Below are 55,168 nucleotides of genomic sequence, written 5' to 3'. Positions count from 1 at the left end.
GTCGCCGGACCACAGCCGGCGCAGCTCCGGCCGCAGCCGCCGGATCTCGGCCACCTCGGCCTCGTCGCCGCGGATGGCGCCGGTCCACTCCCAGCGGTCGAGGAACCGGGCCAGGGCGGCCGGGTCGGGCAGCTGCTCGCCGGCGGACCCGGCCGTGTTGACCAGCGCGGCGGCCGCGGCGAGGCCGACCTCGGTGTCATGGGCGAACGGCACGGTTGCTCCTGACATCTGCTAGCGTCCGACGTGTCAGGATCGTACGTCGGTTAGCCCCTGACAGGAGGAGTGCGGCATGGCCCGGGTGCGCGGCTGGTCGGGACTGGCCATGGCGGTCGGCTCCGGCGCGGCCTTCGGGACGTCGGGGGTGCTGGCCCGGTCGCTGCTCGACAGCGGGTGGTCGGCGGCCTCGGCGGTCACCGTGCGCGTCGCCGTCGCGGCCCTGGCGCTGACCGTCCCGGCGGTCCTCCTGCTGCGGGGCCGGTGGGCGCTGCTGGTCCGCAACGTCCCGGCGGTGCTGGCGTTCGGCCTCGTCGCGGTGGCCGGCTGCCAGCTGGCGTACTTCCTGGCGGTGTCCCGCCTGTCGGTGGGCGTCGCGCTGCTGCTGGAGTACTCCGGCGTCGTCCTCGTCGTCCTGTGGACGTGGCTGCGCTCCGGCCGCCGGCCGTCGACGACGACGCTGGTCGGGGTCGCGGTCGCGGTGGCCGGCCTGGCGCTGGTCCTCGACGTGCTCGGTGACGTGCGGGTCGACCCCGTCGGCGTCGTGTGGGGTCTGGTCGCCGCCGTCGGGCTGGCCGTCTACTTCGTCGTGTCCGCCCGCACCGACGACGCGCTCCCGCCGCTGGTCACCTCGTGGGCCGGGATGGCGGTCGGCGCGGTCGTCCTCGGCCTGGCCGGGCTGGTCGGGGTCGTCCCGTGGGCGGTGACCGGCGCGCCGGTGGAGCTGGCGGGGCAGCGGACGTCGTGGCTGGTGCCCGTCCTCGGCCTGGGGCTCGTCGCCGCGGCCCTCGCCTACGTGCTCGGCGTGGCCGCCGTCCAGCGCCTCGGGGCGCGCCTGGCCTCCTTCGTCGGGCTGACCGAGGTGCTGTTCGCCGTGCTGTTCGCCTGGCTGGCGCTGGGGCAGCGGCCCGGCCCGCTGCAGCTGGCCGGAGGCGCGGTGGTGCTCGCCGGCATCGTGCTCGTCCGGCTGGGCGAGCGGTCACCGGAGGCGGTCGTGGAGATCCCCGACCCCGTGCCTGCGCGCTGAACGGCGGGCGCGGAGCCCGGGGGAGCGCGGCTCAGCGCCTGCGGCGGCGGCTGCCGCCGTGCCAGTCCTCCTCGCGCCCGACCTCGCCGGGTCGGACGCCGAACGCCGGCAGCTGCGGCCGCTCCCGCAGGCTGCGCTTGAGCTCCGCGAACCCGGGGAAGCCGGCGAGCGCGACCACGTGGTCCCACAGCTCGACGGCGTCGTCCTCGTCCGGCAGCCGGCTGATGACCGGGCCGAAGAACGCCACGCCGTCCGGCGGGCGGAAGTGCAGGATCGGTGTCCCGACGTCCTTGCCGGTGAGGCCCAACGCCTCGTCGGTCTCGGCGCGGATCTCCGCGTCCCACGCCTCGTCGAGCAGCGCGCCGGCCAGGTCCGCCGGCAGGCCGGCCTCCGCGAGCGCCGGCGCGACGAACCCGGGGGTGTCCCGCTGCTCCCCCGCCCGCCACTCGCCGCGGTCCACTTCGAAGACGTGCCGGCCCAGGACCTCGTACAGGCGGCCCACGGCGTCGCGCCCGTGCTCTGCCCGCGTGCGGGCCGCGACCCGCAGCAGCCGCAGGCCGGCCGTGTGGCCGGCCTCGTACTCGGGTGGGAAGTGCGCGTCGTAGTCGACGTGGGCGTTGAGCAGCCGCAGTGAGACGAACCGCCAGTCCACCGCGTGGTCGCGGCGCGCCGCGACCACGCGCACCCACTTCGACGTCATCCAGGCGAACGGGCAGACGCGGTCGAAGTAGAAGTGCAGATCGGCGTCGGTCACGCCGGGGGGCCTGCCCACGGCCCGCCTCGGCGAACCACGCCGTCAGGCGAGCAGCGACTCGATCGCGGTGCGCACCTCGGGGGCGTCGGGCTGCGTCTTCGGGCGGAACCGCGCGACGACCTCGCCCCGGGCGTCGACGAGGAACTTCTCGAAGTTCCACCGGACGTCGCCGGCCTCGCCGGACGCGTCGGTGCTGCCGGTCAGCCGCTGGTAGACCGGGTGTGCGCCGTCGCCGTTGACCTCGATCTTCTCGGTCAGCGGGAACGTGACGCCGTAGGTCGCGGAGCAGAAGGCGGCGATCTCCTCGGCGCTGCCGGGCTCCTGCCCCAGGAACTGGTTGCACGGGAAGCCGATGACGGTGAACCCGCGCGGCCCGTACTCCTCCTGCAGCGCCTCGAGCTGCGTGTACTGCGGGGTCAGGCCGCACCTGCTGGCCACGTTCACGACCAGCGCCGGGCGGCCGCCGGTCAGCTCGCCGAACGTCGTCTGCTCGCCCTGCAGCGTGGTCACGGGCACGTCGAGGAGGTCGCTCATGCCCGGCGCAGCACCTCGACCGGCGCCGCTATTCCAGGCTGCTGGCGTCGTCGGGCACGTCGACGGCGTGCTGCCGCAGCGCCTCGAGCGGCACGACCTCGAGCGCGCGCTCGTTGGTGGCGGCCAGGACGACGCCGGCGGCCACGCCCGCCTGGTAGGCCTGCAGCCACCGCGCCGCCACCACGCACCACCGGTCGCCCGGCCGCAGCCCGGGGAAGGCGAACTCCGGCCGCGGCGTGGTCAGGTCGTTGCCCAGCTCGCGCTGCACCGCGAGGAACTCGGCCGAGACGACGACGCACACGGTGTGGCTGCCCAGGTCCTCGGGCCCGCTGGAGCACAGCCCGTCGCGGTAGAAGCCGGTGACCGGGTCGGTGCCGCACGGCTGCAGGGGGTCGCCGAGGACGTTGCGCTGCTCGGTCACGGGCGCTCCTCGCGCGGGGCCGCCATCGGGATGTCGACGGGCGACACATGATGGCATCGTGCGGGCGTGACCGACGCGCCCGAGGTGCTGTGGCGGCCGACCCCGGAGTCGGCCCGTGCCAGCCGCATCGCCCGCTTCGCCGCCCGCGTCGCGGAGCGGCGCGGACTCGACTTCGGCGATCCGCCCGACTACGACGCCCTGTGGCGCTGGTCGGTCGAGCACCTCGACGCGTTCTGGGCCGAGGTGGCCGACTGGAGCGGCGTGCTGCCCGGCGTCGGGGACGACGAGGTGCTCGCCGACCGCCGGATGCCCGGCGCCGTCTGGTTCCCCGGCCGCACGCTCAACTACGCCGAGCAGGCGCTGCGCCACGAGGGCACGGCGCTGATCGTGACCGCCGAGGACGCCGGGCCGGCCGAGGTGACCTGGGAAGAGCTGCGCGGGCAGGTCGGCGCGTTCGCCGCGACGCTGCGCCGCCTCGGCGTCCGCCCGGGCGACCGGGTCGCCGGCTACCTGCCGAACGTGCCGGAGGCCGTGGTCGCGTTCCTCGGCGCGGCGTCGATCGGCGCGGTGTGGTCCTCCTGCGCACCGGACTTCGGCACCCGCGCCGTCCTCGACCGGTTCGCCCAGATCGAGCCCGTCGTCCTCGTCGTCACCGACGGCTACCGCTTCAACGGCAAGGACCACGACCGGCGCGACGTGGTGGCGCAGCTGCGCGCGGGCCTGCCCACCGTGCGGACGACGATCGCCGTCCCGCGGCTGCACCCCGGCGAGGTGCCCGACGGCGCCCTGCCGTGGGCCGAGGCGGTGGCCGGGGTGCAGGACCCGGAGTTCGCGCCGCTGCCCTTCGACCACCCGCTGTGGATCGTCTACTCCTCGGGCACCACCGGGCTGCCCAAGGGGATCGTGCACGGGCACGGCGGCGTCGTGCTCGAGCAGATCAAGGCGGCCCAGCTGCAGATGGACGTCGGAACGGGCGACCGGTTCTTCTGGTACAGCTCGACCGCCTGGATCATGTGGAACATCTCGACGTCGGCGCTGCTGTCGGGCGCGACGGTGATCGTGCACGACGGCGCCCCCGCGTACCCCGCCGTCGACGCCCAGTTCGCCCTGGCCGCGCGCACCGGCATGACCTACCTCGGCACCAGCGCCGGTTACCTGACCGCGTGCGAGAAGGCGGGGATCCGGCCGGGGGAGACCCACGACCTGTCCGCGCTGCGCAGCATCGGGTCCACCGGGTCGCCGCTGCCGGCGGCGGCGTTCCGCTGGGTCTACGAGGCGGTGAAGCCCGACGTCGTGCTGGGCTCGCTGTCGGGCGGCACCGACGTCGCCACCGGGTTCATCGGCAGCTCACCCCTGCTGCCGGTGGTCGCCGGCGAGCTGCAGCGGCCGAACCTCGGCGTCGCCGTCGCCTCGTGGGACGAGGCCGGCCGGCCGGTGGTCGGCGAGCTCGGCGAGCTGGTGGTCACCGAGCCGATGCCGTCGATGCCGCTGTACTTCTGGAACGACCCCGACGGCAGCCGCTACCGGGAGGCGTACTTCGAGCCGTGGCCCGGCGTCTGGCGGCACGGCGACTGGCTGGAGTTCACCGAGCGCGGCACCTGCGTGATCACCGGCCGGTCGGACTCCACGCTCAACCGCGGCGGGGTGCGCATGGGGACGGCGGACATCTACGCGGCCGTCGAGTCGATCCCCGCCGTCCTGGACTGCGTCGTGCTCGGCGTGGAGCAGCCCGACGGCGGCTACTGGATGCCGCTGTTCGTGCAGCTGGCGCCGGGGGAGGAGCTCACCGACGACCTGGTCGACGAGATCAGGACCGCGATCCGGACGACGGCCAGCCCGCGGCACGTGCCCGACGAGGTGATCGCCGTGCCCGGGGTGCCGCACACCCGCACCGGCAAGCGGCTGGAGGTGCCGCTCAAGCGGCTGTTCCAGGGGGTCGACCCGGCGAAGGCGGTCAACCCCGGCGCCGTCGACGACGCCGCGCTGGTCGACCACTACGTCGAGCTCGCCCGGCGTCGCCGCGGCTGACCGCGTCCTGCGCCGAGAGCGGGGAGAAGGGACCGGAGAGGGCGGCCCACTGGAGGAGCAGCATGGTCTTGGCGTCGGCGATCTCCCCGGTGCCGACCATCGCCAGCGCCGCCGCGAACGGCAGCTCGACCACCTCGATGTCCTCGCCCTCGTCGGCCAGCCCGCCGCCGGCGCCGGTGCGGTCGGCCGGCGTGTACGGCCCGGCGTAGCAGTACAGCCGCTCGGTCACCGATCCCGGGCTGGTCCACGGCGCGAAGACCAGCGTCAGCGGACCCACCTCGACGCCCAGCTCCTCGGCGGCCTCCCGGCGGATCGCGGTCTCGGGGTCGTCGTCGTCCAGCAGCCCGGCGGCGGTCTCGACGAACATCCCGTCGGGGTGGCCGTTGACGTACACCGGGAAGCGGAACTGGCGGGTGAGCAGCACGGTCCCGCGCGCGACGTCGTGGAGCAGGACCGTCGCGCCGTTCCCGCGGTCGTAGGTCTCGCGCCGCTCGGTGGTCCACCGGCCGTCGCGGTGCCGCTGGTCGAACGTCGTCCGGCGCAGCACGTGCCAGCCGCTGGCCAGCAGCTCGACGTCGCGGACGACGACGTCGGGGTTGCCGGCCAGGTCGCGGCCCACCCGGTCGAGCCCCGTGCGGCCGCGGGCGTCGGGGACGTCGACGCCGGGGGTGCTCACGACGCCCCCGGCACGTCGGCGGGATCGGTCCACACCGGGATCCCGCGGGCGCGGGCCAGCTCGACCATCTCGTCGGAGCCGGCCGACGCCCCGGGCAGCCGCAGCACGCCGTCGACGCGCGCCACCAGCCGGCGGCCCACCGGGTGGAACACCTCGTCGAAGGCGGCGTCGCCCACCCGGGTGGAGCCGGCCAGCTCGGCCAGCGGCAGCGCCAGGTCCTCGCCGTTCACCGCGAGGTGGCCGGCCCGGAACAGGTCGAGGGTCGCCTGCTGGATGCGGCGGTGGTTGGCCGCGATCTTGCCGGGGTCGTCGCCGGTGCCGCTCCGGTAGGGGCCGGCGACCAGGATCATCAGGCTCATGCGCAGGTGACCTCCACGTCCGCGTCGTCGAGCGCGGCGAGGGTCTCCTGCGCCGCGGGGGTGAGGCGGGGGTCGCGGGCGCTGGCGTCGGTCACCAGGCGCTCCGCCGCCCCCAGGTCGGCCACGCGGGCGAACGCGCGGACGCCGAGCTTCGACGCGTCGGCGACGACGAGGGTGCGCGCCGAGGCGCGCAGCCCGGCCTGCTTGACCGCCGCGTCCTCGAGCGTGAACTCCGACCAGCCGGCGGCGGTGATGCCGCCGATCGACATCACGAACACGTCGAAGGAGAGCGTCGCCAGCACCGCGGTCGCCGCGGGGCCGGCGATGCTGCGCTCGCCGGGGCGCACCTCGCCGCCCACCACCAGCAGCCGGATGCCCGGCTGGTCGGCCAGCACCTCGGCCACCGGCAGGCTGAGCGCGGCGACGGTCAGCGGCGCCCGGTCCACCAGTGCGCGGGCGACGTGCACCGTCGTCGTCCCGGCGTCGAGCAGCACGGTCGAGCCCGGCTCGACCAGCTCCGCCGCGGCCCGGCCGATCCGGTCCTTGAGGCCGGCCTGCCATCCGGCCCGCGCGGCGAAGCCGTTCCCCGGCGCGTCGACCGCGACCGCGCCGCCGCGGACCCGGCGGACCAGACCGCGCTGCTGCAGCTGGTCGAGGTCGCGGCGGACGGTCATCTCGCTGACGCCCAGCCGGGCCGCGAGGTCGCCGAGCGTCGCCGTCCCGGCGTTGCGGACCAGCCGCAGCGTCACGTCGAGTCGCTCGGGCACCGCCATGCCACGATTCTCACATGCTTTTGATAGATTTGTGAAGAGCTTGTCATCGCATGGCGTCGATCACGATCGCGGGTGACCGGAGCCGGCGCGGGGAACGTCCCGTGCCGATCACGTCTTCGGCGAGGAGGACGAGGCCATGACCTCGACGGACGAGACCTGGGAGCCGCAGCCGCCGGTGCTGCTGCCGCCGTGGCACACGCCCGAGCGGGAGAAGCTGCAGGAGCAGGCCCGCCGGTTCGCGGTGGACGAGGTGCTGCCCGTCGCGAACGAGCTGGACCCGCGGAAGGGCGAGATCCCGGCGTCCCTGCTCGGGCGGCTGGCCGAGCTGGGCTACTTCGGCATCACCGTGCCGGAGGAGCACGGCGGCCTGGGGCTGGGGGTCTTCGAGTACTGCATGGTCTCCGAGGAGCTGGCCCGCGCCTGGATGAGCACCGCCAGCATCCTGGCCCGCTCGCAGGGCCTGGGGACGGCGGTGGCCGACCCCGACCGCCGCGCCGAGCTGCTGGGCCGCAGCGCCCGCGGCGACTGGATCGGCGCCATCGCGCTGTCCGAACCCGACGCGGGGTCCGACCTCGCCGGCGTCTCCACCCGCGCCGTCCTCGACGGCGACGAGTGGGTGGTGACCGGCCGCAAGCGCTGGTGCGGCAACGCCAAGGCGGCCGACTTCATCCAGGTGCTCGTCCGCGAGCGCGACCCCGAGCCGGGGGAGTCCCGCTCGAAGGGCCTGGTCAACCTGCTGCTGGAGAAGGAGCGCGGCGAGTTCCCGGAGGGCCTCACCGGCTACCCGATCGACAAGGTCGGCTACCACGGCTTCCTCACCTGGGACCTGACCTTCGACGGCGTCCGGATCCCCGGGGACAATGTCATCGACGAGGCGCGGGCCGCGCGGGAGGACAGCGACGAGGAGGGCGAGGCGGCCAGGCAGGCCGGGTTCGCCGAGGCGCAGAAGTTCCTCAACACCGCCCGCGTGCACACCGCCGCCCGGGCCGTCGGCCTGGCCCGCGCCGCGCTCGAGGACTCGATCCTCTACCTGCAGGAGCGCGAGCAGTTCGGCCACCCGATCGGCGACTTCCAGGCGCTGCGCTTCGCCGTCGCCGAGATGGCCGCGCAGGTCGAGCAGGCGCGGACCTTCTACCGCCAGGTCGCCCACCTCATCGACCTGGGCATCCGCTGCGAGAAGGAGGCCTCGATGGTGAAGCTCGAGGCCACCGAGATGGCCGTGCGGGTGACCAACCAGGCGATGCAGCTGCACGGCGGCAACGGCTACACCACCGAGCGGCAGGTGGAGCGGCACTGGCGCGACGCCCGGCTCACCACGATCTTCGAGGGCACCAGCGAGATCCAGAAGCGGATCGTCAGCGACCGCCTGCTCCCCCGCAGCCCGCTCGCCTGAGCGGAGTCCCACGGCGCGGCGGCCCCGTCTCGGGTCCCGCGCTGAGCGTGCGAAGGGTGGGGAGGACGGGGTCCTTCGACCACTAGCGTCGGGACCGTGCGGTGGGGGCTGGTCGGGGCGAGCGACATCGCCGCGGGCTCGATCATCCCGGGCATCCGCGCCCAGCCGGGCGGCCGCGTCGTCGCCGTGCACAGCCGGTCGGCCGAGCGGGGCGCCGAGTACGCGCGGCGGCACGGCATCGAGCGCAGCCACGACACCCTCGACGCGCTGCTCGCCGACCCCGAGGTCGACGCCGTCTACGTCAGCACCACCAACGACCGGCACGCCGCCGAGGCGATCGCCGCCGCACGCACCGGCCGGCACGTGCTGTGCGAGAAGCCCCTCGCGCTCACCCTCGCCGACGCCCGCGCGATGGTCGACGCCGCGGCCGCCGCGGGGGTGGTGCTGGCCACCAACCACGGCCGCCGCAACGACCCCGCGCTGCGCACCGCCCGCGACCTCGTCCGGGCCGGCGCCCTCGGCACACCCCGGGCGGCCCGCACGACCACCGCCGTCCTGCTGCCCGAGCGGCTGCGGGGCTGGCGGCTGCAGGGCGGCGCCGGCGGCGGGGTGGCGCTCGACCTGCTGGTCCACGACGCCGACACGCTCCGCTTCGTCCTCGACGACGACGTCGCCGCGGTGCAGGCCGCCGCGGCGGCGCACGGCACGGGCGAGGACCCCGCCGACGACGTCGTCGCCGGGGTGCTGACCACCGCCGGCGGCCTGCTCGCCTCGTTCCTGTGCTCCTTCGCCACCCCGCACGGCGCGAGCGTCCTGGAGGTGTTCGGCGAGGACGCCGCGCTGCGCGCCGAGCGGGAACCGGGCCGGCCGCCGTCCCTGCTGCTGCGCACGCCCTCCGGCGAGGAGGAGGTGGCCCTGCCCGGGGCCCCGGCGGTCGGCGTCGCTACCGTCGCGGCGTTCGAGGCGGCCGTCCGCGGCGAGGGCGCGCCCACGGCCACCGGCCAGGACGGCGTCGCCTCGCTCGCGGTCGCGCTGGCCGCGCGGGAGTCCGCGCGGACCGGCGCCCGGGTCGCCGTCGGTTAGTCCTGCCGCCGCGCCGCGAGGGCGCGGTCGACCGCCTCGGCCGACAGCACCTCCTCCAGCGCCGATCGGGCGGCGCCCACCACCCCGGCGCGGGCGCCCAGGCCGCTGGCCACCACCCGCAGCCCGCGGGCGGCCTGCGGCTGGGTGCGCTGGTAGAGCCGTTCCCGGACGGCGCCGACGAAGTGGTCCTGCACCAGCCCGAGGTCACCGCCGAGGGCGAGGATCCGCGGGTTGAGCAGGCTCACCGCGGTCGCCAGGACGTCGCCGATCATCAGCCCGGCCTCGCGGACCAGGCGGGTCGCCTCGGGGTGGCCGCCCAGCGCCAGGTCCACGACCGACCGGGTGTCCGGGGCGTCGACGCCCACCTCGCGCAGCGTGCGGGCCAGCGCCCGCCCGCTCGCCGACGCAGCCAAGCAGCCGCGCGCCCCGCACACGCACAGCGGGCCCTCCTCCGGACTGGTGATCCGGACGTGGCCGATGTCGCCCTCCGCGGCGTCGGCGCCGCGCAGCACCGCGCCGTCGACCACCATGCCGGCGCCGATGCCGGTCGCGACCTTGACGAACAGCAGCGGGGAGGCGTCGGGGTGCTCGCTGTGGAACTCGCCGAAGGCCATGGCGTTGGCGTCGTTGTCGACGACGCAGGGGACGCCGAAGCGCTCGGCCAGGGAGTCGCGGACCGGGTGGCCGTGCCAGCCCGGCATGACCGAGGTGTGCTGCACGACGGTTCCCGTGGCCACGTCGACCGGGCCCGGCACCCCGACCCCGAGGCCGAGCACCCGGCGGGACGCCACGCCGGCGCTCTCGAGCATGGTCCGCCAGCGGTCCTCCACCCAGGCCAGCACCTTCTCCGGGCCGTCGGCGAGGACGAGGTCGTGCACCTCCTCGGCGAGCGGGAGGCCGGCCAGGTCGGAGACGGCCAGCGTCGCGTGCGCGGCGCCGAGATCGGCGGCGAGCACGACGCCGCCGGAGCCGTCGAGGCTCAGCACCTGCGAGGGGCGGCCGCGGACGCCGGACTCGCGGCCCGACTCGCGCAGGTAGCCGGCGTCGACCAGCTGGTCGACGCGGGCGGCCACGGTCGAGCGGGACAGGCCGGTGAGCTCGATCAGGTCACCCCGGGTGCGAGCCTTGCCGCGGCGGATCAGATCGAGCAGGTGACCCGCACGCTCGGCGCGCTCGACCAGTTCCTCACCCCTTCTCGGCGCCGGCGGTCAGGCCGCCGGTCAGCAGCCGCTCGCTGGCGAAGAACAGTATGACGATGGGGAGGGTCAGCACGACCGAACCCGCCATCAGGACCGTCGTGGGGATCTCGATGCTGCCGGCCAGCTGGGACAGGCCCAGCGAGACCGTCCACCGGTCGCGGTCCTCGACGAGGAAGAGCAGCGCGAACAGGAACTCGTTCCACGCGATCATGAAGATGAACAGCGCGTTGGACAGGATCGCCGGCATCGCCAGCGGCAGGGTGATCTTGCGCAGGATGGTGAGCCGGCTGGCGCCGTCGACCGCCGCCGCCTCCTCGATGCTGGCCGGCACGGTCTGGAAGTAGTTCCGCAGCGTGTAGATCGACACCGCGACCGTCTGCGAGACGTAGACCAGCACCAGCGCGGCCAGCGAGCCCCGCAGCCCGATCCGGGTGAAGAACACGAACAGCGGGACGGCGAGCAGGATGGCCGGGAACAGGTAGACCGACAGGAACAGGACGCTGACCTGCCGCCGGCCGGGGAACTGCAGCCGGGCGATCGCGTACGAGCCGAGGATCGCGAACAGCAGCGTGACCAGGACGGTGCCGAGCGCGATCAGCCCGCTGTTGCGGATGAACCCGAGGAACCCCTGTCCGCCGTCCTCGGTCGAGGCGAGCACCTCGCGGTAGGTGGCGGCCGTGAGCTCCGAGAGCGTCGGCCACAGCCGGCTGGGGTCCTGGACCAGCGAGCTCAGGTCCCGGAACGACAGCAGCACCATGTAGTAGAAGGGGAACAGGGTGAACAGCATCAGGAAGACGATCACGACCCAGCGCAGGACCCCGAACACCCGCGTCTCGACCGAGTAGCGCGACCACCCCTGCGGGCGCGGCGCGCGGGGCGGCGGCCCGGCGGGCGCGGTCGGCACGTCGGCCGGGACGGTGGAGACGCCGCCCATCAGGCCACCTCGTCCTTCGCCGCGAACCGGTAGTAGACCGTGACCAGCACCGTGAGCACCGCGGCCAGGACCAGCGCCTGGGCGGAGGCGGCACCGATGTCCCCGCGGCTGACCAGGTAGTCGAAGACCCGCACGCTGATCACCTCGGTGCCGGCGCCGCCGCCGGTGAGCAGGTAGATGTCGTCGAAGTTGTTGAACGTCCAGATGAAGCGCAGCAGCGCCAGGACGGCGATGGTCGGCAGCAGCTGCGGCCACACCACGTGCCGGAAGACCTGCGTCGGCGTGGCCCCGTCGACGCGGGCGGCCTCCTCCAGCGTCGCGGGGGCGGCCTGCAGCCGGGCGGTCAGGAAGAGGAAGGCGAACGGGAACGAGCGCCACATCTCGAAGACGATGACCGTGAGCAGGGCCCACGGGCGCTCGGAGAGGAAGGCGATCGGCTCGTCCCAGCCGAGCAGCCCGGTGCCGACCTCGTTCACGATGCCGAACTGCGGGTTGAGCATCACGCCCCACACGAACGTCGCGGCCACGACCGGCGCCACGTAGGGCAGCAGCAGCGACGCCCGGACGAACGTGCGGCCGCGGAAGGGTGCGCGCAGGGCCAGCGCCGCGACCAGGCCCAGCCCGATCGCCGCCACCGTGCCGCCGGTGGCGTAGACGAGCGTGGTGACCAGGGAGCTCCAGAAGCCGGGCGAGGTGAACACGTCGACGAAGTTGTCGAGCGTGTAGTCGCCGAACAGCCCCGCGCTGCGCAGCCGGATCAGCCGCAGGTCCTGGAAGGCCAGCACGATCGTCCAGAGGATCGGCAGCACGACGAGGACCAGGACCACGACGACGGTCGGCGAGATGAGCGCCAGGCCGAAGCGCGCGTCGCGCCACTGCTGCAGGTTCCGGCGGCCGCGGGCCTTCTCCCCGCGGCCGCCGGACGGCGCCCCGGTCGGGACGAGCGGTCCCCCGGTCAGCCCGGTCTCGGTGCCGGTCATCGCAGGTCAGTCCAGACCGTCGGCGATCTCCTGGAGCGCGTCGGCGGCCTGCTGCGCCGCCTCCTCCGGGCTGATCTGCCCGCCGGTCATGGCGGCGATCGCCTCGGGCACGGGCAGCTCACCCAGGGATGCGCCGATCAGTGCCCCCTGGCCCTGGGAGATGCCCCACGGTGCGATCGTGTCCGGGGCCTCCTGCAGGGCGGTCAGCACGTCCTGCGAGTAGAAGTCCGAGAGCGGCGCCTTGGTGTCGACGCCCGCGGGGAGGGTGGCCCAGGCGTCGATGTAGCGGGTCGGCTCGTCGGCGGTGCCCTGGCGGGTCGGCACCTTGCCCTCGGGGGCGAAGCCGATCCACTGCTCGTAGCCCTCCTCCATCATGTAGGCCACGAACTGCTGGGCGGCGTCGGCGTCGGCGTCGACGGTCACCGCCCACGAGACGACCTCGCCGAACTGCGCCCCCTCGTCACCGTCCGGCCCGGTGATCGTGGTGACCACGCCGCTGTTGCGCGCCAGGAACGCGGGGTCGGCCGTGCACTCCGCGCAGCTCGGCAGGGCGTCGTTCCGCAGGCCGGCCATCTCGTCGAGGATGAACGACGACCACACCACCATCGCGGCCTGACCGGCGAAGTAGGCGGCCCGGGTGGTGTCGACGTCCTGCGCGCCCGCGACCGAGTACTGGGTGATCAGGTCGTTGTAGAACTCGAAGGCGGCCACGCACTGGTCGCTGCCCATCTGGATCTCGCCGTCCTCGTTCACCATCTGGCAGCCGTTGCCCAGGGCGAGGTGCTCGAAGGTCTGCTGGGTGAACGGGTCGCCGGGCACGTTCGCGCCGGTGAAGCCGGCCACCTCCGGGGTGTCGAGCGCCTGTGCCGCGGCGAGGATGTCCTCGTAGCTCTCCGGCGCCGCGAGGCCGGCGGCGTCGAAGAGGTCCTTGCGGTAGACGAGCAGCTGCGCCCAGCCGTCGCTGGGCACGGCCAGCTGGCTGTCGCCGTCGCGCGTCAGTTCCAGCGACTGCTCCGAGAAGGTGTCCTCGCCGAGTTCCTCGACGACGGCGGCCGCCGCGTCGGGGTCGTGCAGCTCGTTGGCCGCCAGCGCCTGGACGCCGGCCAGCGACAACGCCCCGATGACGTCGGGGAGCTCGTCGGCGGCCGCGGACGAGGTGAGCAGCTGGTTGTACTGGTCCTCGGCGACACCGACCAGCTCGACCTCGATGCCGGTCTCCTCGGTGAACGCCGCGGCGATCTCCTCCTGGACCTCCAGCCGGTCGGGCAGGTTCTCCAGGGTCCAGACCGTCAGCGACCCGTCACCGCCGCCGCCGTCACCGCCGCCCCCGCCGTCGTCGGACCCGCAGCCGGCGATCAGGGCGGCCGCACCGGCCACCGCGACGGTCGCACGGAGTCGACGCTTCGCTGCGCTCATGCCGTTCTCCTCCTGCTGGGAGCTGCCGGTACCGCGGACAGTAGCGGTCGCCGGTGTTCCGTACATCACAAACGAGACACGACAGTTATGTAGTGCAGATGCGCGTAATGCGTCAAGAAATCGGCGTAAAGTAGTTGCCGGGCATGCCGATGTGGCTGCCATGACGCAGAAAGAGCGGGAGGCGAGCGCCGCCGTGGGCACTCCGACGAAGGCAGCCGTGCGCCCCGTGCCGGTCGGCCGGCCGCCCCGCAGCGGGACCGCCGTCCTCGAGCGGCCCGTCGTGGTCAGCTTCACCGGCCCGCGCAGCGTCGCCCTGGTCGAGGAGGACGCGGCCGTCCTCCGGCCCGGGACCGTGCGGGTGCGCACCCTCTATTCCGGCATCTCGGCGGGCACGGAGATGACCGCCTACCGCGGCTCCAACGTCTACCTCACCAAGCAGTGGGACCCCGAGCAGCGGCTGTTCACCGAAGGTGGCCGCAGCTTCGAGTACCCGGTGACCGGCTGGGGCTACAGCGAGGTCGGCGAGGTGGTGGAGGTCGCCGACGACGTCGCCGATCCGCGCCCGGGCGACGTCGTGTACGGCATCTGGGGCCACCGCAGCGAGGCCGTGCTGCCCGCCGAGAAGCTGGCCGGCCGGCAGCTGCCGCCCGGGGCCGACCCGGTGGTCGGCGTCTTCGCGCGGGTGGGCGCCATCGCGCTCAACGCCGTCCTCGCCGCCGGCCTGCACCTCGGCGAGACCGTCGCCGTCTTCGGCCAGGGCGTGATCGGCCTGCTCGCCACGCGCCTGGCCGCGCTGTCGGGGGCCCGTGTCATCGCCGTCGACGGCATCGCCCCCCGCCTCGAGCTGGCCACCCGGCTGGGTGCCTCGCTGACCCTCGACCCCACCGACGAGGCCATCTCCGTCGCCGAGTGCGTCAAGAGCTACGCGCGCGACGGCGCCGACGTCACCATCGAGCTCTCCGGCTCCTACCGGGCCCTGCACGAGGCGGTGCGCTCCACCGCGGCCGGCGGCCGCGTGGTGGCGTCCGGCTTCTACCAGGGGGAGGGCCTCGGCCTGCACCTCGGCGAGGAGTTCCACCACAACCGGATCCAGATCGTGTCCTCGCAGATCGGCGGCGTGCCGTCCGGCCTGGGGGAGCGGTGGACGCCCGAGCGGCTGCACCGCGTCTTCATGGGCCTGGTGGTCGAGGGCCGGATCGACGTCGCCTCGCTGGTCTCCCACGTCGTGCCCTGCCAGGACGTGGAGGAGGCCTACCGGCTGCTCGACGAGCGCCCGGCCGAGACCCTGCAGACGGTGCTCGACTTCCGCGCGGTCGGCCCGGCCCGGGCCGACCTGGAGCGCGCCTCGTGAAGCTCGCCGTCCAGGAGCAGGTGCTCCCCGGCGCGACCCTGCAGGAGAAGTGGGACACCGCGCTGGCCTGGGGCTTCGACGCCATCGAGCTGCGCGGGCAGGGCGACCACGCGCTGCGCGAGCGGCTGCCGCAGCTGCGCGCCGCCCAGCGCGACGGCGTCGTCCTGCCGACCGTCTGCGTCGAGATGGACCACTTCATCGGCGACTTCGACGCCGACCGCCGCGCCGACGCGCTGGCCAACATGACCAGCCAGGTCGAGGTCATCGGCGCGCTCGGCGGCGTCGGCGCCATGACCCCGGCCTCGTGGGGGATGTTCTCCCGCCGGCTGCCCCCGTTCACCCCGCCCCGCTCGGAGGAGGAGGACCGCGAGGTCCTGCTCGACGCGCTGGCCCGGCTCGGCGCGGTCGCCGAGCGGGCGGGGACCCGCATCCTGCTCGAACCCCTGAACCGCTACGAGGACCACATGGTGAACACCCTGGCCCAGGCCGCCGAGCTGGCGGAGGCCACGGGACTGAAGAGCGTGCAGGTGGGTGCCGACACCTACCACATGAACATCGAGGAGGCCGACCCGCCGGGCGCGCTGCGCGCCGTCGCCGGCCGCCTCGGCCACGTGCAGCTCTCCGACAGCAACCGCCTGGAGCCCGGCGCCGGGCACGTCGACTGGGCCGCGCACCTGCGCGTCCTGGACGCCGTCGGCTACGACGGCTACCTGGCCTTCGAGTGCCGGCTCTCCGGCGACGCCGCTGCGGCGCTGCCCCGGGCCACCGCGCTGCTGAGGAGCCTCGCGTGACCGCCACCCACGACGTCGCCCTCGACTGGGCCGCCGACGCCGTCCTCGGGGAGACCGGCGTCCGGGGCGCCGAGCTGGCCGCCCGGGCCGCCTACGCCCTGCGGGCGAACAGCGCCGGTGCGATGACCAAGGCCGCGCCGCACCTCTACCCGCACCAGTGGAGCTGGGACGCCGCGTTCGTCTCGGTCGGCATCGCGCACCTCGACCCCGGCCGCGCGTGCGCCGAGCTCGACCACCTGTTCAGCGGGCAGTGGACGACCGGCATGGTGCCGCACATCGTCTTCGACCCCGACGAGCACCACTACTTCCCCGGCCCCGACCGCTGGGGCTGCCAGGTGAGCGACGCGGCGCCGACGGCCCCGCGCACCAGCGGCATCTGCCAGCCGCCGGTGCACGCGCTGGCCGTGGAGCGCATCGTCGCCATCGCCGAGAGCCACGGGCCGGCCGCCGTCGAGCACGTGCGCGCCTGGCTGCCCGGCGCCTACCGCAGGCTCCTGGCCTGGCACCGGTACCTGGCGTCCGCGCGCGACCCCGGGGGCACCGGCCTGCTCACCGTGTACCACGGCTGGGAGGGCGGGATGGACAACTCGCCCCGCTGGGACGGGCCGTACTCGCGGGTCGAGGTCGCCGCCGACCTGCCGCCGTACCAGCGCCGGGACACCCGGATCGTCACCGACACCAGCCAGCGGCCGACGCAGCTGGAGTACGACCGGTACCTGACCAGCGTCGAGGAGCTCAAGCGGGCCGGCTACGACGACGCCCGCATCCGGGCGACGGCCAGCTACCTCACCACCGACGTCTTCATGTCCGCGATCATGGCCGCGGCGAGCGCCGCGCTCGCCCGGATCGCCCGGTCGCTGGGTGCGCCCGAGGTCGCCGAGCTCGAGGAGCACGCGGCGCGGTTCCGGGCCGGCGTCGCGGCCAGCGTCGACCCCGGGCTCGGGCTGGCGCTGGACACCGACCTGCGCACCGGCGAGCCGCTGCGCGTGCAGACCGTCGCCGGCTTCGCCCCGCTGCTGTGCGGCGGCCTCGACGAGCCGGCCGAGCACGCGATGGTGGAGCTGCTGCGCTCGGCCGACTGGACCGGCCACCCCGCCCTGCGGCACGCCGTCCTGCCGACCACCAGCCCCACGTCGCCGGACTTCCGGCAGCGGGCCTACTGGCGCGGACCGAGCTGGCCGGTGGTCAACTGGCTGTTCGTCTGGATGCTGGAGCAGCGGGGGCTGACCGACGTGGCGGCGCCGCTGCGCCGGGCGTCGCTGGACCAGCTCGCCGAGGGCTCGCTCGCGGAGTACTACGAGCCGTTCACCGGGGAGCCGCTGGGCAGCGCCTGCCAGTCCTGGACGGCGGCCGCGGCCCTCGACCTGCTGCTCACCTGAGCGTGTGGAGTCCCACGGCGCGGAAACACTGCCGTGGGACTCCGCGTCAGGACGGCGGGGTGTGGTGGACCGCCTCGACGTTGTTGCCGTCCGGGTCGCGGAAGAAGACGGCGTAGTAGCCGGGGTGGTACTCCGGCCAGATCCGCGGCTCGTGCAGCACCTCCGCGCCCGCCTCCCGCGCCAGGCCGAAGACCTCGTCGACCGCCTCGCGCGACGGCGCCCGCAGGGCCAGGTGGACCGGCCGCACGCCGTCGTCCACCTGCGTGCCCAGCCACAGCGTCGGGAAGCCGTCGGGGCCGCAGAGGCCCACGGCCTCCCCGTGCCGCATCGCCTCGCGCACCCCGAGCGGGGCGAACACGCGCGTGTAGAAGGACACCGCGGCGTCGAGGTCCGCGACCTGCAGCGACAGGTGGTCGATCACGCCGCGCAGGCTAACGACCCGGCCCTCCCCGTGGTCGTCGGGGAGCCCCGCGCCGGGGCGCGGACCGGCAGCCGTCCGGCGCCGCTGCTTGGATGGGGGCAGCGCCGGGACCGCCCCGGGAGCAGGAGGGAGCACCGTGGCCGAGCTGACCCGACCGGACGTCGACCCGCCGACCGGCCCCGCCCCGGCCGACCTCGTCGTCGAGGACCTCGTCGTCGGTGAGGGCCCCGAGGCCAGCCCCGGCAGCCTGGTGAGCGCGCACTACGTCGGCGTCACCCACGAGGGCGGCGACCAGTTCGACGCCTCCTGGGACCGCGGCGACCCGCTGGAGTTCCGCCTGGGCGTCGGCATGGTCATCCAGGGCTGGGACGAGGGCATCACCGGCATGAAGGTCGGCGGCCGCCGCCGGCTCACCATCCCCCCGCACAAGGCCTACGGCGACCGCGGCGCCGGCGGCGTCATCAAGCCGGGCGCCACCCTCGTCTTCGTGGTGGACCTCGTCGGCGTGCGGTAGCGCACGGTCGCGCCGAGCGGGGCCCGGAGGGCTCCGCAGGCGCGACGGAGGCGCTCGACGACACAGGGGTACGGCGCGTGGCCGCGGTGCGGTCCGGAGGACCGCGGTGTGGTTGCTGAGTGCAACCGCTGGGCATCGCCGGGGGCGTGAGCGAAACGGCGCCCGGGCAGTCCGTCGTCACCACCGGACCGCCGGCGCCGCCGGTGCCCGGCGGCACGGGCGGGCCGCAGCACGACTCGGGCAGCGAGAGCACCGGCACCGTCGTCCTCGCCGGGCTGGCCAACCTCGGCATCGCGATCGCCAAGCTGGTCGGCGGGCTGATCAGCCACTCCTCGGCCATGCTCTCCGAGGCGGCGCACTCGCTGGCCGACACCATCACCGAGGTGCTGCTGTTCATCGCGCTCAAGCGCGGGAACAAGCCGGCCGACGACCGGCACCCCTTCGGCTACGGCCGCGAGACGTACTTCTGGGCGTTCATGGCCTCGCTGTGCACGTTCGTGCTCGGCGCCGGCTTCTCGGTGTGGCAGGGGATCAGCACGATCCTGCACGGCGAGGAGCAGGGCTCGCCGACGGTCGCCTACGTCGTCCTGGCGGTGTCGTTCGTGCTGGAGGGCGCCTCGTGGCTCAAGGCTGTCCGCCAGGTCCGGGGCGCGGCCCGGAGGTGGAAGGTGACGCCGGCGCGGTACCTCTCCACCACCACCGACACCACGGTCAAGGCGGTCACCTTCGAGGACAGCGCGGCCCTGGTCGGGCTCGTCCTCGCCGCGACCGGGCTCGTCCTCGAGCACGTCACCGGCGAACCGGTGTGGGACGGCATCGCGGCCATCACGATCGGCGTCCTCCTGCTGGCGGTGGCCTACGCGCTGGCGCGGGCCAACGTCTCGCTGCTCATCGGCCAGGCCGCGTCGTCGCGGATCGAGGAGGAGCTGCGGGCGGAGATCGCCGCACTGCCGCACGTGGAGCAGGTCCCGCTGCTGATCACCTCGGTGATCGGGCCAGGGCAGCTGGTCGTGGCGGCCGAGGTGGACTTCGCCGACGAGGCGACCGCCGAGGAGATCGAGCGGACGTCGGACGAGGCGGAGCGCCGCCTGGTCGCCCGCCATCCCGGCGTGCGGTACGTGTTCCTCGACCCGACCGACGCCGACGGCGACGTGCGCGCGGAGGGGCACCGCCCGGAATGACCCGAGGTCGTTGAACGTTCACCTGATCATGCAGATCGAGGTGTGGTCCGACGTCGTGTGCCCGTGGTGCTACATCGGCAAGCGGCGGCTGGAGGCGGCGCTGGAGCGGTTCCCGCACCGCGACCAGGTGGAGGTCGTCTGGCGCTCGTTCCAGCTGGACCCGTCGATCCCCGACGGCGAGACCTTCCCGACCCTGCCCGCGCTGGCCGAGAAGTACGGCCGACCGGTCGAGGAGATGCGCGCCATGCAGGCGCGGGTCGAGGAGATGGCCGCCGGCGAGGGCCTGCGCTACGACCTGGCGAACGGCACCAGCGGCAACACCTCGCTCGCCCACGAGCTGCTGCACCTGGCCGCCGAGCGCGGCGTGGGCGGGGAGATGAAGGAGCGGCTGCTGCACGCCCACTTCGAGCAGGGCCGTCCGCTGTTCTCCGTCGACGACCTGCTGCCGCTGGCCGTCGAGGTGGGCCTGGACGAGGCCGAGGTGCGCGAGGTGCTGGCCGACCGGCGGTACCGGGCCGCCGTCCGCCGCGACGCCGCCACCGCGCAGGCGCTGGGTGCGACCGGTGTCCCGTTCTTCGTGGTCGACCGGAAGTACGGCGCCGCCGGCGCCCAGCCGGCCGACCTGCTGCTGCAGCTCCTCGAGCGGGCGTGGGCCGATGCCCACCCGCTCGTGACCGTGCCGGACGCCGACGGGTGCGTCGGCGACGAGTGCGCCGTCTGAACTACTGGACGGCGGGGCCGCCCTGCTCGGTCCCGGACAGCTGCTTGAGGAACTCGTGGCAGCGCTTGGCCCGCTGCGAGTCCTGGTCCATGACCTCGCGGAAGAACGCCGCGACGTCGTCGAGCCCGGCGTTCTCGGCGTCCCGGACGTACTGGCCGTAGTCGTGCCCGGCCTTCAGCGAGTGGTACTGCACCGAGATCAGGTCGTAGGTGACGTCCTCGAAGCCGGTCTCACCCGTGGCCATCGCGACCTCCTCCGATCGGAGCGGTAAGGGACGCGGGAGGGGTTCCCCCGCGGCGCGACCGGAAACGGCTCAGCCGCGCGGCGCCTCGGTGAAGGCGCCACCGGTGACGTCGCCGCCCCCGGCGTCGTCGGCCTCCGTCCGCCCGGCCTGCAGCTCCTCCTCGCCGGTCGCCACCGGGTCGTCCTCGGTCGAGGCCAGGTCGGCCCCCTCGGCGACGGCGCCGGGGTCGGCCTGCGTGGTGCGCGGGTCGTTGAGCGGGTCGGGGACGTCGGGATCGGTGACGGTCATGCCGCTCGCATGCCCCGGCCGGCCGCTGGCCAACCCGTAACAGATGTGTTACGCATTAGCCGTGGAGGCGCTCGGGGCGCTCGCCGACCCCACCCGGCGGGAGATCGTGGCCCTGCTGGCGCGCCGCGAGCTGGCCGCCGGTGAGCTCGCCGCGTGCTTCCCGGTGAGCCGCCCGGCGATCAGCCGGCACCTGCGCGTGCTGCGCGAGGCCGGGCTGGTGCGCGACCGGGTGGACGGCCGCCACCGCCGCTACGTGCTCGACCCGCGACCGCTGCGGGAGCTCGACGACTGGCTGGAGCCCTACCGCGACCTGTGGGCCCAGCGCCTGGACGCGCTCGACACCGAGATCGCCCGCGGCCGGCGGGCCCGACGGACCGGAGACCAGCCATGACCGGCAGCCCCGACGACCGCCGCGGCGTCGTCACCCGCGAACCCGACGGCGGCCGGCGGCTGGTGTTCCGCCGCAGCTGGCCGGACCCGATCGAGGACGTGTGGTCGGCGCTCACCGACAACGAGCGCTCGGCCCGCTGGATCGGCACCTACGAGGGCGAGCGCGGCGCCGGCGGCGCCGGCACGTTCACGATGCTGCACGAGGGGGACGAGCCGGCCGCCTCGCCGACGACCATCGTCGAGTGCGACCCGCCGCGGCGGCTCGTCCTGGAGTGGGCGCAGCCGGAACCCTGGCGGGTCGAGCTCGACCTGAGCACCGAGGAGGGCCGCACCGTCCTGGTCTTCACCCAGGTCCTGCCGACCGGGGAGGGCGTCGCCGACGTCGCGGCCGGGTGGCACTGGTACCTCGACAAGCTCGCCGCCGAGCTGCACGGCGAGCCCCAGCCGACAGACTGGGACGCCTTCTTCGCCGAGGTCGGGCCCGCCTACCGCGCCTGACAGTGAGGATGTGGGCGAGCCCCGCAGCGGTCGTTCCTGACCCAGCGCCTGACTGACTTCGGGTCTTCATGCCGATCTGTCGGTGCGGTCCGCTGCGGGGCTCGCTTGCACTCACCGGTCGAGGGTTCGTGACCTCATAGGAGCTTGTGCCAGCAAGCACCCGTCACTGTCTTGTCCGCTCGCTCGGCGGTGCGTGCCGCCCTGACCGATCGAGTGACAAGGACGGCGATGACCACCATCGCAGAGCCGTTGCCCGCTGCCCAGTCCGTCACCACCGGCCAGCCGGTGTTCGGCGGGGTGGACACCCACGCCGACACCCACACCGCCGCGGTCGTCGACGCCGCCGGGCGGCTGCTGGCCCACCGCGAGTTCGCCGCCACCCCGGCCGGCTACGGCCAGCTGATGGACTGGCTCGCCGCGCACGGCCGGGTCCAGCAGGTGGGTGTGGAGGGCACCGGGGTCTACGGCGCCGGCCTGGCCCGTCACCTCACCGCGGCGGGGATCGAGCTGGTCGAGGTCGACCGTCCGGACCGCAAGACCCGCCGGTTCGCCGGTAAGTCCGATCCGATCGACGCCGAGGCCGCCGCCCGCGCCGAGGCCCAGACCCAGATCCGGGCGCTGATCATCACCGCGCCCGAGCCGCTGCGCGGCCAGTTGCGCACCCTGACCCTCCGGCGGCTGCTGGCCACCTGCGCGGCGATGCGCCCGGACCCGACCGGCAGCGCGGACCCGGTGCAGGCGACCAAGACCGCGCTGCGCAGTCTGGCCCGTCGCCACGCCCGGCTCAGCGAGGAAATCGACGACCTCGATACCCTGCTCACCCCGCTGGTCGGCGCCATCAACCCCGCCCTGGCCGCCGCCCACGGCGTGGGCGCCGACGTGGCCGGCCAGCTGCTGGTCACCGCCGGGGACAACCCCGACCGGCTGCGCTCCGAGCCCGGCTTTGCCGCCCTCTGCGGCGTCTCACCGATCCCCGCCTCCTCCGGGCGCACCCACCGGCACCGGCTCAACCGCGGCGGCGACCGGCAGGCCAACGCCGCGATCTATCGGGTCACGCTCTGCCGGATGCGCTGGGATCCCCGCACCCGTGCCTACGTCCAGCGCCGCACCGAAGAAGGGCTGTCGAAGAAGGACATCATCCGATGCCTCAAACGACTGATCGCCCGCGAGCTCTACTACCTGCTCACCTCACCACCACCGGCCCAAGCCGCTTGACGATCCATAGGAGCATCGGCCGGCCAGCACCATCGCCGCGGTGAGTCCGAGGGCGCCGGCGACGAGAGGCGTCTCGACCGGGTCGAAGCCCGTCGGGGTCAGCCGCTCCCGGTCGCGCCGCTCCAGCAGGATGCCGGGCAGCATGGCCACGCCGAGCAGGACGAGCACGCGTCGGGCCGCATCGTCCGGGCCGACGAGGAGGCGTGCGGTCGCCCAGGCCTGCGCCGCGATCATCGGCGTCGGTGCGCTGAACGCGCTGCCGAGCCACAGGGCGTCGCGCCGAACCCGGTCCGGGCGGCCGTGCAGGAACGGGATGTCGTAGGTCACCGCGCGCCGCACGGCGACCCCGGCGCCGGCGAGCTGCACCGCCAGCTGAGCGGTGGACAGCGCGACGAGCAGGCGGCGTCCGGCCACGGCCGCAGCATAGGGGCGGAGGACCGGTATCGGATCCCGCCGCGGGCCCGGCCGGGTCGCCGGATGCGGTGAACGCCGCTCCCCACCAGGGTCTTCCGTCCGCGGACAAGACGTCCTATACGTAACATCTCTCACGGTTACACGGCCGTGTACGCCTTGTAGCCTGACTCGATCCGGATCCCGGCGAACCGTCCCCGGACGGCCCGGCGCCGACCCGCTCAGCCACATGGATGGAGATGCCGTGACCTCAGTGGCCACCCCCGGCTTGGACAACGCCCCCACGACGCACGCCCGGTTGCTGGCGTGGGTCCGGGAGATGGCCGAGCTCACGACCCCTGACCAGGTCGTGTGGGTCGACGGCACCGACGAGGAGTGGGAGCGGCTCACCCGGAAGCTGGTCGACGCGGGCACCTTCACCCGCCTGGAGAAGAAGCCCAACTCGTTCTGGTGCGCCTCCGACCCCAGCGACGTGGCGCGCGTCGAGGACCGCACCTTCATCTGCTCGGTCGACGAGGCCGACGCGGGGCCCACCAACAACTGGATGGCCCCCGACGAGATGAAGTCGATCATGACCGGCCTGTACCGCGGGTGCATGCGCGGCCGGACCATGTACGTCATCCCGTTCTGCATGGGCCCGGTCGAGGCCGAGAACCCCATGTTCGGGGTGGAGCTCACCGACTCCGAGTACGTCGTGGTCTCCATGCGGGTCATGGCCCGCATCGGCAGCCGGATCCTCGAGGCGATGGGCGACGACGCGGCGTTCGTCCCGGCCATGCACTCGCTCGGTGCCCCGCTCGAGCCGGGCCAGCAGGACGTGCCGTGGCCGTGCAGCTCGACGAAGTACATCACCCACTTCCCGGAGGAGCGGGCCATCTGGTCCTACGGCTCCGGGTACGGCGGCAACGCGCTGCTGGGCAAGAAGTGCTACTCGCTGCGGATCGCCTCGGTCATGGCCCGCGACGAGGGCTGGCTCGCCGAGCACATGCTCATCCTCAAGCTGACCAGCCCGCAGCAGAGGACGTACTACATCGCCGCCGCCTTCCCGTCGGCCTGCGGCAAGACCAACCTGGCGATGCTCGAGCCGACCATCCCCGGCTGGAAGGTCGAGACGCTCGGCGACGACATCGCCTGGATGCGCTTCGGCGAGGACGGCCGGCTCTACGCGCTCAACCCCGAGTACGGCCTGTTCGGCGTGGCCCCCGGCACCGGCTGGGACACCAACCCCAACGCCATGCGCACGATCGACAAGGGCAACTCCGTCTTCACCAACGTCGCCCTCACCGACGACGGCGACATCTGGTGGGAGGGGATGACCGACGAGCCGCCCGCGCACCTCACCGACTGGAAGGGCCGGGACTGGACGCCGGGCTCGGAGGAGCCGTCCAGCCACCCGAACAGCCGGTTCTGCACCCCCATCACGCAGTGCCCGATCCTCGCCCCGGAGTACGACGACCCGAAGGGCGTGCCGATCTCGGCGATCCTCTTCGGCGGCCGGCGCAAGACCACGGTCCCGCTGGTGACCGAGGCGCGGGACTGGAACCACGGCGTCTTCATGGGCGCGACGCTGTCGTCGGAGACCACCGCGGCCGCCACCGGCGCCGTCGGCGTCGTCCGCCGCGACCCGTTCGCGATGCTGCCGTTCATCGGCTACAACGCCGGCGACTACTTCCGGCACTGGGTGGAGACCGGCAAGGCGCACGACGCCACCAAGCTGCCGCGCATCTTCTACGTCAACTGGTTCCGCCGGGACGACGACGGCGGCTTCCTGTGGCCGGGCTTCGGCGAGAACAGCCGCGTGCTCAAGTGGGTCATCGAGCGGCTCGAGGGCACCGCCGCCGCCGAGGAGACCGCGATCGGGCACGTCCCGACGCCGGACTCGCTCGACGTCTCGGGCCTCGACCTGACCCCCGAGCAGGTGGCCAAGGCCCTCGCCGTCGACACGGACGAGTGGCGCGCCGAGGTCCCGCAGATCACCGAGTGGTTCGAGAAGTTCGGCGACAAGCTGCCCAGCACCATGTGGGACGAGCTGGAGATCCTCAAGCACCGCCTCGACGCCTGAGGCCACGATCAGCTGACCCGATCCGGACGGGTCCTCCCCCGCGGCGCACCGCGGGGGAGGACCCGTTCCGGTGAGGGAGGACGACGGCCACCCGCGCCGAGCGGGCGGCGTCCACACCCCGCAGGTGGCGCGGCGGGCGCCCCGTCCGGGTGATCCCGCTGGTCCTGGCGTGTCGCGGACCACGTCCGACGCGCCGCCCACCGGGCGCGTCGGTTAGCGTGACCCCGCCTGACACCCTCTCCGACGGAGACCTCCCCCCTCGTGGCCAATCCTTACCTGCACGTGCTGCGCACGCCGCACGCGCTGCCCATGGTGCTGGCCGCGTTCGTCGGGCGGCTGCCGCTGTCGATGGTGGGGCTCGGCTGCGTGCTCCTGGTCGCCTCGGAGACCGGTTCCTACGGCTTCGGCGGTGCGGTGGCCGCCGTCGGCGCGGTGACGACGGCGCTGGCCGGCCCGGTGATCGGCCGGCTGGCCGACAGCCACGGCCAGCGGCGGGTGCTGCTGCCCGTGCTCGTCGTCTTCGTGGCGGCCGGCGCCCTCTTCCTCGCCTCGGTGAAGGAGGACTGGCCGCGCTGGATCGTCTTCGTCGGCGCCGGCGTCGCGGGTGCCTGCATCCCGCCGGTGGCCTCGATGATCCGGGTGCGCTGGACCCACCTGCTGCGCGGCAGCCACCGGCTGCCCACCGCGCTGGCCATGGAGTCGGTGGTCGACGAGTTCGTCTTCATCGTCGGGCCGGTGCTGGTCACGTTCCTCTCCACCACCGGCCACGCCACCTCCGGGGTGGTCACCGCCTTCACCCTCGCCGTCGTGGGCAGCCTGCTCTTCGCCGCCCAGCGCCGGACCGAGCCGCCGCCCGGCGGGCACGAGAGCCGCTCGGGGCCCTCGGCCATGCGCACCCCGGGGCTGCGCGTGCTGTTCGTCGTCGGCGGGGCCGTGGGCGCCATCCTCGGCACGCTGGAGATCGCGCTGGTCGCGTTCGCCGACGAGGTCGGGGCGATGTCGCTGTCCGGCGTGCTCATCGCGGGCCTGGCTGTCGGCTCGATGGCCAGCGGCATCGGCTGGGGTGCGGTGCACTGGCGCCACCCCCTGCGGCTGCGGCTGCTGGTGGTGCTGGCCCTGCTGACCGTGCTGAGCGTCCCGCTGCTGCTCATCGACGACATCTGGCTGATGATCCCGTTCGTCGTCGTGGCCGGGATCGCCGTCTCCCCGTCGCTGATCAGCTCCTTCACCCTCGCCGAGCTGCTGGTGCCCCGGGCCGCGGTGACCGAGGCGTTCACCTGGATCGGCACCGCCCTCGGCCTCGGGGTGGCCCTGGGCGCGTCGGTGGCCGGCAAGATCGTCGACGTCGCCGGGGCCAACGCCGCCTTCCTCGTCGCCACCGTCTCCGCCGGGGTCGCCGCGGTGGCCGTCGGCGCCTTCCAGAAGCTGCTGCACGTGCCGGCGGAGCACGCCGCCGAGCCGGCGCTGGCCGCCTGAGGGGCAAAACACACCAAGCCGGTCGTATTTGACGGGAATGGTCCCACGTGGTTGTGTCGGGGGCGTGACGCCGCTGCTCCTCCACCGCCGGTCCGACGTGGACCTGCTGCGGGTGGCGAGCGCGCTGTGTCCGGGTCGCTGAGCGCGCGCCCCTCACCGACCCCCGCCGCTGACGTCCGCGGCCGCTTCGTAAGGAACTCCTCCCCGCATGTCCCTCGCACCGCTGTCCCCTGTCCTCGCCGACCCCCGCCTGGCCCCGTTCGTGGCCGCGGCGTCCACCCGGCCCACCGGCTCGGCCGCCCTCGCGGTCGCCCTCGCCGTCCGCACCGATCTCTGGGAGCCGGTCGTCGGCTTCCGCGAGAGCTCGCGCTGGACGGCGCTGCTCGAGCCGGCCGACGTCCGGCCGTTCCTGGACCCCTCGTTGCACGACGAGCTCGACGACGCCCAGATCTGGCTGCTCTCCTGGCTGCCCGGCCAGGGCACGCCGCTGCACGACCACGGGGACTCGGCGGGCGCCTTCGCCGTCGCCCGCGGCACGCTCACCGAGAAGGTCGTCGCCACCGGAGGGGCCGACCGGCCGCGGGAGACCGAGACCGAGCTGGACGCGGGGCGGGTCCGCCACTTCGGCCCCCGCTACGTGCACCAGGTGACCAACCGGCACGCCGAGCCGGCCGTGAGCCTGCACGTCTACGCGCCCCGCCTGACCGTCATGAACACCTACCGGGTGGACGACGACGGACTGGTCCGCACCGGCAGCGAGCGCGCGGGGGTGGACTGGTGACCCTGTCGCTGACCCGGCCGGCCGGTGCCCGCTCGATCGACGAGCTGCTGGCCGAGGCGCGCAGCCGGCTGGTCCGCGTGACGCCCGCCGAGGCGGCCGCCCGCGTGGCCCGCGGTGCGCTGCTGGTGGACATCCGCCCGGCCGCCCAGCGCGTCCGCGAGGGCCAGGTGCCCGGGTCGCTGGTGGTCGAGCGCAACGTCCTGGAGTGGCGGTTCGACCCGGCCTCGGACGCCCGGCTGCCCGAGGCCACCGGCTACGACGTCGAGGTGATCGTCCTCTGCTCGGAGGGCTACACCTCCAGCCTCGCGGCCGACGCGCTCCGCTCGCTCGGCCTGTCCCGGGCGACCGACGTCGTCGGCGGCTTCCGGGCGTGGGAGGCGGCCGGTCTCCCGACCTGCTGACATGCTCGGCCGGTGACCCGCGCCCGCCCCGCCGCCGGTGGCGGCCGGGTCCTCGGCGTGGCACCGGAGCGGCTCGCGCGCTGGCTGGACGGCGTGGCCGACCGGCACGGTCCCTTCGCCGAGGTCGCGCTGGACGACGGCGCCGTCCGCGTGACGTGCGCCGACACCACCACGGTCACCCTGCGGGCGCCGTTCACCTGGACGCCGGGACCGGCGCTGCTGTCGGGGTTCACCGCGGCCGCGCGGCAGCCCCGGCGGGCGGCGGTGCTGCTGGTGCGGAGGGGCCGCTGGGCCGTCGGCGTCTTCGCCGGCGCGGAGCTCGAGGCGTCCAAGGTCGACTCGCGGTTGGTGCAGGGCCGGACCGCGGCCGGCGGCTGGTCGCAGCAGCGCTTCGCCCGCCGCCGCGGCCACCAGACCGACGCCGTCGTCGACGCCGCCGCCGACACCGCCGCGCGCGTGCTGCTGCCGGCCGCCGGGGAGGTGGCGGCGCTGTTCACCGGCGGCGACCGCGGCCTGGTCGACGCCGTCCTGGCCGATCCGCGCCTCGCGCCGCTGGCCGCGCTGCGCCGCGAGCCGGCGCTGGAGGTGGGCGAGCCGACGAAGGCGGTGCTGCTCGCCACCCCGCAGCAGTTCCGCGCCGTCGCCGTCCACATCGTCGAACCCCACGAGCGCTGACGGCCGCGATCTGCTGTTCACCCCGTGACGGATGTCGCTGCGTGCCGTAAGGTCCTCCGACCGTGTCCTCCGCATCGAGCGTGACGACCGCTTCCCCCGATCCCGTCCTCACCGCCGAGCGCGCCCACCTGGCGCGTGCGGCCGACTGCCTGACCGAGATGCGCACCGCGGCCGCCGCGGTGACCGACGCCGGCGTCGACGCCTGGGCCTCCGAGCGGCTGGGGGCCGCGCGCGCCGAGCGGCTCCGCCGGCTGGCCGCGGACCCCGGCGTCCCGCCCTTCTTCGGCCGGACCGACACCGCGACCGAGACCTTCCACATCGGCCGCCGGCACGTCCGCGACGCGACGGGCACCCCCGTGGTCATCGACTGGCGGGCACCGATGAGCCGGCCGTTCTACCAGGCCAGCGCGGCCGATCCCCAGGGCCTGGTGCGCCGCCGCCGGTTCGGCTTCTCCGGCGGCGAGCTGACCGGCTACGAGGACGAGCTGCTCGCCGCCGGCGACGGGCGCGCCAGCGAATTCCTGCGGCAGGAGATCGAGCGGCCGCGCAGCGGCCCGATGCGCGACATCGTCGCCACCATCCAGCCCGAGCAGGACGCGATCGTGCGGGCGCCGCTGTCCGAGTCGATCTGCGTGCAGGGCGCCCCGGGGACCGGCAAGACGGCGGTCGGCCTGCACCGCGCGGCCTACCTGCTCTACACCCACTCCGGCCAGCTCGCCCGCACCGGCGTGCTGGTGGTCGGGCCCAACCGGGCCTTCCTCCGCTACATCGAGCAGGTGCTGCCCACGCTCGGCGAGGTGGACGTCGAGCAGACCACGGTCGCCGACCTCACCGCCCGGGTGCCGGTGCGCGCCGCCGAGGAGCCCGCGCTCGCCGTCCTCAAGGGCGACGCCCGCATGGCCGAGGTGCTCCACCGCGCGCTGTGGGGCGGCATCGCCAAGCCGGCCGACGACCTCCTCGTGCCCCTGGCCGGCCGCCGGTACCGCGTCCCCGTCGAGCGGCTCAAGCGCTACGTCGACGACCTGCGCCGTCGCGGCCGGATCGCCGACGACCTGCAGGCGCTGCACTACTCCGCCGGGCGCGAGCGGCTGGCCATGGCGCTGGCCGAGGACGCCCGCCGGCAGAAGGAGCTGGCCGGTGGCAGCCCCACCGACGCCGAGACCCGCCGCGCGGCGCGCAGCGCGGAGGTGCGCGCCTTCTGCGACGCGGTGTGGCCGGCCTGGGACGCCGCCGGCCTGCTGCACGCCCTCTGGACCGAGCCCGACCGGCTGGCCCGCGCCGCCCGCGGGGTCCTGGACGACGACGAGCAGGCCGCGCTGCACCGCCCGGCGCGGTCGGTGCGGACGGCGCCGTGGACGGAGGCCGACGCCGTCCTGGTCGACGAGGCCGCCGGGCTGCTCGACCGCACGCCGGGCTACGGGCACGTGGTCGTCGACGAGGCGCAGGACCTCTCGCCCATGCAGTGCCGCGCAATCGCCCGCCGGCTGGCGGCGGGCTCGCTGACCGTGCTCGGGGACCTCGCCCAGGCCACCAGCCCGTGGTCGGTGGCCGACTGGGCGGCCACCCTCGAGGGCCTCGGCCGGCCCGGCACCGTCGTCCGCCCCCTGACCCGGGGCTACCGGGTGCCCGGCGAGGTGCTCGACTACGCCAACCGGCTGCTGCCGGCCATCGCGCCGGGGCTGCCGCCCGCGACGGCGACCCGCCGGGAGGCCGGCTCGCTCGACGTGCGGCCGGTGAGCACGCTGGCCGAGCCGCTGGCCGACGTCGTCGCCCGGCTCGCCGCGGGCGAGGGCTCGACCGGTGTCGTCTGCGCCGACGCCGACGTCGCCGGCGTGGTCGCGCTGCTGCGCGCCGCCGGGCTGCCGGCCGAGCCGCTGACCGACGACGGCGAGGCGGCGGCCCGGGTCGCCGTGGTGCCGGCGACGCTGGTCAAGGGGTTGGAGTTCGACGCCGTCGTGGTCGTCGACCCGGGCGCGATCGTCGCCGCCGAGCCGCGCGGCCTGCACCGGCTCTACGTCGTCCTCACCCGCGCGGTGAGCGCGCTCGTGGTCCTCCACCGGGGTGATCTGCCGGCCGAGCTGTCGAACGACCCCGCTGCCCCCCACCACTCGCCAGCTCGCGGCGGGACCCTGCAGCGGGGCCGTCGCTGAACCCGCGCGCCTCGCCTGTCCCGGCGCGGCGCGGGTGGTTGTAGATCGGGACGTTTCCTGTTGAGGTGTGACACCGTTCGAGGGGAGGGGGGCGATGGAGCAGCCCAGAGTTGCCAGCACTCTGCTGAAGCTGCTGTCGACCGTCGTCGTCGCCGGCGCACTCGTCGCCGGTCTCCTCTTCCCGTGGGTCGGCGGCCCCGCGCTGGCCGCCCAGCAGGGCACGGGTCTGCTCGGCCGCCCCCCGGTCGAGCTCACCGACGAGCCGCCGGCGGGCAACACGGTGGTGCTGGCCGCCAACGGCGAACCCATCACCTACTTCTACGAGGAGAACCGCGCGCCGGTCCCCGGCGACCAGATCGCCGAGGTCATGAAGCAGGCGATGGTCGCCATCGAGGACGCCCGGTTCTACGAGCACAACGGCCTCGACGTGCAGGGCACGCTGCGGGCGCTGGTCACCAACATCGCCTCGGGCGGGGTGGAGGAGGGCGGCTCGACGCTCACCCAGCAGCTGGTGAAGCAGACCCTGCTGCAGACCGCCGACACCCCCGAGGAGCGGCGCGCCGCCGTCGAGCAGACCGTCGGCCGCAAGCTGCGCGAGGCGCAGCTGGCGCTGGCCCTCGAGGACGAGTACGGCAAGGACGAGATCCTCACCCGGTACCTGAACATCGTCTACTACGGGCAGAACGCCTACGGCATCCAGCCGGCCGCGCAGGCCTTCTTCAGCGTCAACGCCGCCGACCTCACCCTCACCCAGGCCGCACTGCTCGCCGGGCTGGTGCAGAGCCCCACGTCCGACGACCCCTTCACCAACCCGGAGGCGGCCACCGCCCGGCGCAACGAGGTCCTCTCGCGCATGGCCGAGCAGGGCTACGTCAGCGAGCAGGCGGCGGCCGACGCCTCCACCGCGCCGCTCGGCCTCGCCCCCGCCCCCGCGCCCCGCCGCGGCTGCGTCCAGGCCTCGGTCGGCCCCTACGTCTGCGACTTCGTCCAGCAGTACCTCATCAACGAGCTGGGCCTGACCCAGGACGACCTCGAGCACAACGGCTACACCATCCAGACCACGCTCGACCCCGATCTGCAGCGGGCCGGCGACTCCGCGGTGCTGCAGACCCTGCCGATGGGCGACTCGCTGGCCGGCATGTTCACCGCCGTCGAGCCCGGCACCGGGCACCTGCTCGCGATGAGCGTCAACCGGGTCTTCGGCTACGACGTGAGCGACCCGACGCAGGAGTCGTTCAACCTCAACGTGGCCCCCAGCCAGGGCTCCGGGTCCACCTACAAGGTCTTCGTGGCAGCGGCCGCGCTCGCCCGCGGGTTCGGCAGCCACTACACGCTGACGACGTCCGACCCGTACGTGTCCAAGGTGTACAAGGACGGCGGCGAGCCCTACGACGTCCGCAACGCCGGCCGGTACGGCAGCACGCTGGACATGACCACCGCGCTGTACCAGTCGTCGAACACCTACTTCCTCGCCCTCGAGGACGCCCTCGGCAGCGTCGAGGACGCCGTCGAGATGGCGCAGAAGATGGGCCTGTTCCAGTTCAACGACCCGGCGCTGCCGCAGCAGATCATCGACGACAACCGCGGCTCGTTCACCTTCGGGCCAGAGCCGACCAGCCCCTTGGGCCTGGCCAGTGCCTACTCGACGCTGGCGGCCAGCGGCACGCAGTGCGACGTCGTCCCGCTCACCCGGCTGCTCGACCGCAACGGCGAGGACGTCCTCGGCGAGGACGGCCAGCCGCTGGTGCGCGACCGGTGCACGCCGGAGGCGATCCCGCCGGGTGTCGCCAACACGCTCAACCAGATGCTCCGCCGTGACGTCGAGCCCGGGTACGGCGGCCAGACCGGCCGGCGGGCGTACGTCCCCGGTCACCAGATCGCCGGCAAGACGGGGACCTCGCAGGACAACTACTCGGTCGCGTTCGTCGGGTACACCCCCGAGATCACCGCGAGCGTGATGGTCCTCAACCCGAAGCGCAACGAGGACGTCGGCGGCTTCGGTGGTGGCAAGGGCGCGCAGATCTGGCACGACGCGATGGCGCCGATACTCGAGGCCCGCGGCAGCGCCGACTTCCCGCCGGCCGACGAGCAGGTCGAGAACGGCAACACCCGGCCGCTGCCGGGCTGCTCCAGCGTGAGCGCCTGCAAGGCCGCCCTGACCGCCGCCGGCTTCCAGTGGTCGACCGCCCGGGTCGACAGCGACCGCCCGGCGGGCCAGTTCGTGGGACTGAGCCCGCGCAGCCGCGCCGTCCCCGGCCAGGTCGTGACCATCCTGGTCAGCAACGGCTCCCGCTACGTCGAGCCGGCCCCGGCCCCGGCCCCGGAGCCGCCGCCGGCGACCGCGCCGCCCCCCGCCCCGCCGCCCGCCCCGCCGCCGCCCCCACCGCCGCCGCCTCCGGACGACGACGGGGGGAACGGCAACGGCGGTGGCAACGGCAACGGCAACGGCAACGGCGGGTCCCCGGCCGTCCCCGGTGACGACGACTGAAAGCGGTCGTCGAGCGCCTGGGTGAGCAGCCAGCCGCCCAGCAGCACAAGGTGCAGCAGGAACAGCCACAGGCCGACGGCGACGACGCCGCCGACGACGGTGAGCCCGCCGAAGGGCGCCCCCAGATCCAGCGGCAGGCTCAGGAACAGCACGAAGCCCTGCAGGAAGCCCGACAGGCAGGCCGCGGTGAACGGGACGCCGATCAGCAGCGCCCGCCAGCCGAGCCGGCCGGCCGCCACCACCCGGAAGCCCCACAGCAGCGGGACGACGAGGGCGGCGAGGACCGAGTAGAAGCCGACGGCGATCCGGCCGATCACGTGGCCGGTGCGGTCGAGGTCGGCCATCACCTCGACCGCGAGCAGCAGCGGGTACAGCAGCACGGGTGTGAGCAGCAGCAGCGGCAGCGCCAGCAGCCGGCCGCGCCAGCCGGTGAGCGACTCCTCGCGGCGGCTGAAGCGCAGCAGCGCCCGGCGCAGGCCCTCGCCGTAGAGCGACATGGGCACCAGGGCCAGCAGGACGCCGACCGGGTCCAGCCCTGCCCCGGCGTCCACCAGCCGCGCCACGGCGTCGGGCGCGCCGACCTCGTCGGGGAACAGCCCGGCCAGCCGGTCGCCGAGCTCGCGCACCGTCCCGGGCGAGGTGAGCCAGGTGGTGAGGCCGAACGCGACGACGAGCAGCGGGACGACGGCCAGGCCGGCGTAGAAGGTCAGGCCGGCGGCGATCAGCGCGAGGTCGCGGCCGCGCAGCCGCCGGCGCACCGCTGCCAGCAGCCCGGTCACCTCGGCCCACCAGCGGGAGGGGGACCACCGGGACCGCTGCACCCGGTCATGCCACCAGGGATCGGCGCGGGCCGCCCGTCGGGGGGTCAGCGGGACCCGAGCAGGTGGCGGGCGGCGGCGTACCCGCCGAGCCCGCTGACCGCCCCGCCGCGGACCGTGCCGCCCGAGGAGGCGTGCACGATCCGCGGGGAGGGGCCGGCCACGCCCCACGTGCCGGCCTCCTCCGCGGTCGCGGCCACGGGCCAGGACAGGTCGCCGTGGAAGATGTGCCCGCCCGGCATCGCCAGCGCGGCCTCGACGTCCAGCGGGGAGGCGGCCTGCAGGCAGGGCTCGCCGTCGGCGTCGCGGGCCAGGCAGCCGGCGAGGGGCTCCTCGAGGTGGGCGTCGAGCTGCGCGAGCACCCGCCGCACGGCCTCGTCCCGGGTACCGGCGGGGTCGCCGCGGTAGAGCTCGGCGGGCGTCTGCAGGCCGAACAGGGTCAGCGTGTGCAGCCCGGCGGCGCGCGCCCCCGGCCCCAGGACCGTGGGGTCGGTCAGCGAGTGGCAGTAGACCTCGAACGGGATCTCGTCGGGCAGCCGGCCCGCGGCGGCCCGGGCGTGCGCGGCGTCGAGCTGCGCGGCGGCCTCGTCGACGTGGAAGGTGCCCGCGAACGCCGTCGCGGGGTGGGTGCCCGAGCGCAGGCGCGGCAGCCGGGCGAGCACCATGTTCACCTTCAGCTGCGAGCCGCTCGGCCGCGGGCCGGGCGGGGCACCGGTGAGCTCGGCCAGCACGGCCGGCGCCGCGCCCACCACCACGGCGTCCGCCCCGGCGGAGCGCTCGCGGCCGTCGTCGTCGGTCCAGAGCACGGTGACGCCGTCCGGGCCCTCGTCCAGCGCGGTCACCGCCGCCCGGGTCACCAGCTCGGCCCCGGCCGAGCGGGCCGCCGCGGCCAGCGCCGCCGTCACGGCGCCCATGCCGCCCACCGGGACCCGCCAGCGCCCCGTCCCGTTGCCGATCACGTGGTAGAGGAAGCAGCGCCCCGCGGCGCTGCCCGCCTCGTGCACGTCGGCGAACGTGCCGATCAGCCCGTCGGTCAGCGCCACCCCGCGGACCACGTCGTCGGTGAGGTGGTCGGCGACGACGTCGGCCAGCGGGCGTTCCCGCAGGTCGTGCCAGATCCCGGGGTCGCGCAGCCGCCGCTCCAGCTGCCCGGCGGTCAGGAGCGGTTCGGTGAGCGTGGGGGCGACGTCCTCGGCCAGGGTGGCCAGGCGCCGGTAGAGGCACTGCCAGCCGGCGAACTCGGTGTCGGACCCGGTGAGTGCCCGGAACGACGCCGCGGTGGCCGGTCCCTCGCCGCGCTCGACGAGGAGGCCCGTGGACCCGCCCTGGCGGCGGACGGCGGTGTACGAGGCCACCGCCCGGTCGGCCAGGGTCACCCGGAGGTCGAGATCGGCGACGACCCGGTCGGGCAGCAGGCTGACCAGGTACGAGTACGCCGACAGGCGGACGTCGACGCCGGGGAAGAGCTGCCGGCTCACCGCGGCGCCGCCGACCTCGTCCCGCCGCTCGAGGACCAGCACCGACCACCCGGCCCGGGCCAGGTAGGCGGCCGCGGTCAGGCCGTTGTGTCCACCTCCGACAACGACGGCGTCGTACCGCGAACCGGCCACCTGCGCACCGTAACCAGCGCCTCCCGACCGGTTCGCGCAGGTCGCCAGCGTCGGTCCGGAGGCCGGCGGCCGTCCCCCGCCCGAGCCGTCGCGTGACCCACCGTGTCGGGTGAAGCGCGAAGAGTTGTGAAGGTGTGCACAAATCACATCGGGGTGATTGTCACGACCCAGTAACGCCCTTACGGTCTGTATGTCCCTCGGGGCGCTGAGTCACCTCTCGGGGTGACGCCCCGCCGACCCCGAACCGGGAGCTCGCAGCGTCGCGGGCCGCGGTCGCACCCGTGCCGCACTGCAGAACGGAGAGCCGCCCTCCCATGGCGACCACTCGGACGTCTTCCCCGCGCCCGAACTCCCGCCGCACCGCCCGCCGCGCCGTCCTCGCGCTCGCCGCCGCGCTCGGGCTGGCGTTCGTGCCCGCGCCGGCCGCCGCCGCGCCGGAGCAGCCGGAGACCGCGCAGGAGGCGGCGGCCCTCATGGCCGCCCGCGCCCACGACCTGGAGGTCGTCACCGAGCAGTTCAACGACGCGCGGGCGCTCCTGGAGCAGCAGCAGGCCGCCGTCCGGGCCGCCGAGGAGACCGTGGCGCAGGCGCAGGCCGCGCTGGCCACCGCGCAGGCCCAGGTGCGGGGGATCGCCCGCAGCGCCTTCACCGGCGAGGGGCTCAACGGCTTCGCCGCGCTGATGACCAGCGACGACGCCGACGACTTCGTCGCCCGCATGTCGACGCTGTCGATGGTGGCCGGCCACCAGAACGAGATCCTCGGCCAGGCGCAGACCGCGACCCAGGCGGCCGCCGACGCCCAGGCGGCCGCCGCCGAGGCCGCCGCCCAGGCCCAGGCCACCTTCGACGCCGTCGCCGGCCAGCAGGCCGAGCTCGAGGCGCAGATCGCCGCCTACCAGGCCGACTTCGACCGCCTCAGCGCCCAGGAGCAGGCGGCCGCCACCGAGCTGGCCGCCACGCACGGCACCGACCGGGCCAGCCGCGACGAGCGCGCCGAGCCGCTGCCCTCGGGCCCGGTGGTCGCCAGCAGCGAGGCGGCGCAGATCGCCGTGGACACGGCGATGGCGCAGCGCGGCGACCCCTACGTCTGGGCCGCCGCGGGGCCGAACGCGTTCGACTGCTCGGGCCTGGTCCAGTACGCCTACAAGGCCGCCGGCATCAGCCTGCCGCACTCGAGCCGCATGCAGGCCGGCATGGGCCAGTCCGTGTCCCGCGGCTCGCTGCAGCCCGGCGACCTGGTCTTCTACTACAGCCCGATCAGCCACGTCGGCATCTACATCGGCAACGGGCAGATGGTGCACGCGCCCACGTCCGGTGACGTGGTGAAGGTGGCGAGCATCGACGCCGTCGGCGCGATCACCGCGATGCGGCGCATCGCCGGCTGACCCCCGTCCCGCCCGAGAGCCCCCGGCCTGCCAGGCCGGGGGCTCTCGCGCTCTTGACGGCCACCGACGAAACGTGAACACTGCTCTCAAAACGGATCACTGTTCTCGAAGGTGTGGGTCATGGGCGTCGTCTGGAACTGGACCTGGGGGGCCGTGGCGTTCGGGTCGGAGCTGGCCGCGCTGGCCGCGCTCGCGGTCGGCGGGTGGGCGCTGCCGGTCCCCACCGCCGTCCGCCTGCTGGCCGCCGTCGGCGCCCCGGTGGTGGCGGCGGTGCTCTGGGGGCTGTTCGCCTCGCCGCAGGCGCCGGTGCAGGTGCTCGCCGTGACCGTGGTGGTGAAGGTGGTCGTGCTCGGCGGGGCGGTTGCGGCGCTGGCGGCCACCGGCCACGCCCGGCTGGCCGCGGTGCTGGCCGTCGCCGCCGTCCTGGGCACGGTGCTCTCGCCGTCCCCCGCCGCGCTGGTCAGCCCGCCGACGGCGGCGTGAGCCGCTGGAGCAGCCCCCAGACGAACTGGGCACGGGTGCCGTCGGGCAGGTGCACCTCCCAGCGGGTGTGCACCCCCGGGTCGACGCTCCGCGCGCCGGGGAGGCCGGCGACGTCGTCGAGCACGTGCTCCCACACCCGCAACCGGCCGGCGGTCACCCGCGGCGCCCACGCCCCCGGGAGGCGGACGAAGCGCTCCTCGAGCACCTCGCCGCCGGGCGCGGTCAGCACCTCCCACCGGTGCTGCGGCCAGAGCGGAAGCGGCCACCGGCGCACCTCGAGGTCGAGGTCGCCGAAGCGCAGGTCCTCGGTCTCCTCGGCCGGCCCGAGGACGGCGGTGCGCAGCGCCAGGCCCCGGGGAGCCCGCGGCGCGTGGTGCAGCGCCTGCCAGCGGTTGTGCGCGGCGTGCGCCTGCGCCCGGGTGGCGCCCAGCCGGGGCAGGGCCTCGGCGACCAGGTCGGGGCGGAGGTCGGCCATCCGGCGCAGCAGGACGAGGCAGAACTCCCGCCGGGCCAGACCACGCACGCCGCCGACCCTGCCACCATGTCGCGGTGCTGCTCGACCGCGCCACCGCCGAGGGGATCGCCGACGGGTCGGTGACGCTCGCCTTCCGCCGCTGGGACCGCCCGCGGATGCGGGCCGGCAGCACCCAGCGCACGGTCGCCGGGGTGATCGAGGTGGAGACGGTCGAGGAGGTCGACCCGGCGCTGCTCACCGAGGAGGACGCCCGGGCCGCCGGCGTCCGCTCCCTGGCACGGCTGCTCGCCCTGCTCGACCGCCGTCCCGGCGCGCGCGTCTACCGGATGCGGGTCCGCGCCGCCGGTCCCGACCCGCGGGTGGCCCTCCGCGAGCGGCCCACCCTCGACGACGGCGACCGGCGCGCCCTCGACGCCCGTCTCGACCGGTTCGACGCCGCCGCCCGGCACGGGCCGTGGACCCGCGGCGTCCTCGCGCTCATCGCCGCGCGCCCCGGCGTCCGGGCCCCCGACCTCGCGGCCTCGCTCGGCCGCGAGGTGCTGCCCTTCAAGCGCGACGTGCGCAAGCTCAAGGAGCTCGGTCTCACCCGCAGCCTCGAGGTCGGCTACGAGCTCTCGCCCCGGGGGCGGGCGTACCTCGACGGCCCGGTCGGGGAGGATGGGTCGTCGTGAGCTCCTCCTCCGCCGTGCCCGCCGTCCACCCCGTCGCGACCGCCTTCCGGGTGGTCGCCGTCGCCGAGGCGTTGAGCTGGCTCGGCCTGCTCGCCGGCATGTACCTCAAGCACGTGGCGGGGACGACGGAGGCCGGCGTGCAGCTGTTCGGGCCGGTCCACGGCGCGGTCTTCGTCGCCTACGTCGTCGTCGCGGTGGTCGCGGCCCGGGTGCTGCGCTGGCGCCCGTCCACCACCCTGCTGGCGCTCGCCGCCGCGGTCCCGCCGCTGGTCACGGTGTGGTTCGAGCGGTGGGCGACCCGCGCCGGGCGGCTGCCCCGCCGGGAGCCCGCGACCGCCTGACCGGCGGCGCCGTTACGGTCCGGGGATGGCCGAACCCGTCCTGCCGACCACCGCCCGCCGGCTCCTGGCCCGCACCGCCCGCGTGCAGCGCGACGGCCGGGCGCCCGGCATGGTCGCCGGCGTCGTCCGCGACGGCGGGCTGGCGTGGTCGGCCGGACGCGGCGACGTCCCCGAGCCGCACACCGACGTCCAGTACCGGTTGGGGTCGATCAGCAAGACGGTCACCGCGGTGGCGGTGCTGCGGCTGCGCGACGAGGGCCGGCTCGGGCTGGACGACCCGCTCGCCCGGCACCTGCCGGGCACCCCGTTCGGCGACCGCACGATCGGCCAGCTGCTGTCCCACCTGGCCGGGGCCTCCGCCGAGAGCCCCGGGGGTTGGTGGGAGCGCACGCCGGGCGGCCCGCTGGCCGAGCTCGGGCTGGGGGAGCAGGACGTCGTCCTCGGCGCCGCCCGCCGGTTCCACTACTCGAACCTCGGCTTCGGCCTGCTGGGCGAGCTGGTGGCCCGCGCCCGCGGTGCCTCGTGGGAGGACGTCGTCCGCGCCGAGGTGCTCGCCCCGCTCGGCATGGCGCGGACGACGCCCCGGCCGGTGGCGCCCGCGGCCTCCGGGACGGCGGTGCACCCGTGGGCCGACGTCGTCCTCCCCGAGCCCGAGCACCACGCCGGCGTCATGGCGGCGGCCGGCCAGCTGTGGGCGACGCTGGCCGACCTCGCCCGCTTCGCCGTCTTCCTGCTCGGCGACACCGGCGACGTCCTGGACCCCGCGACGCTCGAGGAGATGACCGTGCCGGCCGGCGTGGACTCATCCGCCCCCGGGTGGTCGGCCTACGGGCTGGGGCTGCAGGTGCTGCGGCTCGACGGGCGCACGCTCGTCGGCCACGGCGGCTCGATGCCGGGCTTCCTGGCCGGGGTGTTCGTCGACCGCGAGGAGCGGACCGGCGCCGTCCAGCTGGCCAACACCACCTCGGGCCTCGACCCGCTGGCCCCCGGCCTGCTCGCCGACCTCCGCGAGCTCGAGCCGCGGGTGGTCGAGCCGTGGCGGCCCGCGCCGGCGCCGGTCGACCTCGACCTGCTCGGCGTCTGGTTCTGGGGGCCGGCGCCGCACGTGCTGCGCGCCGTTGCCGGCGGGCTGCTGCACCTGGGGCCGTTGCCGGGGCGCTCCGGGCGCGCCAGCCGGTTCACCGCCCGGCCCGACGGCACCTGGGTGGGGCTGGACGGCTACTACGCCGGCGAGACGCTGCGGATCGCCCCCGACCACCTCGACCTCGGCACGTTCGTCTTCACGCGGACGCCCTACGACCCGGCCGCCCCGGTGCCCGGCGGCGTCGACGACCGCGGCTGGCACGCGACGTGAGGGAACGTCCCCCTGCAGGGTCCCGCCGCGAGCTCGCGAGTGTGGGGGGCAGGGGCCCTCACCCGAAGGCGTCCAACGTCGTCGTGAGCACGAGGCCGTAGATCAGGTGCGGGACGAGGTCGCTCATCCAGTCGGTCGCCGACCACGTCCGCGGGTCGGTGATGCCCAGCGCGGTCATCGGGCCGTTCGCGGCGACCAGCACCCCCGCCGTCGTCAGCGCCGTCCCCACCGGCTTGCTCGACCGGAAACCCGCCGCACGGACGACGCCGGTCAGCACCCCGACGCCGACCCCGGCCACCAGCCCGGTCAGCGGGCCGAGGCCCTGCACCCGGTTCTGCCGGTGCTCCTCGTCGCCGGGGATCTGCACGTGCGCCTTCTCGGCGAGCGTCTCCACCGTCCGCTCGGGCGTGGAGCTGCTGCCGCGGCCGCGGACCGCCATGTCCACGTAGGTCACCGCGTTGAGCGCGGTGCTCGCCGCGGCCCCGGCGGCGGCCCCGCGGAGCACCCAGCCGAGCGGGGTGATGCCGCGGCGGCCCTTCCCGGACGTCCCCAGCGGGGTCCGCTTCGCCATGGGCCCCCGCTACCCCGCCTGGCGGCCCGCACGCCCCCGCCGCAGGCTGGGCACCGTGACCGACGTCGACGGGCGGCTCGAGCGGGCCATCGGGGCGCTGCTCGACGCCCGCGCGCCGGCGACGATCTGCCCCTCGGAGGCCGCGCGCGCCGTCGACCCCGACGGCTGGCGGGAGCTCATGCCGGCCGCCCGGGCGGCGGCGGGCCGGCTGGCGGCCGCCGGCGAGGTCGAGGTCACCCAGCGGGGCGAGGTCGTCGACGTCGCCACCGCCCGCGGGCCGGTGCGCGTGCGCCGTCCGCGCTGAGGGTCACCAGCCCGGGCGCCGCAGGAACTCCGCACCGGCGTGGGCAGCGAGACCAGCGCCGCCCGCGCGACCTGGCCGGTGGCCGCAGCCCACCCCCGTGGGCCCACGCCCCGCGGCGGCTTCTACCGTTCCTGGGAGCCGAGACGACGGCGTCCGGGGACGCGAGGAGCGACGAGGGTGAGCAGCGGCGAGGTCCCGGAGCGGGTGCAGCACATCTATGACGAGGTGCTGCGCCGCAACCGGGGGGAGACGGAGTTCCACCAGGCGGTCCGCGAGGTGCTGGAGTCCCTCGCCGTCGTCCTGGACCGGCACCCCGAGTTCACCGAGATGAAGACGGTGGAGCGGATCTGCGAGCCCGAGCGGCAGATCATCTTCCGGGTGCCGTGGCAGGACGACCGCGGCGACGTGCAGATCAACCGCGGCTTCCGGGTGGAGTTCAACTCGGCGCTCGGCCCGTACAAGGGCGGCCTGCGGTTCCACCCGTCGGTGGACCTGGGCATCGTCAAGTTCCTCGGCTTCGAGCAGATCTTCAAGAACGCGCTGACCGGCATGCCGATCGGCGGCGGCAAGGGCGGGTCGGACTTCGACCCCAAGGGCCGGTCCGACGCCGAGGTCATGCGGTTCTGCCAGTCGTTCATGACCGAGCTCTACCGGCACCTCGGCGAGTACACCGACGTGCCGGCCGGCGACATCGGCGTGGGTGCGCGGGAGATCGGCTACCTGTTCGGCCAGTACAAGCGGATCACCAACCGGTACGAGTCCGGCGTCATCACCGGCAAGGGGCTCGGCTGGGGCGGCGCCCTCGTGCGGACCGAGGCCACGGGCTACGGCGCCGTCTACTTCGCCGCGGAGATGCTCGCCGCGCGCGAGGAGTCCCTCGAGGGGCAGCGGGTCGTCGTCTCCGGGTCGGGCAACGTCGCGGTGTACGCGATGGAGAAGGTCCAGCAGCTCGGCGGCACCGCGATCGCCTGCTCGGACTCCAGCGGCTACGTGGTCGACGAGAAGGGCATCGACCTCGAGGTCCTCAAGCAGGTCAAGGAGGTGGAGCGGGCCCGCATCGAGGTCTACGCCGAGCGGGTCCCGTCCGCCGCCTTCGTGGCCGGCGGCAGCATCTGGGACGTCCCCTGCGACGTCGCCGTCCCCAGTGCCACCCAGAACGAGCTGGCCGGCGACGCGGCGGCGCAGCTGGTGCGCAACGGGTGCCGGTACGTCGTCGAGGGCGCCAACATGCCGACGACCCCGGAGGCGGTGCGCGTGCTGCGGGACGGTGGCGTCGCGTTCGCCCCGGGCAAGGCGGCCAACGCCGGTGGCGTCGCCACCTCGGCGCTGGAGATGCAGCAGAACGCCTCGCGCGACCGGTGGACCTTCGAGCACAGCGAGGCGCGGCTGGCCGAGATCATGCGCGACATCCACGCCCGCTGCGCCCGGACCGCCGAGGAGTACGGCTCGCCCGGCGACCTCGTGCTGGGCGCCAACGTGGCCGGCTTCCTGCAGGTGGCCGGCGCCGTGCACGACCTCGGGCTCGTCTAGCCCTCCAGGCCGGCGGCCCGCTCGAGCAGCGGCGTCGTCCGGTGGTCGACGAAGCGGCGCAGCGCCAGCGCGGTGTCGGTGCGCTGCACGCCCGGGATCGCCAGCACCTGCTCGGTGATCCGCCACAGGTCGTCGGCGTCCCGGGCCGCCACCTCGACGAGGAGGTCGACGACACCGGAGAGGCCGATCACCTCGAGCACCTCGGGGATGTGCGCGAGGGCGTCGCTGACCTCGGCCAGGCTGCGCTGCACCACCTGCACGGTGACGTAGGCGCGCAGCCGGTAGCCGAGCGCCTCGGGGGCCACCCGGCGCTCGAACGGGGTGAGCGACCCGTTGCTCTCCAGCCGCGCCAGACGGGCCTGGACGGTGTTGCGCGCCAGCCCGAGCTTCTGCGAGAGCGCCATCACGCTGGCCCGCGGGTCCTCGTTCAGGGCGAGCAGCAGCCGGGCGTCGGTGGCGTCGACCTCGGGCACGTTGCTCAGTCTGACATCCGAGGACGTCCTACTAATAGTCATCATGCGCAATCTCGGGACCGAACCTTGCGCACATCGCCCGCAGGTGGTGTTGTCCCTGGACGGGGGTGTCGTGTCACCATGTGTGAGTGGCGCCACACCCCGGCGCCACGAGACGTCCAGCACCGCGGGTGCCGGTGACCCCGGCCCTCCGGCGAACGGCGAGGAGTAGGTCTGTGACAGCGCTTGACCAGGCGACGGAGGTCGTCGACCCGGTACCCGGGGCCGGAGCCCCACACCTCCCGCAGCAACCGGAGCTGGTCCAGCTCCTGACGCCGGAGGGCGAGCGGGTCGAGCACCCCGAGTACCCGATCGACGTGTCCGACGACGAGCTGCGCGGGCTCTACCGCGACCTCGTCCTGGTCCGCCGCTGGGACTACGAGGCCACGGCGCTGCAGCGCCAGGGCGAGCTCGGCATCTGGGCCTCCCTGCTCGGCCAGGAGGCGGCCCAGGTCGGCGCCGGCCGGGCGCTGCAGGACGACGACATGGCCTTCCCCACCTACCGCGAGCACGGGGTCGCCCTGACCCGGGGGGTCGACCCGCTGCAGGTGATGAGCCTGTTCCGCGGCGTCGACAACGGCGGCTGGGACCCCGTGGCCACCGGCTTCAACCTCTACACCGTCGTCATCGGCGCGCAGTGCCTGCACGCGACCGGCTACGCGATGGGCGTGCAGCGCGACAGCGCCGAGTCCGCCGTCCTGGCCTTCCTCGGCGACGGTGCCACCAGCCAGGGCGAGGTCAACGAGGCGATGATCTGGGCGGCGAGCTTCAGCGCCCCCGTCGTCTTCTTCTGCCAGAACAACCAGTACGCGATCTCCGTGCCGATCGAGCGGCAGTCCCGCGTGCCGCTCTACCAGCGCGCCGCCGGGTTCGGCTTCCCCGGCGTCCGGGTCGACGGCAACGACGTCCTGGCCGTCCTCGCGGTGACGAGGGCAGCGCTCGCCGCGGCACGCGACGGCCAGGGCCCCACGTTCATCGAGGCCTTCACCTACCGCATGGGCGCGCACACCACCTCCGACGACCCGAGCCGCTACCGGCTGGCCGGCGAGATGGAGGAGTGGAAGCTGCGGGACCCGATCGCCCGGCTCAAGGCGCACCTGTCGCGGTCGGGCATCGCCGATCCGGCCTTCTTCGACGCGGTCGAGGCCGAGTCCGACGAGTTCGCCGCGCGCCTGCGCACCGGAACCCTGGAGATGCCCGATCCGCCGGGCACCTCGATGTTCGACAACGTCTACGCCGAGCAGACCCCGCTGCTGGCCGCCCAGCGCGAGGAGTTCGCCGCCTACCACGCGTCGTTCGAGGGAGCGGAGCAGTGACCGAGACGCTCACCATCGGCAAGGCGCTCAACCTGGGCCTGCGCCGGGCGATGGAGGACGACGCCAAGGTCGTGCTCATGGGCGAGGACATCGGCCGCCTCGGCGGCGTCTTCCGCATCACCGACGGGCTGCAGAAGGACTTCGGCGAGGACCGCGTCGTCGACACCCCGCTCGCCGAGGCCGGCATCGTCGGCACCGCCGTCGGCCTGGCCATGCGCGGCTACCGCCCGGTCTGCGAGATCCAGTTCGACGGGTTCGTCTTCCCCGCCTACAACCAGATCGTCACCCAGGTCGCCAAGATCCACGCCCGCTCGAAGGGCAAGCTGGCGATGCCGATCGTCATCCGCATCCCGTTCGGCGGCGGCATCGGCGCGGTCGAGCACCACAGCGAGAGCCCCGAGGCCTACTTCGCGCACACCCCGGGCCTCAAGGTCGTCGCGGTGAGCAACCCGGTCGACGCCTACTGGGGCATCCAGCAGGCGATCGCCCACCCCGACCCGATCGTCTTCCTCGAGCCCAAGCGGCGGTACTGGGAGAAGGCGCCGGTCGACACCGACGCCACCCCCGACCCGCTGTTCGCCTCGCGGGTGGTCCGCGGCGGCGACGACCTCACCGTGCTGGCCTACGGCCCGATGGTGAAGACGGCGCTGCAGGCCGCCGAGGCCGCGGAAGAGGAGGGCCGCTCGCTCGAGGTGGTCGACCTGCGCACGCTCTCGCCGCTCGACCTGGACCCGGTGTTCGAGTCGGTGCGCCGCACGGGCCGCTGCGTCGTCGTCCACGAGGCCCAGGTGACCCTCGGGCTGGGCGCCGAGATCGCCGCGCGGATCACCGAGCAGTGCTTCTTCTCGCTGGAGGCCCCCGTGCTGCGGGTGGGCGGCTACGACACGCCCTACCCGCCGTCGAAGCTCGAGGAGGAGTACCTCCCCGACCTCGACCGGGTGCTCGACGCCGTCGACCGGGCGCTGGGGTTCTGATGCCGGACCTGCGCCAGTTCCGACTGCCCGACGTCGGCGAGGGGCTGACCGAGGGCGAGATCCTGCAGTGGCTGGTCGCCCCGGGCGACACGGTCGTGGTCAACCAGCCGCTGTGCGAGGTGGAGACGGCGAAGGCGGCCGTCGAGCTGCCCTCCCCGTACGCCGGCACGGTCACCGAGCTGCACTTCGAGGCCGGGACGACGGTCGACGTCGGCACGCCGATCATCACCATCGACCTCGGCGGCGACGCCGCGCCGGCGGCTGCACCGGCGGCCGAGGAGGCGGAGCCGGCGGCCGGGCTGATCGGCGGTCCGGCGCCGGGCGGGCGGACGTCGGTGCTCGTCGGGTACGGCCCGAAGAACACCGAGGCCAAGCGGCGGCCGCGGCGCACCGGGGCCACGGTGGCCGCGCGGGCGACCGCGCCGGCCGTGCTGCCCCAGGCCGACTACGGCTCGGGCGGCACCGAGCGCCCGCCGCTGCTGGCCACCGCCCCCGACATCACCACCAAGCCGGTGCGCCACGGCGGGCTGGAGATCGGCCGGGCCGCCGAGGCGCACGCCGCGGCGGAGGAGGCCGCGCCGTCCCGGGCCGCCGCCCACGGGCAGCGCCGGCCGCGGCCGCTGGCGAAGCCGCCGGTGCGCAAGTACGCCAAGGACCGCGGTGTCGACCTCACGCTCGTCGTCGGCACCGGGGACGGCGGCGTGATCACCCGCGCCGACGTCGACGCCGCCCTCTCCACCGCCCCCGCTCCCGCTTTCGGTGCGGAAAGCGGGCCCGCTCTCCGCACCGAAAGCGGGGTGGGGGAGCAGCGGATCCCGATCAAGGGCGTGCGCAAGCACACCGCCGCGGCGATGGTGGCCAGCGCGTTCACCGCGCCGCACGTCACGGAGTTCCTGACCGTCGACGTCACGCGGATGATGAAGCTGCGCCGGCGGCTGGCGGAGCGGCCGGAGTTCGCCGGCGTCAAGGTCAGCCCGCTGCTCTTCGTGGCCAAGGCGGTGCTGCTCGCCGCGCAGAAGCACCCGATGGTCAACAGCTCGTGGGACGAGCAGGCGCAGGAGATCGTCGTCCACGGCGCGGTCAACCTGGGCATCGCCGCGGCCACCCCGCGCGGTCTCGTCGTCCCCAACGTCAAGGACGCCGGCCGGCTGTCCCTGGTCGAGCTGGCCCGGGCGCTGTCCGACCTGACCGACACCGCGCGGGCCGGCCGGACGGCGCCGGCCGACATGACCGGCGGCACGATCACCATCACCAACGTGGGGGTGTTCGGCGTCGACACCGGGACGCCGATCCTCAACCCCGGCGAGTCGGCGATCCTCGCCTTCGGCGCCGTGCGCGAGATGCCGTGGGTGCACAAGGGCAAGGTCCGGCCGCGGCAGGTCACCCAGCTGGCGCTGTCGTTCGACCACCGGATCATCGACGGCGAGCTGGGCTCGCGGTTCCTGGCCGACGTCGGGGCGATGGTGTCCGACCCGGGGATCTCGCTGGCGTTCTGACCCGTGATCATGGCGCCGTGACCACCGATCCAGCGAGGAGGGTGGTCGCGGCGCCATGATCGTCGGCGTGACCGACCTCGACCGGCTGCTCGACTTCGCCGCCCGCTCCCGGCTGCCCGACGGCTTCGGCTACCTGCGGGACGACGGCAGCGTCGACCTCGCGCGCGGCCAGGAGACCTGGATCGTCGCGCGGATGACACACGTCTTCGGGCTGGCGGCGCTGCTCGGCCGGCCGGGGGCGGGCGAACTGGTCCGCCACGGGGTCGCCGCGCTCGCCGGCGGGCCGCTGCACGACGGCGCCCACGGCGGCTGGGCGGCCAGCACCGCCGACCCCACCAAGGCCGCCTACGTGCACGCCTTCGCCGTCCTGGCCGGGGCGACGGCGACGACGGCCGGCGCGCCCGGCGGCCCGGCGCTGCTTGAGGAGGCGCTGGGCATCTGGCAGGAGCGTTTCTGGGACGACGCCGCCGGCCTGGCGGTGGAGGAGTGGGACCCGGCCTGGAGCACCTGCGACGCCTACCGCGGGGCCAACGCCAACATGCACGGCGTCGAGGCGACCCTGGCCGCCGCCGACGCGCTGGGCGCCGACCCGCGGGCCGACCGGCTGCGGCGGCAGGCGCTGCGCAGCGTCGAGCGGGTGGTGCACGGCTGGGCCCGCGAGCGCGACTGGCGGCTGCCCGAGCACTTCACCGCCGACTGGACGCCGCTGCCGGAGTTCAACCACGACCGGCCGGCCGACCCGTTCCGCCCGTACGGGGTGACGATCGGGCACCAGTTCGAGTGGGCGCGCCTGGCCCTGCACCTGCGGGCGGCCCTGCCCGACCCGCCGGGGTGGCTGCTCGACGACGCGGTGGCGCTCTTCGACGCCGCCGCGACGCGCGGCTGGGCCGCCGACGGGCACGACGGTTTCCCGTACACGCTCGGCTGGGACGACCGGCCGGTGGTCGGCGCCCGCATGCACTGGGTGCTCTGCGAGGGGGTCGCCGCGGCGGGCGTGCTGGCGCAGGTGACCGGCGAGCCCCGCTACGGCGAGCTGGCCGCGCGCTGGCGGGCCCACGGCGAGGAGCGGTTCGCCGACCCGGCCACCGGCAGCTGGCACCACGAGCTGACGCCGACCGGCGAGCTCGGCCACGGCACCTGGACGGGTCAGCCGGACGCCTACCACCTGGCCCAGATGCTGCTGCTCGACGACCGCCCGGTGCGCGGCAGCGTGGCCGCGGCGCTCCCCTGATCGGCCCTCCTGCAGAGGCCCGCGGCGAGCGTGCGAGCCGTGGGGGCAGGAGGGTCCTTCAGGTTATCGGTCCGGAACGGCTGGGTAGGTCGTGCACGACCCGAATCCGAGCAAGAGGAGGAGAACCCGTGGCCAGCGTGCAGGAATCCATCGACGTCGACGTCCCGATCCGCGTCGCCTACGACCAGTGGACGCAGTTCGAGTCGTTCCCGCAGTTCATGGGCGGTGTCGAGCGGATCACGCAGACCGACGACACCCACACCCACTGGGTCACCAACATCGACGGCGTGAAGCGCGAGTTCGACACGAAGATCACCGAGCAGCACCCCGAGGAGCGCGTCGCCTGGGCCTCCACCGGCGGTGAGGCCAAGCACGCGGGCGTCGTCACCTTCCACAAGCTCGACGAGAACAAGACCCGCGTGATGATCCAGATCGACTGGGAACCGCAGGGCATCGTCGAGAAGGCCGGCGCGGCGCTGGGCTTCGACGACCGCCAGGTGAAGGCGGACGCCAAGAGGTTCAAGGAGTTCATCGAGAGCCGCGGCACCGAGACCGGCGCCTGGCGCGGCGACGTCCCGCGCGACTGAGCGAGAGCCCGCTGCGGGGCCGCGGACACGACGACGGCCCGTCCCCTCGTCCGAGGGGACGGGCCGTCGGTCCGTGGCTGGAACGGCCCGGCTGCAGGGTCCCGCGCCGAGCGTGCGACGCGTGGGGGGCAGCCGGGTCCTTCAGTCCGCGTCGAGGTCCTGGGCGACCATGCCGGCGATGCGCTCGAGCACCGTCTCGTCGTCGCTGCTCACGATCACCTCGGACCCCTGCTTGGCACCCAGCGTCATGATCATCAGCGGGGAGCCCGCGTCGACGGGGTTGCCGCCCGGCGTGGCCAGGGTGACCGGGACGCCGGACTTGCCGACGGCCTCGGCGATCAGCGCGGCCGGACGAGCGTGCAGCCCCACCCGGGAGCCGACGGTGACGTTCTGACTGGGCATCGATGCCTCTTCCTCGTTCGCGAACGGTGCTGGTCGGGACGGTAACCGGGCGGGGAGCACCTGTCAGGTGGTCGCCGCGCTCGGGGGGACGACGCCCACGGGGGTGTGCGCGTGCTCGAGGTCGACGGCGTCCTCGGGTGCCTCCTCGGCGTCGCTGCGGCCGAGGCTCTTCAGCACGGTGACCGCCACGCCGCCGACGACGGCGCCGATGATCACGGCGAGGAGGAACAGCACGGCGTTGCTCATCGCGAAGAACACGAAGATGCCGCCGTGCGGCGCGCGCAGCTCGATGCCGCTGGCCGCCACGATCGCGCCGGTGGTCGCGCCGCCCAACATCATCGAGGGGATGACCCGCAGCGGGTCGGCGGCGGCGAACGGGATGGCGCCCTCGGAGATGAAGGAGGCGCCGAGGAGCCAGGCCGCCTTGCCGTTGTCCCGCTCGGCGGGCGTGTACAGCTTCGGGCGGATCGCCGTGCTGAGCGCCATCGCCAGTGGCGGGACCATGCCGGCGGCCATGACGGTGGCCATGATGACCAGCTGCTGCTGGCCCCCCTCGCCCTCGATGGCCGCCGTGAGGCCGGTGGTGGCGAAGACGTAGGCCGCCTTGTTCACCGGGCCGCCCAGGTCGAAGCACATCATCAGACCGAGGACGATCCCCAGCACGATCGCCGCACTGCCGGTGAGGCTGTTGAGCCAGTTGCCCAAACCGGTCAGGGCCGCCGCCAGCGGCCGGCCCAGCACGATCGCCATCAGGCCGCTGGAGATGAGCGTGGCGAGCAGCGGGATGATCACGACGGGCTGCAGGCCGCGGACACCGGCCGGCAGCTTCCAGCGGCTGATCCAGAGCGCCGCGAAGCCGGCGATGATGCCGCCGACGAGCCCGCCGAGGAAGCCGGCGCTCACGGTGAGGGAGACCGCACCCACCACGAAGCCCGGGACGATGCCCGGCCGGTCGGCGATCGCATACGCGATGTACCCGGCCAGGGCCGGCACCAGGAACCCGAATGCGGCAGAACCGAGGACGTAGCAGACGGCGCCGAGATAGCCGGCCAGCCCACCGTTGAGGCCCTCGATGCCGGCGGCGGAGGGCAGGTCGAACAGCGAGTTGTTCAGCACCCAGTTGGTGCCGTACTTCAGCCCTCCGTCCGACGTCGGGTCGGTGTTGGCGATCTGGTAGCCGGCGAGCAGGAAGCCCAGGGCGATGAGCAGGCCGCCGGCCGCGACGAACGGGATCATGTAGCTCACGCCGGTGAGCAGCCAGCGGCGGATCTCGGAGCCGACGCCGGGCCGCCCGGCCGTGGTGCTCGCCGTCTCGGCACCGGCACCGCCGCCGGGCACCCGGCGGGCGTTCGGGTCCTCGGCCGCGGCGAGGGCCTCGGCGACCATCTTCTCGGGCTCGTTGATCGCGCGCTTCGTGCCGCTCTGCACCACCGGCTTGCCGGCGAAGCGGCCCTGGTCCCGCACGCCGACGTCGACGGCGAAGATCACCGCGTCGGCGGCGCGGATGAGGGCCGGGTCCAGCGGGGTGGCGCCGGAGGAGCCCTGGGTCTCCACGTGCACGTCGACGCCGGCGGCCTGCCCGGCGGCGGTCAGCTTGTCGGCGGCCATGTAGGTGTGCGCGATGCCGGTGGGGCAGGCGCTGACCACGACCAGGCTGCGCCGCGGCGGCGCAGCGGCAGCCGCGGCGGGCGGCGCGGCGGCGGGCGCAGGGGCCGACGCCGGCGCGGCGGCCGGCTCCGGCTCGGGGGAGACGACCTCCTGCACCAGCGCGACCACCTCCTCGCGGGTGGCCGCCGAGCGCAGGGAGGCGACGAACTCCGGTCGGACCAGCGCCCGGGCCAGCGCGGTGAGCAGCGTCAGGTGGTCGGCGTCCCCGTGCGCCGGTGCGGCGATGAGGAACGCGAGGTCGGCCGGGCCGTCGGGCGCGCCGAAGTCCACCGTCGGCGACAGGCGGGCGAAGGCCAGGGAGGCCTCGGTGACGGCTGCCGAGCGGCAGTGCGGGATGGCGATCCCGCCGGGCAGGCCGGTCGGCGCCTGGGCCTCGCGGGCCATCGCGTCGGCGTGCAGCGCCTCGGCGCTGGTGGCGCGGCCGGCGCCGGCGACGAGAGCGGCGAGCCGGCGCACGACGGCGTCCTTGTCGGCACCCAGGTCGGCGTCCAGCGCGACCAGGTCGGTCGTGATCAGAGCGGGCATGGAGCGTTCCCCCTGGAACAGGTCAGCGGGTGTCCCGGCCGGCGGCCGGGACCGGAGCGGTGCTGGTGCCGGCGAACCCGGCCGTGACCCGAACTGCTGGACCGTCCACCTGGGCCGGGGTGGGAACGGCGGATCCGGGGAGCGACGCGCTGGCCGCTCCGTACGCGACCGCGGTGCGCAGCCGCTCGGCCGGCGGGCCGCCGCCGAGGTCGGCGAGCAGGTAGCCGGCGAGGCTGCAGTCGCCCGCGCCGACGGTGCTGCGCACCGCGACGGCCGGTGGCCGCGCCGACCACAGCCCTTCGGGCGCCGACAGCAGCGCGCCGTCGGCCCCGAGGGTGAGCAGGACCTCGGTGACGCCCCGCTCGTGCAGCGCGCGGACGGCGGAGAGCAGGACCTGCGGGTCGGCGAGGACGGCGGCCTCCGGCAGGCCGGCCAGCTGGGCGAGCTCCTCGGCGTTGGGCTTGAGCAGGTCCGGGGCTGCGTCGGGGCCGGCGTCCAGGAGCGCCCGCAGCGGCGCCTCGGAGGTGTCGACGGCGATCCGGGCGCCGGTGTCCCGCAGCGAGCGGACGAGGTCGGCGTACCAGTCGACGGGCGTGCCGGGCGGCAGCGAGCCGGAGAGGACGACCCAGCGGGCACCCGCGGCGTGCCGGTGCAGGGCGGCGGTCAGGGCCGCCCGCGTGCCGTCGTCGAGCGGCACGCCGGGCTCGTTGAGCTTGGTGGTGGTGCCGTCGGGTTCGGCCAGCGTGTAGTTGGTGCGCACCGGGGCGTCCACCGGCACGGTGGCCAGCCGCAGGCCGCGGGCGCGCAGCGCGCCCACGATCGGGTCGTCGTCGGCGGCCGGGAGCACCGAGACGACGTCGGTGCCGGCCGCGGCCACCGCGCGCGACACGTTGACGCCCTTGCCGCCCGGCTCGGTCGAGCTGGCCCCGAGGCGGACGACGCCGCCGCGCTCCAGCGGTCCCGGCAGGGTCAGGGTGCGGTCGAGGCTCGGGTTGGCGGTGAGTGTGAGGATCACGCGACGACGACCTCGATCCCCGCGTCCTCCAGCTGCGCGACGGCGGCCGGGTCGGCCTCGGCGTCGGTGACCAGCACGTCGACGTCCTCGATCGCGGCGAAGCGGACCAGGTGCTCGCGACCGAGCTTGCTGCTGTCGGCGAGCACCACGCTGCGCTGGCCGGCGCGGACCATGGCCCGCTTGGTGGCGGCCTCGGCCTCGTCGGGGGTGGAGAAGCCGTGCCCGGTGCTGATCCCGTTGGTGCCGAGGAAGACGACGTCGGTGCGCAGGTCGGCGAGGGCGCGGACGGTGGTGTCGCCGACCGCCGTCTGGGTGATCCCGCGGACCCGCCCGCCGAGCACGTGCAGGGTGATCCCCGGCGAGGCGGAGAGCCGGGTGGCGATCGGGACGGAGTTGGTGGCGACGAGCAGCCGGCGGTCGGCGGGCAGGACGTCGGCGAGCGCGGCCGTGGTGCTGCCGCCGTCGAGCAGGACGCTGCCCTCGACCGCGGGCAGCAGGTCGAGCGCCGCCGCGGCGATCTTGCGCTTCTGCTCCGTGCGGGTGCCGTGGCGCTCGCCCAGGCCGGTCTCGACCAGGGCGAGGGCACCGGCCGGGACGGCGCCGCCGTGCACCCGGCGGAGCATCCCGGCCCGCTCGAGGACGGCCAGGTCGCGACGGACCGTCTCCGTCGTCACGCCGAACTCCTCGGCCACCGCGGCCACCTGGACGCGCCCGCGCTCGGCCACCAGCGCGGCGATCGCGTGCTGGCGTTCCTCGGGGTACATGCCGGCCCCTCCCTCGGTGGTGCGGGCCACCCCGGATGTCCGGTCGTGTGGCTTTCGGTGTGGAGTGGTGTTGTTCTATGCCCGATCTGTTGACAAGTCAAGACCTGTTCGTGACCCTGGTCACCGACGGACGACGGCGTCCCCACCCACCGAGACCCCACGGAGGAGCGCCCCGTGCCCACCACCGCCCCTGGAACCGACTCCCTGCCGCCGACCTCGGGGCCGGCCGTGCTCACCGGTACCCCCGTCGTCCCGGGGATCGCCCTGGGCCCCGTGGTCCGGCCGTCCGGCGCCGTCCGGCTGCCGGCCGACGACGGCCCCCCGGTGGCCGAGGAGCGGCGCCCGGCCGAGAAGGAGCGCTTCGCCGCGGCCGCCGCGACGGTGGCCGGGCGGCTGGAGAGCCGGGCGGCGGCGGCGACCGGCGTGAGCGCCGAGGTGCTCGCCGCGACGGCGGGCCTCGCCCGCGACCGCGGCCTGCTCTCGGCGGTCGAGCAGCGGATCGACGCCGGCGCGGGCGCGGAGGTCGCCACGGTCCGGGCGGCCCAGCAGTTCGTCGACCTGTTCACCTCCCTGGGCGGTCTCATGGCCGAGCGCGCGACCGACGTCCGCGACGTCCGCGACCGCATCGTGGCCGAGCTGACCGGCCAGGGGGAGCCGGGCGTGCCGGTGCCCGACGTGCCGTCGGTCCTGCTCGCCGACGACCTGGCCCCGGCCGACACGGCCGGGCTGGACCCCGCGCGGGTCGTCGGGCTGGCCACCCGGCTCGGCGGCACGACCAGCCACACGGCGATCATCGCCCGCCAGCTCGGGTTGCCCTGCGTCGTCGCCGTCGGCGGCCTCGACGACGTGCCCGCCGGGGTGACGGTCCTGCTCGACGGCGAGCAGGGCACGGTCACCGTCGACCCCGAGCCGGCGGAGGCGCAGGCGCGCCTGGCGGCGGCGCGCGTCGCCGCCGAGGCGCTGGCCGGGTACCAGGGGCCGGCGACCACGAAGGACGGCCACGCGGTGCAGGTCCTGGCCAACGTGCAGGACGGCGCCGGCGCCCGCGCGGCCGTGGCGGCGCACGCCGAGGGGGTCGGGTTGCTGCGCACGGAGCTCGCCTTCCTCGGGCACGCCGAGGAGCCGTCGGTCGAGGAGCAGGCGGCCGGCTACGCGGAGGTCTTCGCCGCGTTCGAGGGCCGCAAGGTCGTGCTGCGCACGCTCGACGCCGGGTCGGACAAGCCGCTGGCCTTCGCCACGCTGCCCGACGAGGCCAACCCGGCGCTCGGGGTGCGGGGCCTGCGCACCGCGCGCCGCGATCCCGGCATCCTCGAGCGCCAGCTCGACGCGGTGGCGCAGGCGGCCCGGCGCACGGGGTCGACCCCCTGGGTGATGGCGCCGATGGTGGCCACCGAGGCGGAGGCGGCCGAGTTCGCCGCCCTCGTGCGCGGCCGCGGGCTGGTGCCCGGCGTGATGATCGAGGTCCCGTCGGCCGCCCTGCTGGCCGAGCGGCTGCTCGACCACGTCGACTTCCTGTCGATCGGCACCAACGACCTCTCGCAGTACACGCTCGCGGCCGACCGCCTCTCGGCCGATCTGGCCGACCTCACCGACCCGTGGCAGCCGGCGCTGCTCGAGCTGGTGCGGATCACCGCCGAGGCCGGGCAGCGGAGCGGCAAGCCGGTCGGGGTGTGCGGCGAGGCGGCGGCCGACCCTCTGCTCGCCGTCGTGCTGGTCGGACTCGGCATCACGTCGCTGTCCTGCGCCGCGTCCGCCGTGGCCGCGGTGGGCGCGCGGCTGGGCACCGTCGACCTGGCCACCTGCCAGGCGGCGGCGGGGGGGGGGGGGGGGGGGGGGGGGGGGGGGGGGGGGGGGGGGGGGGGGGGGGGGGGGGGGGGGGGGGGGGGGGGGGGGGGGGGGGGGGGGGGGG

At 74.9% G+C, this 55,168-nt stretch carries 56 protein-coding genes and 1 pseudogene (1 of these 57 cut by a window edge); 33 read left to right on the top strand and 24 right to left on the bottom strand.

Features of this window, described 5'->3' with window-relative positions; translation table 11 throughout:
* A protein-coding gene (locus ACI8AF_RS03665) for a CGNR zinc finger domain-containing protein (protein ID WP_456538305.1) crosses the window boundary here: on the bottom strand, positions 1 to 213 show its 5' end (the start). The gene continues 342 nt to the left of window position 1, outside the view; the window shows 213 of its 555 coding nt (coding positions 1–213); its start codon is at positions 211 to 213; the stop codon falls past the left edge of the window.
* Between the two features lie 76 nt (positions 214 to 289).
* On the opposite strand from ACI8AF_RS03665, the gene ACI8AF_RS03660 reads away from it, so the two are divergent.
* Positions 290 to 1,240 (top strand): EamA family transporter, encoded by a 951-nt coding sequence (locus ACI8AF_RS03660; RefSeq protein ID WP_456538304.1) that lies wholly within the window; start codon positions 290 to 292, stop codon positions 1,238 to 1,240.
* Between the two features lie 31 nt (positions 1,241 to 1,271).
* On the opposite strand, the gene ACI8AF_RS03655 is transcribed toward ACI8AF_RS03660, so the two are convergent.
* From ACI8AF_RS03655 to ACI8AF_RS03645, 3 genes are read right to left on the bottom strand one after another with little or no spacing between them, the layout of a single operon-like run.
* Complete coding sequence (locus ACI8AF_RS03655; RefSeq protein WP_456538303.1) at positions 1,272 to 1,994, bottom strand: mycothiol-dependent nitroreductase Rv2466c family protein; 723 nt, start codon at positions 1,992 to 1,994, stop codon at positions 1,272 to 1,274.
* Between the two features lie 42 nt (positions 1,995 to 2,036).
* Positions 2,037 to 2,528, bottom strand: coding sequence for a glutathione peroxidase (locus tag ACI8AF_RS03650; RefSeq protein WP_456538302.1), 492 nt, complete (start codon positions 2,526 to 2,528; stop codon positions 2,037 to 2,039).
* A 28-nt stretch (positions 2,529 to 2,556) separates the two neighbouring features.
* Entirely contained in the window at positions 2,557 to 2,949 is a 393-nt protein-coding gene (locus tag ACI8AF_RS03645) for a DUF2237 family protein (RefSeq protein ID WP_456538301.1), read from the bottom strand.
* A 66-nt stretch (positions 2,950 to 3,015) separates the two neighbouring features.
* Between ACI8AF_RS03645 and ACI8AF_RS03640 the strand changes: the two genes are divergently transcribed.
* Entirely contained in the window at positions 3,016 to 4,977 is a 1,962-nt protein-coding gene (locus ACI8AF_RS03640) for an acetoacetate--CoA ligase (protein WP_456538300.1), read from the top strand.
* Here ACI8AF_RS03640 and ACI8AF_RS03635 read toward each other — a convergent pair.
* Genes ACI8AF_RS03635 through ACI8AF_RS03625 form a run of 3 tightly spaced genes read right to left on the bottom strand, consistent with a single transcriptional unit; the run spans position 4,904 to position 6,785 of the window.
* Positions 4,904 to 5,653 (bottom strand): NUDIX domain-containing protein, encoded by a 750-nt coding sequence (locus ACI8AF_RS03635; protein WP_456538299.1) that lies wholly within the window; start codon positions 5,651 to 5,653, stop codon positions 4,904 to 4,906. The two genes, ACI8AF_RS03640 and ACI8AF_RS03635, sit on opposite strands and share 74 nt — an antisense overlap.
* Positions 5,650 to 6,012: a DUF4406 domain-containing protein gene (locus ACI8AF_RS03630; RefSeq protein ID WP_456538298.1), complete on the bottom strand. Its 363-nt coding sequence runs from the start codon at positions 6,010 to 6,012 to the stop codon at positions 5,650 to 5,652. Before ACI8AF_RS03630 ends, ACI8AF_RS03635 begins: the two co-directional genes overlap by 4 nt.
* Positions 6,009 to 6,785: a DeoR/GlpR family DNA-binding transcription regulator gene (locus tag ACI8AF_RS03625; RefSeq protein ID WP_456538297.1), complete on the bottom strand. Its 777-nt coding sequence runs from the start codon at positions 6,783 to 6,785 to the stop codon at positions 6,009 to 6,011. The genes ACI8AF_RS03630 and ACI8AF_RS03625 overlap by 4 nt, the downstream gene beginning before the upstream one ends.
* A gap of 136 nt (positions 6,786 to 6,921) precedes the next feature.
* On the opposite strand from ACI8AF_RS03625, the gene ACI8AF_RS03620 reads away from it, so the two are divergent.
* Together ACI8AF_RS03620 and ACI8AF_RS03615 are read left to right on the top strand one after the other, a co-directional pair.
* Positions 6,922 to 8,178, top strand: a complete 1,257-nt coding sequence (locus tag ACI8AF_RS03620) for an acyl-CoA dehydrogenase family protein (protein ID WP_456538296.1) — start codon at positions 6,922 to 6,924, stop codon at positions 8,176 to 8,178.
* 96 nt (positions 8,179 to 8,274) lie between these two features.
* On the top strand, positions 8,275 to 9,261 hold the full coding sequence (locus ACI8AF_RS03615) for a Gfo/Idh/MocA family protein (protein WP_456538295.1): 987 nt from the start codon (positions 8,275 to 8,277) through the stop codon (positions 9,259 to 9,261).
* Here ACI8AF_RS03615 and ACI8AF_RS03610 read toward each other — a convergent pair.
* From ACI8AF_RS03610 to ACI8AF_RS03595, 4 genes are read right to left on the bottom strand one after another with little or no spacing between them, the layout of a single operon-like run.
* A complete protein-coding gene (locus ACI8AF_RS03610) occupies positions 9,258 to 10,442 on the bottom strand; it encodes an ROK family protein (protein WP_456538457.1) in 1,185 nt (394 codons plus the stop codon). The genes ACI8AF_RS03615 and ACI8AF_RS03610 overlap by 4 nt on opposite strands.
* A 4-nt stretch (positions 10,443 to 10,446) precedes the next feature.
* On the bottom strand, positions 10,447 to 11,394 hold the full coding sequence (locus ACI8AF_RS03605) for a carbohydrate ABC transporter permease (protein ID WP_456538294.1): 948 nt from the start codon (positions 11,392 to 11,394) through the stop codon (positions 10,447 to 10,449).
* The gene (locus ACI8AF_RS03600; protein WP_456538293.1) at positions 11,394 to 12,374 is read right to left on the bottom strand and encodes a carbohydrate ABC transporter permease; all 981 of its coding nucleotides are present in this window, start codon (positions 12,372 to 12,374) and stop codon (positions 11,394 to 11,396) included. Before ACI8AF_RS03600 ends, ACI8AF_RS03605 begins: the two co-directional genes overlap by 1 nt.
* A gap of 6 nt (positions 12,375 to 12,380) precedes the next feature.
* Positions 12,381 to 13,790 (bottom strand): ABC transporter substrate-binding protein, encoded by a 1,410-nt coding sequence (locus tag ACI8AF_RS03595; RefSeq protein WP_456538292.1) that lies wholly within the window; start codon positions 13,788 to 13,790, stop codon positions 12,381 to 12,383.
* Between the two features lie 160 nt (positions 13,791 to 13,950).
* On the opposite strand from ACI8AF_RS03595, the gene ACI8AF_RS03590 reads away from it, so the two are divergent.
* From ACI8AF_RS03590 to ggh, 3 genes are read left to right on the top strand one after another with little or no spacing between them, the layout of a single operon-like run.
* Positions 13,951 to 15,141 (top strand): zinc-dependent alcohol dehydrogenase, encoded by a 1,191-nt coding sequence (locus tag ACI8AF_RS03590; protein WP_456538291.1) that lies wholly within the window; start codon positions 13,951 to 13,953, stop codon positions 15,139 to 15,141.
* Positions 15,138 to 15,932: a sugar phosphate isomerase/epimerase family protein gene (locus tag ACI8AF_RS03585; protein ID WP_456538290.1), complete on the top strand. Its 795-nt coding sequence runs from the start codon at positions 15,138 to 15,140 to the stop codon at positions 15,930 to 15,932. The genes ACI8AF_RS03590 and ACI8AF_RS03585 overlap by 4 nt, the downstream gene beginning before the upstream one ends.
* Positions 15,929 to 17,311 (top strand): glucosylglycerate hydrolase, encoded by a 1,383-nt coding sequence (gene ggh / locus ACI8AF_RS03580; protein WP_456538289.1) that lies wholly within the window; start codon positions 15,929 to 15,931, stop codon positions 17,309 to 17,311. Before ACI8AF_RS03585 ends, ggh begins: the two co-directional genes overlap by 4 nt.
* A gap of 46 nt (positions 17,312 to 17,357) precedes the next feature.
* Here ggh and ACI8AF_RS03575 read toward each other — a convergent pair whose 3' ends face one another.
* Positions 17,358 to 17,732: a VOC family protein gene (locus ACI8AF_RS03575; protein WP_456538288.1), complete on the bottom strand. Its 375-nt coding sequence runs from the start codon at positions 17,730 to 17,732 to the stop codon at positions 17,358 to 17,360.
* A 136-nt stretch (positions 17,733 to 17,868) separates the two neighbouring features.
* Between ACI8AF_RS03575 and ACI8AF_RS03570 the strand changes: the two genes are divergently transcribed.
* From ACI8AF_RS03570 to ACI8AF_RS03560, 3 genes are all read left to right on the top strand, one after another.
* On the top strand, positions 17,869 to 18,246 hold the full coding sequence (locus ACI8AF_RS03570) for an FKBP-type peptidyl-prolyl cis-trans isomerase (RefSeq protein ID WP_456538287.1): 378 nt from the start codon (positions 17,869 to 17,871) through the stop codon (positions 18,244 to 18,246).
* A 146-nt stretch (positions 18,247 to 18,392) separates the two neighbouring features.
* Positions 18,393 to 19,427, top strand: coding sequence for a cation diffusion facilitator family transporter (locus ACI8AF_RS03565; RefSeq protein WP_456538286.1), 1,035 nt, complete (start codon positions 18,393 to 18,395; stop codon positions 19,425 to 19,427).
* Between the two features lie 10 nt (positions 19,428 to 19,437).
* Complete coding sequence (locus tag ACI8AF_RS03560; protein WP_456538285.1) at positions 19,438 to 20,148, top strand: DsbA family oxidoreductase; 711 nt, start codon at positions 19,438 to 19,440, stop codon at positions 20,146 to 20,148.
* A gap of 1 nt (position 20,149) precedes the next feature.
* Here the strand turns inward: ACI8AF_RS03560 and ACI8AF_RS03555 are convergent, their stop codons facing one another.
* Both ACI8AF_RS03555 and ACI8AF_RS03550 read right to left on the bottom strand, forming a co-directional pair.
* Positions 20,150 to 20,392, bottom strand: coding sequence for an acyl carrier protein (locus ACI8AF_RS03555; protein WP_456538284.1), 243 nt, complete (start codon positions 20,390 to 20,392; stop codon positions 20,150 to 20,152).
* 69 nt (positions 20,393 to 20,461) lie between these two features.
* Entirely contained in the window at positions 20,462 to 20,680 is a 219-nt protein-coding gene (locus ACI8AF_RS03550) for a hypothetical protein (RefSeq protein ID WP_456538283.1), read from the bottom strand.
* 61 nt (positions 20,681 to 20,741) lie between these two features.
* On the opposite strand from ACI8AF_RS03550, the gene ACI8AF_RS03545 reads away from it, so the two are divergent.
* The 3 genes from ACI8AF_RS03545 to ACI8AF_RS03535 all read left to right on the top strand — a co-directional run bounded on the left by ACI8AF_RS03545 (position 20,742) and on the right by ACI8AF_RS03535 (position 22,783).
* On the top strand, positions 20,742 to 21,071 hold the full coding sequence (locus ACI8AF_RS03545) for an ArsR/SmtB family transcription factor (protein ID WP_456538282.1): 330 nt from the start codon (positions 20,742 to 20,744) through the stop codon (positions 21,069 to 21,071).
* Entirely contained in the window at positions 21,068 to 21,568 is a 501-nt protein-coding gene (locus tag ACI8AF_RS03540; protein WP_456538281.1) for an SRPBCC family protein, read from the top strand. The genes ACI8AF_RS03545 and ACI8AF_RS03540 overlap by 4 nt, the downstream gene beginning before the upstream one ends.
* Positions 21,569 to 21,796: 228 nt before the next feature.
* Positions 21,797 to 22,783: an IS110 family transposase gene (locus ACI8AF_RS03535; RefSeq protein WP_456538280.1), complete on the top strand. Its 987-nt coding sequence runs from the start codon at positions 21,797 to 21,799 to the stop codon at positions 22,781 to 22,783.
* Here the strand turns inward: ACI8AF_RS03535 and ACI8AF_RS03530 are convergent.
* Positions 22,757 to 23,197 carry a hypothetical protein gene (locus tag ACI8AF_RS03530; RefSeq protein WP_456538279.1) on the bottom strand — a complete coding sequence of 147 codons (441 nt, stop codon included), beginning with the start codon at positions 23,195 to 23,197 and terminating at the stop codon, positions 22,757 to 22,759. The two genes, ACI8AF_RS03535 and ACI8AF_RS03530, sit on opposite strands and share 27 nt — an antisense overlap.
* Before the next feature lie 241 nt (positions 23,198 to 23,438).
* Here ACI8AF_RS03530 and ACI8AF_RS03525 point away from each other — a divergent pair, with 241 nt between their 5' ends.
* The 7 genes from ACI8AF_RS03525 (at position 23,439) to ACI8AF_RS03495 (ending at position 33,227) form a co-directional block, all read left to right on the top strand.
* Positions 23,439 to 25,256: a phosphoenolpyruvate carboxykinase (GTP) gene (locus tag ACI8AF_RS03525; RefSeq protein ID WP_456538278.1), complete on the top strand. Its 1,818-nt coding sequence runs from the start codon at positions 23,439 to 23,441 to the stop codon at positions 25,254 to 25,256.
* Positions 25,257 to 25,517: 261 nt separating this feature from the next.
* The gene (locus ACI8AF_RS03520) at positions 25,518 to 26,732 is read left to right on the top strand and encodes an MFS transporter (protein ID WP_456538277.1); all 1,215 of its coding nucleotides are present in this window, start codon (positions 25,518 to 25,520) and stop codon (positions 26,730 to 26,732) included.
* Between the two features lie 208 nt (positions 26,733 to 26,940).
* The gene (locus tag ACI8AF_RS03515; RefSeq protein ID WP_456538276.1) at positions 26,941 to 27,513 is read left to right on the top strand and encodes a cysteine dioxygenase; all 573 of its coding nucleotides are present in this window, start codon (positions 26,941 to 26,943) and stop codon (positions 27,511 to 27,513) included.
* A complete protein-coding gene (locus ACI8AF_RS03510; RefSeq protein WP_456538275.1) occupies positions 27,510 to 27,914 on the top strand; it encodes a rhodanese-like domain-containing protein in 405 nt (134 codons plus the stop codon). Before ACI8AF_RS03515 ends, ACI8AF_RS03510 begins: the two co-directional genes overlap by 4 nt.
* A gap of 12 nt (positions 27,915 to 27,926) precedes the next feature.
* Positions 27,927 to 28,589: an acVLRF1 family peptidyl-tRNA hydrolase gene (locus ACI8AF_RS03505; RefSeq protein WP_456538274.1), complete on the top strand. Its 663-nt coding sequence runs from the start codon at positions 27,927 to 27,929 to the stop codon at positions 28,587 to 28,589.
* A gap of 80 nt (positions 28,590 to 28,669) precedes the next feature.
* Positions 28,670 to 30,739 (top strand): HelD family protein, encoded by a 2,070-nt coding sequence (locus tag ACI8AF_RS03500; RefSeq protein WP_456538273.1) that lies wholly within the window; start codon positions 28,670 to 28,672, stop codon positions 30,737 to 30,739.
* A 94-nt stretch (positions 30,740 to 30,833) separates the two neighbouring features.
* On the top strand, positions 30,834 to 33,227 hold the full coding sequence (locus ACI8AF_RS03495; RefSeq protein WP_456538272.1) for a transglycosylase domain-containing protein: 2,394 nt from the start codon (positions 30,834 to 30,836) through the stop codon (positions 33,225 to 33,227).
* A gap of 14 nt (positions 33,228 to 33,241) precedes the next feature.
* On the opposite strand, the pseudogene ACI8AF_RS03490 reads toward ACI8AF_RS03495, so the two are convergent.
* Together ACI8AF_RS03490 and ACI8AF_RS03485 are read right to left on the bottom strand one after the other, a co-directional pair.
* Positions 33,242 to 33,985 (bottom strand): annotated as a pseudogene (locus ACI8AF_RS03490) (YhjD/YihY/BrkB family envelope integrity protein); the annotation flags it as partial.
* 107 nt (positions 33,986 to 34,092) lie between these two features.
* Entirely contained in the window at positions 34,093 to 35,655 is a 1,563-nt protein-coding gene (locus ACI8AF_RS03485) for a phytoene desaturase family protein (RefSeq protein WP_456538271.1), read from the bottom strand.
* Positions 35,656 to 35,969: 314 nt separating this feature from the next.
* Between ACI8AF_RS03485 and ACI8AF_RS03480 the strand changes: the two genes are divergently transcribed.
* Together ACI8AF_RS03480 and ACI8AF_RS03475 are read left to right on the top strand one after the other, a co-directional pair.
* Positions 35,970 to 37,040, top strand: coding sequence for a C40 family peptidase (locus ACI8AF_RS03480; protein ID WP_456538270.1), 1,071 nt, complete (start codon positions 35,970 to 35,972; stop codon positions 37,038 to 37,040).
* Between the two features lie 120 nt (positions 37,041 to 37,160).
* Positions 37,161 to 37,523, top strand: coding sequence for a DUF2568 domain-containing protein (locus tag ACI8AF_RS03475; RefSeq protein ID WP_456538269.1), 363 nt, complete (start codon positions 37,161 to 37,163; stop codon positions 37,521 to 37,523).
* Here ACI8AF_RS03475 and ACI8AF_RS03470 read toward each other — a convergent pair.
* Positions 37,501 to 38,046, bottom strand: a complete 546-nt coding sequence (locus ACI8AF_RS03470; protein ID WP_456538268.1) for a hypothetical protein — start codon at positions 38,044 to 38,046, stop codon at positions 37,501 to 37,503. The two genes, ACI8AF_RS03475 and ACI8AF_RS03470, sit on opposite strands and share 23 nt — an antisense overlap.
* A 26-nt stretch (positions 38,047 to 38,072) precedes the next feature.
* Between ACI8AF_RS03470 and ACI8AF_RS03465 the strand changes: the two genes are divergently transcribed.
* Genes ACI8AF_RS03465 through ACI8AF_RS03455 form a run of 3 tightly spaced genes read left to right on the top strand, consistent with a single transcriptional unit; the run spans position 38,073 to position 40,364 of the window.
* A complete protein-coding gene (locus ACI8AF_RS03465; RefSeq protein WP_456538267.1) occupies positions 38,073 to 38,669 on the top strand; it encodes a hypothetical protein in 597 nt (198 codons plus the stop codon).
* The gene (locus tag ACI8AF_RS03460; RefSeq protein ID WP_456538266.1) at positions 38,666 to 39,010 is read left to right on the top strand and encodes a DUF3817 domain-containing protein; all 345 of its coding nucleotides are present in this window, start codon (positions 38,666 to 38,668) and stop codon (positions 39,008 to 39,010) included. Before ACI8AF_RS03465 ends, ACI8AF_RS03460 begins: the two co-directional genes overlap by 4 nt.
* 25 nt (positions 39,011 to 39,035) lie before the next feature.
* Complete coding sequence (locus tag ACI8AF_RS03455) at positions 39,036 to 40,364, top strand: serine hydrolase domain-containing protein (RefSeq protein ID WP_456538265.1); 1,329 nt, start codon at positions 39,036 to 39,038, stop codon at positions 40,362 to 40,364.
* Positions 40,365 to 40,422: 58 nt separating this feature from the next.
* Here ACI8AF_RS03455 and ACI8AF_RS03450 read toward each other — a convergent pair whose 3' ends face one another.
* The gene (locus tag ACI8AF_RS03450; RefSeq protein WP_456538264.1) at positions 40,423 to 40,935 is read right to left on the bottom strand and encodes a hypothetical protein; all 513 of its coding nucleotides are present in this window, start codon (positions 40,933 to 40,935) and stop codon (positions 40,423 to 40,425) included.
* A 55-nt stretch (positions 40,936 to 40,990) separates the two neighbouring features.
* Here ACI8AF_RS03450 and ACI8AF_RS03445 point away from each other — a divergent pair, with 55 nt between their 5' ends.
* Both ACI8AF_RS03445 and gdhA read left to right on the top strand, forming a co-directional pair.
* A complete protein-coding gene (locus ACI8AF_RS03445; RefSeq protein ID WP_456538263.1) occupies positions 40,991 to 41,239 on the top strand; it encodes a DUF3253 domain-containing protein in 249 nt (82 codons plus the stop codon).
* Between the two features lie 177 nt (positions 41,240 to 41,416).
* The gene (gene gdhA, locus ACI8AF_RS03440; RefSeq protein ID WP_456538262.1) at positions 41,417 to 42,769 is read left to right on the top strand and encodes an NADP-specific glutamate dehydrogenase; all 1,353 of its coding nucleotides are present in this window, start codon (positions 41,417 to 41,419) and stop codon (positions 42,767 to 42,769) included.
* On the opposite strand, the gene ACI8AF_RS03435 is transcribed toward gdhA, so the two are convergent.
* The gene (locus tag ACI8AF_RS03435; protein ID WP_456538261.1) at positions 42,766 to 43,242 is read right to left on the bottom strand and encodes an Lrp/AsnC family transcriptional regulator; all 477 of its coding nucleotides are present in this window, start codon (positions 43,240 to 43,242) and stop codon (positions 42,766 to 42,768) included. The genes gdhA and ACI8AF_RS03435 overlap by 4 nt on opposite strands.
* A gap of 215 nt (positions 43,243 to 43,457) precedes the next feature.
* Here ACI8AF_RS03435 and pdhA point away from each other — a divergent pair, with 215 nt between their 5' ends.
* The 5 genes from pdhA (at position 43,458) to ACI8AF_RS03410 (ending at position 48,885) form a co-directional block, all read left to right on the top strand.
* The gene (pdhA, locus tag ACI8AF_RS03430; RefSeq protein WP_456538260.1) at positions 43,458 to 44,597 is read left to right on the top strand and encodes a pyruvate dehydrogenase (acetyl-transferring) E1 component subunit alpha; all 1,140 of its coding nucleotides are present in this window, start codon (positions 43,458 to 43,460) and stop codon (positions 44,595 to 44,597) included.
* A complete protein-coding gene (locus ACI8AF_RS03425) occupies positions 44,594 to 45,571 on the top strand; it encodes an alpha-ketoacid dehydrogenase subunit beta (RefSeq protein ID WP_456538259.1) in 978 nt (325 codons plus the stop codon). Before pdhA ends, ACI8AF_RS03425 begins: the two co-directional genes overlap by 4 nt.
* Entirely contained in the window at positions 45,571 to 47,067 is a 1,497-nt protein-coding gene (locus ACI8AF_RS03420; protein WP_456538258.1) for a dihydrolipoamide acetyltransferase family protein, read from the top strand. Before ACI8AF_RS03425 ends, ACI8AF_RS03420 begins: the two co-directional genes overlap by 1 nt.
* Positions 47,068 to 47,134: 67 nt before the next feature.
* Complete coding sequence (locus tag ACI8AF_RS03415) at positions 47,135 to 48,298, top strand: AGE family epimerase/isomerase (protein ID WP_456538257.1); 1,164 nt, start codon at positions 47,135 to 47,137, stop codon at positions 48,296 to 48,298.
* Between the two features lie 128 nt (positions 48,299 to 48,426).
* Entirely contained in the window at positions 48,427 to 48,885 is a 459-nt protein-coding gene (locus tag ACI8AF_RS03410) for an SRPBCC family protein (RefSeq protein ID WP_456538256.1), read from the top strand.
* Between the two features lie 141 nt (positions 48,886 to 49,026).
* Here the strand turns inward: ACI8AF_RS03410 and ACI8AF_RS03405 are convergent, their stop codons facing one another.
* The 4 genes from ACI8AF_RS03405 to ACI8AF_RS03390 all read right to left on the bottom strand — a co-directional run bounded on the left by ACI8AF_RS03405 (position 49,027) and on the right by ACI8AF_RS03390 (position 53,259).
* Positions 49,027 to 49,287 (bottom strand): HPr family phosphocarrier protein, encoded by a 261-nt coding sequence (locus tag ACI8AF_RS03405; RefSeq protein ID WP_456538255.1) that lies wholly within the window; start codon positions 49,285 to 49,287, stop codon positions 49,027 to 49,029.
* A gap of 63 nt (positions 49,288 to 49,350) precedes the next feature.
* Positions 49,351 to 51,480: a PTS fructose transporter subunit IIABC gene (locus tag ACI8AF_RS03400; RefSeq protein WP_456538254.1), complete on the bottom strand. Its 2,130-nt coding sequence runs from the start codon at positions 51,478 to 51,480 to the stop codon at positions 49,351 to 49,353.
* A 22-nt stretch (positions 51,481 to 51,502) separates the two neighbouring features.
* Complete coding sequence (locus tag ACI8AF_RS03395; protein ID WP_456538253.1) at positions 51,503 to 52,495, bottom strand: 1-phosphofructokinase family hexose kinase; 993 nt, start codon at positions 52,493 to 52,495, stop codon at positions 51,503 to 51,505.
* Positions 52,492 to 53,259: a DeoR/GlpR family DNA-binding transcription regulator gene (locus ACI8AF_RS03390; RefSeq protein WP_456538252.1), complete on the bottom strand. Its 768-nt coding sequence runs from the start codon at positions 53,257 to 53,259 to the stop codon at positions 52,492 to 52,494. Before ACI8AF_RS03390 ends, ACI8AF_RS03395 begins: the two co-directional genes overlap by 4 nt.
* Positions 53,260 to 53,433: 174 nt before the next feature.
* Here ACI8AF_RS03390 and ACI8AF_RS03385 point away from each other — a divergent pair.
* A partial coding sequence (locus ACI8AF_RS03385) for a phosphoenolpyruvate--protein phosphotransferase (protein WP_456538251.1) occupies positions 53,434 to 55,168 on the top strand: 1,735 nt, incomplete at its 3' end.

This window comes from Blastococcus sp. SYSU D00669, from assembly GCF_054050715.1.
The sequence above is the reverse complement of the archived record's forward strand: the minus strand, read 5'-3'. Positions and strand labels throughout refer to the sequence as shown.

Bases quoted from the DNA above. Each gene is read 5' to 3' on its own strand.
- ACI8AF_RS03660 (WP_456538304.1), top strand. From the start codon at position 290: ATGGCCCGGGTGCGCGGCTGGTCGGGACTGGCCATGGCGGTCGGCTCC.
- ACI8AF_RS03650 (WP_456538302.1), bottom strand. From the start codon at position 2,528: ATGAGCGACCTCCTCGACGTGCCCGTGACCACGCTGCAGGGCGAGCAG.
- ACI8AF_RS03630 (WP_456538298.1), bottom strand. From the start codon at position 6,012: ATGAGCCTGATGATCCTGGTCGCCGGCCCCTACCGGAGCGGCACCGGC.
- ACI8AF_RS03625 (WP_456538297.1), bottom strand. From the start codon at position 6,785: ATGGCGGTGCCCGAGCGACTCGACGTGACGCTGCGGCTGGTCCGCAAC.
- ACI8AF_RS03620 (WP_456538296.1), top strand. From the start codon at position 6,922: ATGACCTCGACGGACGAGACCTGGGAGCCGCAGCCGCCGGTGCTGCTG.
- ACI8AF_RS03605 (WP_456538294.1), bottom strand. From the start codon at position 11,394: ATGGGCGGCGTCTCCACCGTCCCGGCCGACGTGCCGACCGCGCCCGCC.
- ACI8AF_RS03600 (WP_456538293.1), bottom strand. From the start codon at position 12,374: ATGACCGGCACCGAGACCGGGCTGACCGGGGGACCGCTCGTCCCGACC.
- ACI8AF_RS03595 (WP_456538292.1), bottom strand. From the start codon at position 13,790: ATGAGCGCAGCGAAGCGTCGACTCCGTGCGACCGTCGCGGTGGCCGGT.
- ACI8AF_RS03590 (WP_456538291.1), top strand. From the start codon at position 13,951: ATGACGCAGAAAGAGCGGGAGGCGAGCGCCGCCGTGGGCACTCCGACG.
- ACI8AF_RS03555 (WP_456538284.1), bottom strand. From the start codon at position 20,392: ATGGCCACGGGTGAGACCGGCTTCGAGGACGTCACCTACGACCTGATC.
- ACI8AF_RS03550 (WP_456538283.1), bottom strand. From the start codon at position 20,680: ATGACCGTCACCGATCCCGACGTCCCCGACCCGCTCAACGACCCGCGC.
- ACI8AF_RS03540 (WP_456538281.1), top strand. From the start codon at position 21,068: ATGACCGGCAGCCCCGACGACCGCCGCGGCGTCGTCACCCGCGAACCC.
- ACI8AF_RS03535 (WP_456538280.1), top strand. From the start codon at position 21,797: ATGACCACCATCGCAGAGCCGTTGCCCGCTGCCCAGTCCGTCACCACC.
- ACI8AF_RS03515 (WP_456538276.1), top strand. From the start codon at position 26,941: ATGTCCCTCGCACCGCTGTCCCCTGTCCTCGCCGACCCCCGCCTGGCC.
- ACI8AF_RS03495 (WP_456538272.1), top strand. From the start codon at position 30,834: ATGGAGCAGCCCAGAGTTGCCAGCACTCTGCTGAAGCTGCTGTCGACC.
- ACI8AF_RS03480 (WP_456538270.1), top strand. From the start codon at position 35,970: ATGGCGACCACTCGGACGTCTTCCCCGCGCCCGAACTCCCGCCGCACC.
- ACI8AF_RS03475 (WP_456538269.1), top strand. From the start codon at position 37,161: ATGGGCGTCGTCTGGAACTGGACCTGGGGGGCCGTGGCGTTCGGGTCG.
- ACI8AF_RS03455 (WP_456538265.1), top strand. From the start codon at position 39,036: ATGGCCGAACCCGTCCTGCCGACCACCGCCCGCCGGCTCCTGGCCCGC.
- ACI8AF_RS03450 (WP_456538264.1), bottom strand. From the start codon at position 40,935: ATGGCGAAGCGGACCCCGCTGGGGACGTCCGGGAAGGGCCGCCGCGGC.
- ACI8AF_RS03420 (WP_456538258.1), top strand. From the start codon at position 45,571: ATGCCGGACCTGCGCCAGTTCCGACTGCCCGACGTCGGCGAGGGGCTG.
- ACI8AF_RS03405 (WP_456538255.1), bottom strand. From the start codon at position 49,287: ATGCCCAGTCAGAACGTCACCGTCGGCTCCCGGGTGGGGCTGCACGCT.
- ACI8AF_RS03400 (WP_456538254.1), bottom strand. From the start codon at position 51,480: ATGCCCGCTCTGATCACGACCGACCTGGTCGCGCTGGACGCCGACCTG.
- ACI8AF_RS03390 (WP_456538252.1), bottom strand. From the start codon at position 53,259: ATGTACCCCGAGGAACGCCAGCACGCGATCGCCGCGCTGGTGGCCGAG.